Raw genomic sequence first — 55,519 nt, forward strand, 5'->3', positions numbered from 1 at the left:
GGGGGGGGGGGGGGGGGGGGGGGGGGGGGGGGGGGGGGGGGGGGGGGGGGGGGGGGGGGGGGTGGGGGGGGGGGGGGGGGGGGGGGGGGGGGGGCCCCGCCCGCGGGGGGGGGGGGGGGGGGGGGGGGGGGGGGCGGCCCCCCCCCCCCCACTTCAGGTCACTCCTCGTCCATCAACCGGACCTTGACCCGCTTGCCCTTGATCTTCCCCGCATTGAGCTTGCGCAGCGCGTCGCGCGCGACGCCGCGCTCGACCGCGACATAGGTCGAGAACTCGGTCACGTTGATCTTGCCGATCTGCTTGCCGTCGAACCCCGCGTCGCCGGTCAGCGCGCCGAGCACGTCGCCCGGGCGGATCTTGTCCTTGCGTCCGCCGAGGATCTGCAGCGTTTCCATCGGCGGCAGCAGCGTGTCGTTGCCGGCCGGCTTCAGTTCCGCGAGCGGATGCCATTCGACGTCGCGCTTCTGCGCCTGCTCGATCGCGCCGACGCGGCCCATCTCGTCCATGCTGGCGAGGCTCAGCGCCCAGCCTTCCTGGTCCGCGCGGCCGGTGCGGCCGATACGGTGCACATGCACTTCGGGGTCGGGCGTCACGTCGACGTTGATCACGGCCTCGAGCTGCGCGATGTCGAGCCCGCGCGCGGCCACGTCGGTCGCGACCAGCACCGAGCAGCTGCGGTTCGCGAACTGGATCAGCACCTGGTCGCGTTCGCGCTGTTCGAGCTCGCCGTGCAGCGCGAGCGCGTGGAAGCCCTGCGCGTGCAGCACGTCGAGCAGGTCGCGGCATTGCTGCTTGGTGTTGCAGAACGCGATCGTGCTCACCGGCCGGTAGTGGTTCAGCAACTGGCCGACCGCGTGCAGCCGCTCGGTTTCCGTCACTTCGTAGAAGCGCTGGCGGATCTTGCTGTCGTCATGGCGCTCCTCGAGCTTCACTTCCTTCGGATTGCGCAGGAACTGCTGGCTCAGCTTCGCGATGCCGTCCGGGTAGGTCGCCGAGAACAGCAGCGTCTGGCGCGTCGTCGGGCACATGCGCGCGACTTTCGCGATGTCGTCGAAGAAGCCCATGTCGAGCATCCGGTCGGCTTCGTCGAGCACCAGCGTGTTCAGCGCGTCGAGCTTCAGGTTGCGGCGGTCGAGGTGATCCATGATGCGGCCCGGCGTGCCGACGACGATGTGCGCGCCGTGCTCGAGGCTCTGCGCCTGCGGGCGCATCGGCGTGCCGCCGCACAGCGTCAGCACCTTCACGTTTTCCTCGGCGCGCGCGAGGCGGCGCACTTCCTGCGCGACCTGGTCGGCGAGTTCGCGGGTCGGGCACAGGATCATCGCCTGCACGTCGAAGCGGCGCGTGTCGAGGCGCGCCAGCAGCGCGAGCGAGAACGCGGCGGTCTTGCCGCTGCCCGTCTTCGCCTGCGCGATCAGGTCCTGGCCGGCCAGCGCGATCGGCAGGCTCGCGGCCTGGATCGGCGTCATGTCGACATAGCCGAGCTGCGCGAGGTTCGCGAGCGTGGCGGGCGTCAGCGGCAGCGCGCCGAAGGGCGTGGCGGTCGGCTGGGTCATTCGAGGTCTCCGAGGTAAGGCTTGCCTTCCATCTGTTCGTAGGCGACGTTGCCTTCATCGTCCTCGAAGCGTTCGAGATAGTTGCGCGCGCCGCACAGCGGGCAGCGGAACAGCAGCCCCTGGCCTTCGTCCTTGATGACGACGTCGGACGTTTCCCACTGCGTGCCGCAGCTCTGGTTTCGGCAAGTAAACACGGTCTTTCTCCAGCTGAATTCGGTTGGTGGCGCGCCCGGGCGGGCGCGGCAACGAAGTGCGGCGCTCGCGCGGCTCGGGCGCGGGCCGCACCGGCGGTCGCGTGGACCGCGTCGATGCGGATGGTGGATCGGTGGCGACGGTGTCGCGCGTGCCCGCAATTCTAGCGGATGCGGGAGGGCGGCTGGGGACGAACGGCCGCGCTTGGCCGGTAGCGGGCGCGATCGCCTGCGGTTCGGCTGGCAGCGAACGACCGGTGGCGAACGACCAGCAGCGAACGACCAGCAGCGAACGACCAGCAGCGAACGACCAGCAGCGAACGACCAGCAGCGAGCGACCAGCAGCGAACGACCAGCAACGAACGGCCAGCAGCGGACAATCGGCAGCGGTGCGACGGGCAGAACAGCAGCCGAAAGTCTCCGCAGGACGGAGCACGCCGCGCCGTCCCGCCAAGCAAAACGGCCGCCCCGAAGGGCGGCCGTGCGATGCGGCGAAACGGGACCGGACGCGTTACAGCGCCATGTCGGCCGCCGCCTTCGCGGGACGCGCCGGAGCCGTGCCCGTCGCCTGCGACGGCACCGTCAGGTCGATCTTCGGCGGCGGCGACAACTGCAGCACGCCGCTCGTATAGGTCCATTCCTCGACGACCTTCGCCGGGTTGTCGTTCAGTTTCGTGCCGTAGCTCGGCACGATCTGGCGGAGCTTCTGCTGCCATTCGGGCGTCGCTACCTTGTCCTTGAACACCTTCTGCATCAGGCTCAGCATGATCGGCGCGGCCGTCGACGCGCCCGGCGATGCGCCGAGCAGGCCCGCGATGCTGCCGTCCTGCGAGCTGACGATCTCGGTGCCGAGCTTCAGCACGCCGCCCTTCTTCGGGTCGCGCTTGATGATCTGCACGCGCTGGCCGGCCTGCCACAGGCGCCAGTCTTCCTTCTTCGCGTCCGGGAAGTATTCCTTCAGCGCGTTGAAGCGGTCGTCGTCGGACAGCATCAGCTGTCCGGCGAGATACTCGACGAGCGGGAATTCGTCGACGCCCACGCGCATCATCGGCGCGACGTTGTGCAGGTTGGTGCTCTTCGCGAGGTCGAAGTACGAGCCGTTCTTCAGGAACTTGGTCGAAAACGTCGCGAACGGCCCGAACAGGATGATCTTCTTGCCGTCGATGATGCGCGTGTCGAGGTGCGGCACCGACATCGGCGGCGAGCCGACCGACGCCTTGCCGTACGCCTTCGCGAGGTGGCGCTTCACGACCTCGGGGTTGTCGGTCACGAGGAACGAGCCGCCTACGGGAAACGCGCCGTAATCCTTGGCCTCGGGGATGCCCGACGCCTGCAGCAGGTGCAGCGCACCGCCGCCCGCGCCGATGAACACGAACTTCGCGTCGACGGCCTGCGGCGGTTCATCCGAATGCAGCTTCACCCACGACACGTGCCACGTGCCGTCCGCGTTGCGCGAGATCTCGCGCACTTCGCTCGACAGCGACAGCGTGAAGTTCGGCTGCGTCTTCAGGTAGCCGACGAACTGGCGCGTGATCTCGCCGAAGTTCACGTCGGTGCCGATCGGCGTCCACGTCGCCGCGACCTTCTGATTGCGGTCGCGGCCTTCCATCATCAGCGGCACCCACTGCTTGATCTGGTCGTAGTCTTCCGAATACTGCATGCCGCGGAACAGCGGGCTCGCCTGCAGCGCGTCGTAGCGCTTCTTCAGGAAGCGGACGTTGTCGTTGCCCCACACGAAGCTCATGTGCGGCGTCGAGTTGATGAACGAGTGCGGGTTCTTCAGCACGCCCTGCCGGACCTGCCAGGCCCAGAACTGGCGCGAGATCTGGAACGACTCGTTGATCTCGATCGCCTTCGAGATGTCGATCTTGCCGTCCGCCTTCTCCGGCGTGTAGTTCAGCTCGGCGAGCGCCGAGTGGCCGGTGCCCGCGTTGTTCCAGCCGTTCGAGCTTTCCAGTGCGACGCCGTCGAGGCGCTCGACCATCGTCATCGACCAGTCGGGCTGCAGCTCGTGCAGCCACACGCCGAGCGTCGAGCTCATGATGCCGCCGCCCACCAGCAGGACGTCGACCTTCTTCGTATCGGCGGCATGCGCGGACGACGTCGCGACGCACAGCGCGAGCGCCGACAGTATTACCCGTAACGTTTTGATCACAGCAGATCCCTTTTTCAACTTGGATGCATCGGTTTGCCATGCCGCCCGGCCGATGCGGATTCGCAACCGGATCGCGCATCCGGAGATCCGGACCGCGAATCCGGAATTCCGGACCGACCATGTTCACCGTTGCATTTGCGCACGCGAAGCCGTTGCGAAGGACACCTTCGGATCGGCTTCATGTGCTCGTGCAATCAGCTGCTTCACGGTCGTGCGACGGGCGCGCAGGCCCTTGCTGCGGGCCTCGCCGGAAGGCGTTTCAGGCCGTGTCGAAAGCGGCCGCGCGCAATGCGTTCCGCGGGGCGGGATGGCAAGGGGCGCGTAATATAACCGAACTCGATTGCCGTGTCGCTCGCGCGGAATATCCCTGATTTCGTGGGGTTTTTTGTGTGTCCGGGTTTCCGGAATGACGATGCGCGGAACGGGAAAAAAGGCGGGATCAGCGGGGCGAAACGCGCGCGACGGGCATGGCGCGCATCGCGCTCGCGCTTCATCGGGGCGCGACGTTGCATCGCGACCCGGTCACATCGCATTCCTTCACTTCGCTGCGCCGTTCCGGCAGAACTGCTCGTACCCCTGCGCCGAGTTCGCGAAACCATGCGCCTTCGCGAGTTCCCACGGGCGCTCGCATTGTCGGGTCGTTTCGCACCACGCATAGCCGGCCGCGCCGATGCAGCCATGCGCGTCGCGATCGCCGCCGACCATTGGCGGGGCGGCTTCGGTAGCCTGGGCGGTCTGCGTGCCTTGCGTGTCCTGCCCGGCGACATTGGGCGGAAGCGGGGCAGGCGGTTGCGTCGCGCACGCGCCCAATGCAAACGCGAGAGCGATCGCGGCGGCAAGCGGCGCGGAAGGAATGCAATGTTTCATGCGGTAGCGCTCCATGGGATGAAGGTCGACAGCGGATGCCCGTGCGCGGGCGCTTGATCGATCACGCGTCCGGCACCGGCACGCGCGACGAGAACTTGACCTCGCGCAGCGCGAGGCTCGACTGGATCGACGACACGCCGGCCTGCTTTCGCAGCACGCGTTCGACGAATTCCGCATACGTGTCGAGATCGGCGGCGACGACCTGCAGGATGTAGTCGGCCGCGCCGGTGATCTTGTGGCACGACGTCACTTCGTCGTGACGCCGCATCACGTCCTCGAAGTGATCCGAATCCTGGTCCGAATGCATGTTGAACGTGACCTGCACGAACGCGAACACGTTCATGCCGAGCGCGCGGCGGTCGAGGTTCGCCTGGTAGCCGGTGATCACGCCTTCGTCCTCGAGCCGCTTGCGCCGCCGCCAGCACGGCGTGACGCTCAGCGCCAACCGTTCGCCGAGCGTCGCGTTGGACAGCGCGCCGTCTTCCTGCAGCAGGCGGAGCATCGCGCGATCGACGCCGTCCAGCTCCACCGAAGCGCGATTTTTGCTCATTTCCGGGTCTCCGTAGACGGTTTTCTCAAAATTGTACGAAACGAAGAGTTGAAAAGCAAAGTTATTGCCGGCTGGCCTTAATAGACTGTTGCCACCCCTCACAGCCTTCACTGCAACGGTCAACCATGCTCACGGTCTACAGCAGCGATCACCATCTGCATCGCGGCGTCGAACTGAAGGACGGCGCGATCACCGATTCGTTCGAGAACCCCCTTCGCGCCGAAACGGTGCTCGCGCAGGTCCGCGCGGCCGGCCTCGGCGACGTGATCGCGCCGCGCGCGTTCGACCGCGCGAGCTATGCCGGCGCGCACAGCGCGCGCTATGTCGACTTTCTCGCCGGCGCATGGGACGAATGGGCTGCGACCGGCCGCACCTGCCAGGCGCTGCCGCTCGTGTGGCCGGTGCGCGCGATGCCGTCGGGGGCGACGCTGCCCGACTTCATCGACGGCAAGCTCGGCTTCTTCGCGATGGATGCCGGTGCGCCGATCAACGCCGGTACGTGGGACGCGGTGAGCGCGAGTGCGAACTCGGCGCTCACCGGCGCCGACCTGCTGTCGAACGGCGGCATGCGCGCGGCGTTCGCGCTGTGCCGTCCGCCCGGCCACCATGCGGGCCGCGAGTACATGGGCGGCTACTGCTATCTGAACAACGCGGCGATCGCCGCGCAGCACGGCATCGCGAGCGGTGCGGCGCGCGTCGCGGTGCTGGACGTCGACTTCCATCATGGCAACGGCACGCAGGACATCTTCTACGACCGCTCGGACGTGCTGTTCGCGTCGCTGCACGGCGAGCCGGCGGTGTCGTATCCGTACTTCTCCGGCTACGCGGACGAGCGCGGCACGGGCGCGGGCGAGGGCTTCAACCTGAACCTGCCGCTGCCGAAGGGCACGCAGTGGGATACCTACTCGGCGGCGCTCGGCCAGGCCACTGCCGCGATCGCGAAGCACGCGCCAGACCTGCTCGTCGTGTCGCTCGGCGTCGACACGTTCGAGCACGATCCGATCAGCCATTTCAAGCTGCGCTCGCCCGACTACCTGCGGATCGGCGAAGCGCTCGCGCACCTGAACCTGCCGACGCTGTTCGTGATGGAAGGCGGCTACATGGTCGAGGAAATCGGTATCAACGCGGTGAACGTGCTGCTCGGCTTCGAAGGGCGCGCGTGAGCGCATCGCTTTGCCTGCAATCGACGATGGTATGGATCACGAACCAACAGCGACAATGAAGGAGACGAACATGAATCGGAATAGGCATCGGAACAAGACGGCATGCGCGGTCGCGCTGGCGTGTGCACTATTCGCGCTGTCCGCGCACGCGGACGAGATCGTGCGCATCGGGCACGTCGCGCCGCTGACCGGCGCGATCGCGCATCTCGGCAAGGACAGCGAGAACGGCGCGCGGCTCGCGGTCGAGGAAATCAACGCGAAGGGGCTCGTGATCGGCGGCAGGAAGGTCACGCTGCAGCTCGACGCGCAGGACGACGCGGGCGACCCGCGCACCGCGACGCAGGTCGCGCAGCGTCTCGTCGACGACAAGGTGGTCGGCGTCGTCGGCCATCACAACTCGGGTACGTCGATTCCCGCATCGCGCGTCTATCGCGACGGCGGCGTCGTGCAGATCTCGCAGGCCGCGACCAACCCGACCTACACGCAGCAGGGCTTCAAGACGACCTATCGCGTCGTCGCGACCGATGCGCAGCAAGGGCCCGCGCTCGCGATGTACGCGGCGAAGAACCTGGGCATCAGGACGGTCGCCGTGGTCGACGATTCGACCGCGTACGGGCAGGGCCTCGCGACCGAATTCGAAAAGGCGGCGAAAGCGGCCGGGATGAAGATCGTCTCGCGCGATGCGACCAACGACAAGGCGATCGACTTCCGCGCGATCCTCACGAAGATCAAGGGCGAGAACCCCGACGCGATCATGTACGGCGGGATGGACGCGACGGGCGGTCCGCTCGCGAAGCAGGCGCGCCAGCTCGGCATGCGCGCGAAGATCCTCGCCGGCGACGGCGTGTGCTCGACCGACCTGCCGAAGCTCGCGGGCCCGGCATCGGACAACGTCGTGTGTTCGGAAGCCGGCATCGCGCTCGAGAAGATGCCGGGCGGCGCGGCGTTCGTGAAGCGTTACGAGGCGCGCTATCGCCAGCCGATGCAGGTGTATGCGCCGTTCTCGTACGACGCGGTGTACATCATCGTCGACGCGATGAAGCGCGCGAACTCGACGGAGCCGGCGAAGGTGCTGGCCGCGATGCCGGCGACCGACTATCGCGGCGTGATCGGCGAAACGAGCTTCACGCCGCAGGGCGACCTGAAGCACGGTGCGATCTCGGTATTCACTTACAAGAGCGGCAAGAAGGCGCTGCTCGATATCGTCAGGATGTGACGCGAGCGGGACGCACGGCGCAGTGCGCCATGCGCGCTCGTGCGCCCCGACGTCTTACGACGCCTGTACGCGGCGCGGGTCGGCCCGGCGCTGCTGTTCGGCGTCGTGCACGATGTGCAGTTCGCGCGTGCGGATCGGCAACGCGCAGTCTGCGTCGGCGAGCGTCTTGCGCACCTGGCGCGCGAGGCGCCAGCGCATCGCCCAGAACTTGTCGGTGTGCGTCCACACGCGCATGTTCGCGATCGCCGTGCTGTCGTCGAAGCGCATCACCATCACGTCCGGTGCCGGTTCCGTCAGCACGTCGGGATCGGCTTCGGCCAGCGCGCGCAGCGCGTCGAGCGCGCGATCGATGTCGTCGTGCACCGACACTTCCACCTCGAGATCGAGACGGCGCGTCGGATTGCGCGTGTAATTGCGGATCGCGCTGCCCCACAGCGCGCTGTTCGGCACGTATTCGCAGATGCCGTCCGGCTTCGTCAGCCGCGTCATGAAGAGGCCGACTTCGTCCACCGTCCCCGCGACGCTCGAGCCGCCGTCGATGTAGTCGCCCACCTTGAACGGCCGCAGCAGCAACAGCATGATGCCGGCCGCGATGTTCTGCATCGTGCCCTGCAGTGCGAGCCCGATCGCGAGGCCGGCCGCGCCGAGCACCGCGACGATGCTCGCGGTTTCGATGCCCAGCTGCGACAGCGCGCCGACGATCGCGACGATGCGGATGCCCCACACGGCGACGTCGCAGAGGATCGGCCGCAGCGTGTCGTCGACGCGCTCCTTGTTCGCGAGCAGCCGGCTCAGCCAGTTGCCGATGCGTTTCGACAGCCACCAGCCCGCGACGAGCAGCGCGAGGGCGGCGCAGAGCCTGAGCGACAGCGTGGACAACGCGTTCCACAGGAACGTCCAGCGTTCCGGATGAAGATGATCGAGAAACATGACGGGATTCCGGGTTGAGGACAGAAGGCGCGACGGGCGGCGCACCCGCCGTGGCCGGGCGGGCATGCGTGCGTGCGCGGGCAACCCTCGACTGTACAGCCATGCGCGGTGTCACTCGACCGAAGGGGCGCATCCCGCGCATTTTTTGCGGCGACTTTTATCTTTCGTTCATGTACTAAGACAACATCTGACCAAATCGGATCGGTCCTATTCAGCGGTGTTGGTCGCGCCAGTACACTCGCCTCCAGGCTACCGGATCGCGACGCTCTTTCCTCCGCGATACCCGGTTCATTTCCAGTTTTCATAGATAGCGAGTGACGACGCGATGCGGTTCGACCTGTGTTTACGTCTCGCACGCGAACGAGGTCGATCCGCGCAACGCGGCGCCATCCGCTTTCCCGTTCGCCGCGCGCTGGTGCGCGGTGTCGTTGCGGCGGCGTGGCTTGCCGGCACGCACGGCGCGATGGCGCTGGCATCCACCGATGCCGAGCCGTCCGCGCCCGTGGCGGCGCAAGCGGCCGACCTTGTCGACGTGCCTTTCTTCAATTCCGCCCGCACCGTCTGGGGCGGCTTGCTTGCGTCGACCGTGGTTCCGCGCATCGTGGCGGATTCGCAGGCGGTGCGTGTGCGTGCGGAGGCCTATCCCGGCAGGTTCGTCGTGCGTGCCGGCGCCTGTGCGCCGTACGTTGTCCTTTGCGATGCGGCGCGGGGTGCGATCGAGCGCGGTTACGCAGGGCGTTTCGATTATGGGTTTGCATCGCATCTGCACGCGATCGGCGCGCCTTCGGCATTCGCATCGCGTCGGGTCGATCTGGCGTCCGCGCAACCGTTCGTGCTCGCGGAGCAGGAGAGCGGCACGCGGGCCGGGGCGATCACCGGCAGCCTGCGTGCGTCGCTGGCGCGTGCCGAATTGCCCGACGGTGTCGTGGCGCAGCTGACGCGCATGTTGGCCGGTCGTATCGACCCGAAGCTGCACGGCGCGACCGGCGACACCTTCCGTGTCGCATTCGAATCCGATGACGATGCGGCACTGCCGGGCGGCGTGCGCGTGACGGCGCTCGACGTCCGCTTTCGCGGCCAGCGCGTCGCGGCCGTGTGGTTCGCCCCCGGAGCGGGGGTGCCGGGCGCCTATTACGATCTCGACGGCATGCCGTTCGACGGCACCCGGTTCGCGATGCCGGTCCGGTCGACACGCACCAGTTCGCGCTTCGGCGCGCGCGTGCATCCGGTGACCGGCGCGCGCCACGTGCATTCGGGCGTCGATCTCGCCGCGCCGACAGGGCGCGCCGTCCATGCCTCCGAGCGCGGCGTCGTGACGTTCATCGGCACCGAGCCGCGCGGTTACGGCAAGTATGTGGTGATCCGTCATGACGGTGGCTATGCGTCGTACTACGCGCACTTGTCGGCGTTCGAGCCCACGCTGCGAACCGGTACGCGGGTCGCCCGCGGTCAACGGGTGGGCGCGGTCGGCAGTACCGGGACCGCGACCGGCCCGCATCTGCACTTCGAGGTCCGGCGACATGGTCGTCTTGTCGATCCGATCGGCCTCGTGCAGGCGTCGAAGGCAGCGAAACTGAAGGGTGAGCAGCGTGTCGCGTTCAACCGCGTGGCCTACGCCGCGCGCACGCAGTTGGCCGCGGCCAGCTTGACGGCGCCGCTCGCGATGTCACAACGTGGCGCCCGGCGTGACGGCTGATGTCGCGACGTCGCGCGTGCTTGCCCGGCGTACCGTGTGCAGGCGCGACGACGTGATGTTTCAGGCTATCCATCCGGTGCTCATCACGCGCGTGCACGGTATTCCCGGCGGGCATCGGAAGCAATAAAGGCAAGCGCCGGGCGAATCGGCGCCCAGCGCTTGCCTTCCGTTTAACGGTCAGCCCGTCAACCCAGCGGCCAGTTCAGGATCGCGATGCCGTCGTTGTAGTCGCCGTCCGTACCGTCTTCAGAGCCGACCAGCCCGAAATAGGTCTTCTTGAAGATGTCGACCTGGCGCGAACCGATCTTCGACGGCTTGCCGTTCGCCGTCACGACCACGCGCACCTTCCCCTTGCCCGAGTTCACGATCTGCGTGTTCAGGTTCGCGTCCTGCGTGCCGGCGCCCTGGAACGTTGCGACCGGTTTCGGGTTGTCGTCGACGAAGACTTCGATCGTCTGCTGCGCGGACGAATTGACGAGCGCCGTCACGCCGAATGCAATGTTCGGCGGCAGGTTGAAGATGCCGTCGCGTTCGCCGCCGCCGGTCGTCGTGGTGCCCGGCTGCGTGGGTTGCGGTTGCGGCGTCGCCTTCGAGAAGTAATTGACCACCGCACCAACACCGAACTTCGCTGCCGCGCCGGGCAGCACGCCGGGCGCGCCGGCCCACGTCACCGTGCAGGCGATCACCTGCGCGGCCGCATCGGCCTTCACCTTGTTCTGCCAGCTGCCGACATCGAAGCTGTACGGGATCGTTGCAATGTCGACGAACACATCGTATTGCGGCAGCTTTTCCACGAGCTGCGCGGTCATGAACTGACGCATCCGGTCGAGCACGGCCTGATCGCCGTTCGATTGCACGGCGGTTGCATCGTTGCCGGCAAGTTGCAGCAGGGCGTACAGATCGTCATGGGTAAACGGTTGTGACATGTCTTCCTCGTCTTGATGGAATGTCTCGCATCGCGCGGCCGGTGAGCGGATCTCGCCGTCGTCGCGCGCGGAGCGCGGCGTGGGACTGCAAATGACTGCTCGAATGAATCGCTTCACAACGGGTGGCCGCGGCGGTTGGCCCCGTCGCCATTGCGGCTTCGACGGCGGCGCGCACGCGTTGCCGCGCCGCGCATCGCCGGGTTCAGCCCAACGGCCAGTTCAGGAACACGATGCCGTCGTTGTAGTCGTCGTCGGTGCCGTCTTCCGAGCCGACGATTCCGAAGTACGACTTCTTGAAGAGATCGATTTGCCGCGAGCCGATGCGCGACGGCTTGCCGTTCGCCGTCACGATCACGCGTACGCGCCCCTTGCCGGAGTCGAGCACCTTCGTGCCGAGGTTCTGGTCCTGCACGCCCGCGCCCTTGAACGTGGCGGCCGGTTTCGGGTTGTCGTCGATGTAGATGTCGATCGTCTGGTCGTTTGCCGCGTTGGTGAGTGCGGTCACGCCGAACTTGATGTTCGGCGGCAGGTTGAACGTGCCGTCGCGTTCGCCGCCGCCGCCGATGTTGCCGGCACCGCCGCCGGTTTCGGTGCCCTGATTCCCGCCGCCTTGCGACGACGATTGCGCGGCCGTGTCGCCGATCGCGGAAATGCTCGCGTACGAATCGATATGCATCGCGCTGCCGCGCACGCTTTTCCACTGCCCTTTCACGAACGTGACGCCGCTGCCGACGTCGATCGTCGCGACGAGCGTGAACGGCATGCGCCCGGTGCTTTCGGGCACCTTCGACGAATAGGTGAAGCAGCCGTCCGCGACGACGCCCTTGTCGGTCGCGATCGCGAAATAGATGCCGGGGAAATTGTTGCCGGTCGCGTACGGCGTCGGCACGTTGAGGATGACCTGCAGTTTCCCGTCGCGAATCTCTGCGTTGGCGATGTCGATATGCAGGCCGGGGATGTCGACGTACGTCTCGGACGTGACGACGGGTGCGCTGTTGATCGAAGCCGAAAGAAGCGGCATGGAAGTCTCCTGTGATAACGCTGTTTTGGATTGGGGTGCTGCGTGAGGCCCGCTTGATGAGCGCGAACCGCTGGCCGGCCAGGCGACGGCGGGCCGGCACGGCCCGGCCGCCGATCGTGCGTCAGGTCAGCCGATCGGCCATTGCAGCACGACGATGCCGTCGTTGTAGTCGCTGTCGTGACCGTCTTCCGACACGACGATCCCGAAGTTGACGGTGAACGGCGAACCGTCCGATTTCTTGCCGCTGATCGGCGCGAGGCGCGCATCGGTGGCCGACGTCTTGCCGTTTACCGTCACTTCGAAGCGCAGCTTGCCGTTGCCCGAATTCAGCGTGGCTTCGCGCGGGCCGTCGCGCGTGGTCAGCTTGTGATAAGCGGCCGGTTCCTTGCTGTCGCCGATGAAGAGCTTGATGTGCTGCTGCTCGGCAGCATTCGCGAAGAAAATCGCGCGGAAGTCGGTGTTCGGCGGAATCGAAAACTCGCCGGCGCGATTCGAAGACGTTTGAGATTCGGCCATGCTTTCCTCCTGGAGGTCGATGGATAAGGCACTTCACCGTGTCTCGCAAACGCTTGCAGTTTCAAACACGGTTCAGTCAGCATGGCGAAAAATAAATGAAAAAATATTCGACCGGGAATGGGAATTGTTCAGAAAATCGGAAACCGAAACAGTTCGATTTAATGGTGAATATTCAATGGAGCGTCGTTCGATATATCTCGGAAATTATATCGATGCGTGTCACGCTTTTTTGAATAATGGCGGGGTGTGCAGGCGGGAATGACGGGAAGATGCGGTTTCTACGCAGACGCTCGGCGTTCGCTCAGGGCAGCGTGCTGTTTCGACATCGTCTTTCCCTGTCGTGGCCGCGCCCACGGCCACCTTCGGGCGCCCGCGTCGAAGCCGGCTCGCAACGAAGCGGGGTGCGGCGCCGACGAAGCTCAATGACCGGCTTACTCCGAACTTGAACAGGGCATTTCACCGGCACCGCACCCGACGAAGCATATCGGCCTGCTGTCGCGACGCCTATCGGACGCGGCTGATTTTTGCGCGCGACATTGCCAAGCGCTGCCTGATATACCTGACAGGCGATCAATTCCGAGATTGGCGGTATCGTGCAAGACGCGCGTGCGCTCGCTATTCGGCGGATTTATTCATTCAATTGGCCCTTTACCGGGCCCTCACGAGGACAGTGCGATGACGAAACCCGATAGTCTGAAAGGCGAGATCAAGGGACAGGCACAGGACGCAGACCGTCACAACCTGGCGCGGCCCGCCGTGAACGGCGCGTTGTGGGCGCGCGGCCTGACGACGCAGCGCGTGGCCGACCTGTTCAGGACCCTGCCCGGCCTCCCGGGGCACTGGATGCAGCTGCAGAACGAGGTCAACGCAGGGAACCGCTATTTCTATGGTGTCCAGAACGGTCACCAGACGACCGACGAAGGAAAGGAACTGATTCGCTGGATCGCCGATGCGGTGGTCAGCGCCGCGCAGAAGGCGGGATTCGATTTCCCGTTGCAGCAGCTCAGGTTTACCGCCGACACGGGGTGGCTGAAGCTTCAGCGCGTGTCGGGGCGGGTGATGGTGTTGTCGAGGCCGTAAGCGTAGCCGATGGCGGTCGAAGTGCCGGCGTGTCGGCGGTCGAGTCGGTCGCGGCTGCGGGAACGCGCGCTGCCATCGGCGATCGATCGTGGCGTCGAGCAGGCGGCCGACGGCATCACTGACCGAAACGCTGCGCCACCGCATCCTTCAATCGCGCGGCGGTGAGTTCGCCCATGTGCGATTCGACGAGCTCGCCTTTCGCATTGAAGAACAGCGTCGTGGGCAGCCCGCGCGATCCGTACGCATGCATCGCATGCAACGACGGATCGAGCAGCACGTTGTCGAAGCGCAGCCCCTGCTGTTCGAGGAACGCGCGCACGGCCCGCGCGTTTTCCCCCTGGTTGAGCATCAGCACCGTGATGCCCGGATGATCGCGTTGCGCCTGTTCGAGGAGCGGCATCTCGCGCCGGCACGGTGCGCACCACGTCGCCCACAGGTTCACCACGACCGGCTTGCCTGCGAAGCGTTGCGGCAGGACGGGCGTCGCATCGAGCGTTTCGAGCTGCAGCGCGGCGAACGGCGGCGCGGTGCGCTGCAGTGTCGCCAGCGTGCCTTGCGCGATGCCCCACGCGGCGAGGCCCGCGACGATGCCGGCCGCCACGGGTTTGCGCAGCGCGGGCAGGCGACGCAGCCGCCAGACGGCGAACGCGAGCGCGGCAGCGATGCCGATGCGCCAGTCGAAGCCGCCGTCACCGAGCGCGACGATGGCGCGCGGCGTCGTCGCGTAGTCGCGCCACCATTGCGCGACATAGCCGATACGCGCGGCGACCAGCCCGAGCAGCAGCACGTCGAGGATCAGGCTCGACGCGCTCTTGTGATGTCCATCGGGCGGGCGGCGCTGGATGAAGCGGGCAACGAGCCACGCCAGCAGCGCGGCGGCGGCTACCGCGACGACGCGGATCGAGAAGGGACCGATGCTCAACATGGGGAGAAAAGGGTGCGGGGATCGTGGATCGACCGGCGATCGCAATGCCGTCGACGGTCATGTGACGTTTCGACCCTACGGGACGCACCCGGGTTCCCTTGGTGACCGAGCGCATGCACCGCCCGACGCGTGCGAATCGCATGCCGGGCGCCGGCATTCAGGACGACGTCGTTTTCGTCGAAGTCTCGCGACGCATCAGGCCGACCGACGATCGCGCAGGCCCGGTAATTACTGCCTACTTCCGCTCGAGCCGGAAGGCGCACCGCCAAGCCGGTACGCGGTAAAGAATTCGTACCACGGCGAACCCTGTCCGGCCGGCACGCCGAGTGCCGACGTCCGCTGCTTCAAGGCCGTGAACACATCGTTGATGCGCGCGGCCTGTTCGGCATCACTGAACGGACGCGGCTTCGCCCTGCCGGCCGCGAAGGCGCCGTAGGCGATCGCGAGCAAGCGCGCGCCGTCGTCGATCGAGGCGACGGACCCGTTGATCGCCTCGACGAAGCGCGGCCGGTCCGCTTCTCGCGATGCGGCGATGCACTGAAACACGATCGCCGACACTTCGTGCAGGTCGCTCGCGCGCAGCAATGCCGGCAGGCGCGCGGCGATCCGGTCGGCCGGTTCCTCATGCAGCGCGGCGGCGAAGTCGAGCACGGCGGCCATTGGATTGCTGTCCTGCTGCACGCGATCGAGCGCCGATGCGGACGCCGCCGCCGCCTGCGCGACGTCGCCGGGCGCGCCGCGCAGCACGTCCGCGACCTGCTGCTGCCACGCCGGAAAGATCATCCGCACGTTGCCGAACTGCTCGCCGCCTTGCGCGTCCGGATTCCACCGATAGACGATCGTGCCGCCGCGAATGAACGGCGAATACAGATGCTCGGGCGTTTGTGGCAGCGGCCGTCCGTTGATCGGCAGCCATGCGAGCGTGAGCCAGTCGTAGCGGCCGGTGGCGGGCACCGCCGGGCTGGAACTCGCGATAACCTGCCAGGTGCCGCGGTTCGCGTAACGCCGACGCGCGTCGGGCACTGCGACGGTTTGCCGTTTCGCGGTATCGAAGTAGGTATTGCCGGTCACGTTTTTGCCGCTGTCCGGCGCCGGCGTGAGGGCGGCGATGACCCACGATGCACCGTCGGCCGAACGGTAGTCCGACGGCTGCAGCGTGGCGACGTCGTGCACCATGCGCGTTTCGGCGGCGACGGGGCTCGGCGGCAGATCGGCGGGGCCGGCGACGATACTCGGCATGGACGTTCCTCGGAATCGGGGGTGTATCGGCACGCGCGCCGAACGCGAACGATGTGTGGCGGCGCATGTCGTCCGTCGTAAGAACTGTAGAACGCCGCCGCCGGAAACGGAAACCGGCCGCGGCGGCCTCGTGCCGCGCGACGCGCTCACGCGCACCGCCGCTTCGGCTTACCATGCGCATCCTGAACCAGCAGGACGAACACCGATCGGGGAGCGAACATGACCGACAGCAAAGCCATCACCGAACACTGGACGCACGTCGCCGACCAATGGATCGACTGGGCCGGCAGGCCGGGCCACGATGCATTCTGGAAGTATCGCGAGGGGTTGGCGGCCTACCTCGGCCGCGGCACCGGCCGCGCACTGGAGATCGGCTGCGGCGAGGGCCGCGTGAGCCGCGAGCTGAAGGCGCTCGGCTACGACGTGACCGCGAGCGACGCGGTGCCCGCGATGCTCGACGCCGCGCGTCGCGCGGCATCGGCGCACCGCTACGCGCTCGCCGATGCCGCCTCGCTGCCGTTCGATCCGGCCAGCTTCGACATCGTGATGGCATACAACGTGCTGATGGACCTCGACGACATGGCGGCCGCGTTGCGCGAGGCACGTCGCGTGCTGAAGCCGGGCGGGCTGCTGTTCGTGTCGCTCGTGCATCCATTCCGCGATCGCGGCCGTTTCGCGGGGCCGCAGCCCGACGCGCCGTTCGTGCTCGAAGGCACGTATTTCGGCAGCGAGCATTTCGAGGGCGTGGAAACGCGCGACGGGCTGTCGATGCACTTCGCGGGCTGGTCGCTGCCGCTCCAGGCCTACATGGATGCGCTGGAGGCGGCCGGCTTCGCGATCGTGTCGCTGCGCGAGCCGCCGCCCGATCGCGCCGACACGGACACGCTGAAGCAGTGGTCGCGCGTGCCGCTGTTCCTGTGGATCAAGGCGCGGCCGCTGGATTGAAACCGCCGCGGCCGCGCGGCGTGCGGCCTGCGGCACGCCGCATGATCAGCGCGGCAAGACCTTCCGGTAGATCACGAATCCGGTTTTCTCCGCGACGGTGTCGTAGAGCCGCATCGCCGTGCGATTCGTCTCGTGCGTTTGCCAGTACACGCGTTCGGCGCGCTGCGCCTGCGCGGCGTCGTACACGGCTTCGATCAACGCGCGGCCCACGCCCTTGCCGCGTTCGCGCTCGAGCGTGAAGAGATCCTGCAGATAGCAGGTCGGCCCGGCCAGCGTCGTGCTGCGGTGATACAGGAAGTGCACGAGCCCGACGAGCCGGCCGTCGCGTTCCGCGACACGCGCATGCACGGGCTCGTAGCCGTCGAAGAAGCGCGACCACGTGAGCCGCGTGATCTCGCGCGGCAGCGCGGTATCGCCGAAGCGGCCGTAGAAGCGGTTATAGCCGTCCCACAGCGGCAGCCAGTTGTCGAAATCGTCTTCGCGCACGGGGCGTACGGTCAGGCCGGTGTCGGTAGCGTTCATGGTCGCGAACCTTTCGAGGATGGATGGAGTGAAGCGTTGCCGGCACGACCGGAAACGCGCGCAGACCTCTACGATAGAAAGTTCGTGGCACCATGTGTAGACCCATGACATCCACACAATCTGGAGCCACGATGGATTACGCGTTGCTGCTGTCGACCTTCGAGCGCGAAGCGGGGCCGCACGCGGCCACGCGGATGTCGCAGCAGCAGCGGCTGTACGCGTGCCTGCGCGACGCGATCCTGAGCGGCCGGATCGCCGAGGGCACGCGGCTTGCCGCATCGCGCACGCTGGCCGACGAGCTCGGCATCGCGCGCAACTCGGTGCTGTACGCGTACGAGCGGCTCGCATCGGAAGGGTTCGTGACCGGCACGCGGCAGGGCACGGTGGTCGCCCGGATGGGGTTGCGCGGGTCGCAGGTCGCCGCCGCGGCGCCCGCCGGCGCCACGGCGGTGCTGTCGCGGCGCGTCGCGCAGGCCGAGCGCGCGACGAGCGGCCTCGACGAATCGCTGCCGTTCATGCCGGGCGTGCCGGCCGTCGACGCGTTCCCGCTCGCGCAGTGGCGGCGTTGCGTCGAGCGCGCATGGCGCTCGGCGGGGCCGGCGCAGCTCGGCTATCAGTCCGCGGAAGGTGACGCGGTGCTGCGCGATGCGATCGCCGGCTATCTGCGCGCGTCGCGCGGTGTGCGCTGCGACGCCGCGCAGGTGATCGTCACCGACGGCACGCAGGGCGCGCTCGACCTGTGCGCCCGCGCGCTGGCCGACGCGGGCGATGTCGCATGGATCGAGAATCCCGGCTACCACGGCGCGCGCAACGCGTTTCTCGCGGCCGACCTGCGCGTCGAGCCGATCGGCGTCGATGCGCAGGGGCTCGCGCCGCATCCGGACGACTGGCGCGCTCGTCCGCCGAAGCTCGTCTACATCACGCCGTCGCACCAATATCCGCTCGGCGCGGTGATGAGCCTCGAACGGCGGCTCGCGCTCGTCGCGCAGGCGCGCGCGGCCGGCGCATGGATCGTCGAGGACGACTACGACAGCGAGTTCCGCCACCACGGCACGCCGCACGCGGCCGTGCAGGGGCTCGCCGACGACGCGCCGGTGATCTACCTCGGTACTTTCAGCAAGGTGATGTTTCCGGCGTTGCGGCTCGGCTTCATGGTCGTGCCGGCCGCGCTTGCGCAGCCGCTGCGCGACGCGGCGGGCGCGCTGATGCTGCAGGGCCGCGCCGTCGAGCAGCGCGCGCTCGCGGATTTCATCGACGCCGGGCATTTCACGCGGCATCTGCGGCGCATGCGCCGCGTGTATGCCGAGCGGCGCGACGCGCTGCACGACGCGCTGGCGCGGCGGCTGCATACGCGGCTGACGGTGTCGGGCGGCGCGGGCGGCATGCATCTGTCCGCGCGGCTCGACGTGCCGGTGGCCGACACGGAACTGAGCCGCGTCGCGCAGGCGCACGGGCTGATCCTGCGGCCGCTGTCGTCGTTCTGCCTGCCGGGCACCGCGGCGGGTTACAACGGGCTCGTGCTCGGCTACGGCGGCGTGCCGGCCGAGCGGATGGACGGGCTCGCGCGGCGGATCGGTGAGATGATCGACCGCGTGCTGGCCGCGCGGTGACGGTCGTTGTGCCGTGTCGTCGCTACGTTGCTACGTTGTTACGTCGTTACGACGCTACGCCGTTATGCCGTTATGCCGTTATGCCGTTATGCCGTTATGCCGTTACGCCGCTATGTCGCTATGTCGCTAGGCCGTTACGCCGTTACGACGCTACGTCGCTACGTAGCTACGTCGTCGCGTCGTCGCGTCGTCGCGTCACTGCATCGGAGCGCGACGGTCCGCTGCTCCGCCTACCCACGCATCGGCGGATTGAGCCGCGCGAACGCGTCCTGCCGGCGATACGGGAAGTGCGGATAGGGCGCTTCGATCGCACTCGCCGCATCGAGTTTCGCGACCTGCGCATCGGTCAGCGACCAGCCGAGCGCACCGAGGTTCTGGCGCAACTGTTCCTCGTTGCGCGCGCCGATGATCACCGACGATACGGTCGGGCGCTGCAGCAGCCAGTTCAACGCGATCTGCGGCACGGTCCTGCCGGTTTCCTCGGCGATCGCGTCGAGCGCGTCGACCACGTCGTACAGCCGTTCGTCGTCGACCGGCGGCCCGAAGCCGGCCGTGTCGTGCAGGCGGCTGCGTTCGGGCAGCGGCGCGTGGCGGCGGATCTTGCCGGTGAGCCGGCCCCAGCCGAGCGGGCTCCACACCAGCGCGCCGAGGCCCTGGTCCGCGCCGAGCGGCATCAGGTCCCACTCGTAGTCGCGGCCGACGAGCGAGTAGTAGACCTGATTCGCGACGTAGCGCGACCAGCCGTGCCGGTCGGCAACCGCGAGCGATTTCATGATCTGCCAGCCCGCGAAATTCGACACGCCGATGTAGCGCAGCTTGCCCGCGCGCACGAGATCGTCCAGCGTCGACATCACTTCCTCGACCGGCGTGGCCGCGTCGAACGCATGGAGCTGCAGCAGATCGATGTAGTCGGTATCGAGGCGGCGCAGCGCGTCGTCGACCGCGCGGATCAGCCGTGCGCGCGACGTGCCGGCGTCGTTCGGGCCATCGCCGGTCGGCAGGCCCGTCTTGGTCGAGATCAGCACCTGGTCGCGCCGGCCGTGGATCGCGGCGCCGAGCACGCGCTCGGATGCGCCGTCCGAGTACACGTCGGCGGTGTCGAACAGATTGACGCCGGCCTCGAGGCAGATGTCGACCAGCCGGCGCGCTTCGTCGACGCCCGTGTTGCCCCAGGCGCCGAACAACGGGCCGGTGCCGCCGAACGTGCCTGCGCCGAAGCTCAGCGCGGGAACCTTGAGGCCGGAGCGGCCGAGCGTGCGGTATTCCATGGCGGGTGTCCTCTCGTCGTCGAGGCCGGCGCGAACGGGCGTCGGCAAGGTGAGCGTTCACTCTAGCGCTTGCGGTTCATCCGGATAATTGGGCAGACTTCGAAAATATCCTTCGGAGGAAGCGAAGAATGCTGCTCGACAACCTGGCGCTGTTCCTGCGCATCGTGGAGAAGGGCGGGCTGGCCGCGGCCGGCCGCGAGATCGGCCTGTCGCCGGCGACGGTTTCCGAACGGCTGACGGCGCTCGAGCGCCACTACGGCGCGGCGCTGCTCACGCGCACGACCCGCGCGATCAGCCTGACCGACGAGGGCCGCACGCTGGTCGCGGGCGCGCGGCGCCTGCTCGCCGAGGCCGACGAACTCGAAAGCCGCGTGCGGCTCGGCGCGCAGACGCTGTCGGGGCCCGTGCGGCTGAGCGCGCCGGCCGATCTCGGGCAGGCGCGCGTCGTGCCGGTGGTCGACGCGTTCCTGGCCGAGCACCCGGGCGTCACGGTCGACCTGCATCTCGGCGACGGCTACGTCGATCTCGTCGGGCAGGGGCTCGACTTCGCGATCCGTCGCGGCAAGCTCGCGGACAGCGCGCTGCGCAGCCGCTCGCTCGGCCGCTCGCGCCGCGTGGTGTGCGCCGCGCCTGCGTATCTCGCCGCCCACGGCACGCCGCGGCATCCGGCCGAGCTTGCCGCGCACGACTGCATCGTGATGCGCTTCGGCCAGGAACTGTATGCCGAGTGGCCGTTCCGTATCGACGACGAACCGAAGCGCGTGACGGTGCGCGGCCGGCGCGTCGCCAACGACGGCGCGCTCGTGCGCGCGTGGTGCGTCGCGGGGCACGGGATTGCGCTGAAGTCGCTGCTCGACGTCGAGCAGGATCTGGCGTCCGGCGCGCTGGTCGAGATCCTTCGCGAGTTCTCGCCGGGCGAAGTCGACCTGCAGATCGTCTATCCGGGCGGTGCGGTGCAGCCGCGGCGCGTGCGGGCGCTGATCGAACGGCTGGCGCAGGCGTTGGCGGCGGGGTGAGCGCAACTGGATCGCGCCGCGGCCGATGCGTTTGCGCGTCAGCGTCCGACGCGATGACGCCAAATGCGACGCGGTAGCGGAACGGGGCCGCTTCCCCCGCGCCAGCGAACGCAAGATCGCCCGCGAAGCGGGTTGTCCACGTTTCGTCATTTAGCTAATATTCAAAACGTCAAACGAGACCGGAACCATGGACGACGTCACCCGCATCAGCGCACTGGCCAACGAAAGCCGTCTGGCCGTGATGCGCTGGCTCAAGCAGCCGCGCAAGCATTTCCCGCCGCAGCCGCACGGCGACTTCGACGAGCTCGGCGTGTGCTGCACGTACATCACCGAGAAGCTCGGCATCGCGCCGGCGACGACCACGCGCCACATGCGGATCCTCGCGGATGCCGGGCTCGTGCGGGCGACGCGCGTCGGCAAGTTCACGTACTACAAGCGGATCGACGATGCGCTGCATCGGTTGGGCCGCGACCTCCTGCAACTCTGATCTTCACAGAGGCAATCGACATGGATGAACTCGCCCTGCTGGCCGATGCCGACCGGCGCGCGCAAGCGTATCTCGCCGCGACCGACGAACGGCGCGCCTATCCCGACGCCGCGGCGCTCGCGGGTCTTGCGGCCTTCGACGAGCCACTGCCCGATGCGGGCCGCCCGGCCGACGACGTGCTGCGCCTGCTCGACGACAAGGGCACGCCCGCGACCGTCGCATCGAACGGCCCGAACTACTTCGGCTTCGTGATCGGCGCGACGCTGCCGGCCGCCGCCGCCGCCGAGCGGCTGATGCTCGCGTGGGACCAGTGCGCGTCGTCGTTCGCGAATTCGCCGGTGGCCGCGACGATCGAGCGGCAGGCCGCGCGCTGGGTCGTCGACGTGCTCGGGCTGCCGGAAGGCAGCGCGGTCGGCTTCGGCACGAGCGCGACGGCCTGCACGCTGGTCGCGCTGGTGGCCGCGCGGCGTGCGCTGCTCGCGCGCAAGGGCTGGGACGTCGACGCGGACGGCCTGATCGGCGCACCCGAGGTGAAGGTCGTGCTCTCGGAGCTCGCGCACATCACGGTGAAGAAGGCGCTGCGCGTGCTCGGCTTCGGGATGAAGCGCCTGATCGTCGCGCCGGTCGACGCGCACGGCCGCATCGACCCCGCGCAATTGCCGCCGCTCGACGACATGACGATCCTCTGCGTGCAGGCCGGCGAAGTGAACACCGGCGAATTCGATCCGTTCGCGGCGCTGATTCCGCGCGCGAAGGCCGCCGGCGCGTGGGTGCACGTGGACGGCGCGTTCGGGCTGTGGGCGCGCGCGTCGTCGAAGCGCGCGCTGACCGACGGCATCGACGGCGCGGACAGCTGGACCACCGACGGCCACAAGTGGCTCAACACGCCGTACGACGGCGCGATGGTGATCTGCCGCGACGCGGCCGCGCTCGCGACCGCGATGAACAGCGATGCCGTCTACCTGAGCGGCGCGCAGGATGCGCAGAAGAACCTGAACCTCGAATTCTCGCGGCGTGCGCGCGGCATTCCGGTGTGGGCCGCGCTGCGTGCGCTCGGCCGCGCCGGCGTGGCGACGATGGTCGAGCGGCATTGCGCACAGGCCCAGCGCGTCGCGGACGGCCTGCGCGCGGCGGGCTACGACGTGCTGAACCGTGTCGTGCTGAACCAGGTGCTCGTGCGCGCCGGCACCGACGACGAGACGATCGCGATCCTTCAGGCCGCGCAGGACTCGGGCGACGTATGGTTCGGCCAGACCGTATGGCAGGGGCGGCCGGCGTTCCGGATCAGCGTGTCGTCGTGGCGCACGGAGGACGAGCACGTCGACCGTCTCGTCGCATTGCTGACGACGCTGCGCGGCGTGCACGTCGGTTGAGCGGCGGCGGCGAATGCGTCGCGCGCGTGCCGCCGCCGCCGGCTATCCGTATCTGGAGATGTGCGGCTCGTCTGCGTGAAAATGTCGGACAATAATGCGGCATGCGCGCCGTGCCCGCCCGGGCGGCGCGCCCAACCGCAGCATTCACGCCGACGAGATCCCCATGTCCACGACACCTCCCCGGGAGCTGCTGAAAGCCGCCGACATCGCGAAGATGGAACCGACGCGCGCGGTGCATTCGCTCAATCCCAATGCCGTTCGCCTCAAACGACAGCTCAGCGACCTGACCGGCCTCACGCAGATCGGCGCGCACCTGCTCACGCTGATGCCCGGGCACGAATCGGCCGAGTATCACCGCCACCTGTACGAGGAAGAATGCGTGTACGTGCTGTCCGGCACCGGCTCGGTCACGATCGGCGAACGCACGTGCGAAATCGGGCCGGGCGATTTCCTCGGTTTTCCGCGCGGCGGCGACGCACACACGTTGCAGAACACCGGCGAGGTGCCGCTGGAACTGTTCATCCTCGGCCAGCGCCTCGAACACGACGTCTGCGAATACCCGAGAATCGGCAAGCGGCTTTACATCGCCGGCGAGCTCGAGGATTTCGTCGACCTGCCGGAACGGCCGTAGACGGCACGCATCCGCATCGGCCGTCGTCATGCTTATGATGCGGGAACGCCACTGACAGGATTCCACGCCATGGACGCGCCGCATCCGCCGATGAATGCCCCGATTTCCGAAACGGAACCTGAAACCGAAACCGTCGCCGAGCCGCGCGCGTCGCGCGTGCATCGGCCTGTCGCGCTCGTCACCGGATCGACGTCGGGAATCGGCGCGGCCATCGCGCGACGCCTGGCGGCGGACGGCTACGCGGTGATCCTGCATTCGCGCAGTTCCGCCGACACCGGTCGCGCGATGGCGCGCGAACTCGGCGCGACCTACGTGCAGGCCGATCTCGCCGACGACGCGCAACGCGTGCGGTTGATTCGCGACGCGCTGGCGGTGCACGGCCGCCTCGACGTGCTGGTCAACAATGCGGGCGTCAGCCGCGTGATTCCGCACGACGATCTCGCCGCCGCGACGCCCGACGTGTGGCGCGAGATGCACGAGATCAACGTGATCGCGCCGTTCCGGCTCGTCGCCGAAGCGCAGCCCGCGCTGCTCGAAGCGGCGTCGGGCGGGCGTGCCGGGTGCGTCGTCAACGTCAGCTCGCACGCCGGCGTGCGGCCGAAGGGGGCGTCGATTCCCTATGCGGCGGCGAAGGCCGCGCTCAATCACACGACGCGCTTGCTGGCGCGTACGCTCGCGCCGGCGATTCGCGTCAATGCGGTGGCGCCGGGGCTCGTCGACACGCCGCTGACCGCGGACTGGACCGACGCGCAGCAGCTCTGGCGCGAGCGCGCGCCGATGCGCCGTGCGGCGACGCCGGACGACGTCGCGCAGACGGTTGCGATGCTCGTTGCGTCCGATTATGTGACGGGCGAGATCGTGATGCTCGACGGGGGAATGAACCTGACGTGACCGGTAAACGCTCTCGAGGTCAGCCGAGGTTCGACCGCAGCCGCGCGAGCGCCTGGTCGTGCGTGCGTTCGAACTTCAGCGGCGTGACGGCGATATAGCCTTCGCCGAGCGCGACCGTTTCGGAACCCGCATCGTCGTCGCGCGGTGCGCGCGCCAGTTTCAGCCAGTGGTATCCGATGTCGCGCGGATCGCGCCCCGACACGATGTCGACGCCTTGCAGCGTGCCGGCGCCCTGGTTCGTCACCTTCAGGCCGCGCACGTCGTCGGCCGGCCGCGCCGGGAAATTCACGTTGAGGCACGCGTCGCTGTCCCAGCCGGCCGCGACGAGCCGGCGAATCACGTCCGGCGCGTGCGTGAGCGCCGTATGCCACGGCACTGCGTTGCGGTCGACGAACGCCTGGCTCAGCGCGATCGCCGGCACGCCGACCAGCATGCTCGTCATCGCGGCGCCGACCGTGCCGGAGAACACCGTTTCGGTGCCGAGGTTCGCGCCGCGATTGACGCCGGACAGCACGAAGTCGGGCCGCGCGTCCTTCATCAGGTGGCTGACCGCAATCGCGACGCAATCGCCCGGCGTGCCGCGCACGGCAAAACGGCGCTCGCCCTTGCGATGCACGCGCAGCGGTTCGTGCAGGCTCAGCGAATGCGACGTGCCGCTCTGGTCCTCCGCCGGCGCGACGATCCAGACTTCGCGCGCCAGTTGCGTGGCGACCTGTTCGAGCACTTCAAGGCCGGGGGCGTCGAATCCGTCGTCGTTGGTGAGCAGGACGCGGTCGAACAGCGGGCGGGTTTCTTGCATCGGGACGATCCTCGCAGGTAGGCAATGAGAGGGGAAAGGCATCGCAGGTACACCCGCAAGGCTAGCATCCCGTCGCGGCGCATGTTGTGTCGTGTCATGCCGCATCTCACTGCACCTCACCTTAGCGCACCTCACCTCAGCCACCTCAGCCACCTCAGCGCACCGTACCGCACCGTACCGTACCGTACCGCACCGCACCGTACCGTACCGTACCGTACCGCGCCGCGCCGCGCCGCGCCGCGCCCGGCGCCCGGCGCCCGCCGCGCTGCGCGTGGATACGCGGATACGAAAACAGGCGCATGGCGCGCCCGTTTTTTCCGGTTCGATGTGCCGCCCGGGCGGCGGGTGGGGCCCGCGTTACCCGATTACCCGAGCAGATGCCGCAGCAGGCCGGCCGACGCGACGCCGACGATCACGGTCGGCAGGATCGACAGGCGCGTCGCCGCGATCAGCGTGACGGCGAGCGCGAGCAGGTCGGCCGGGCGCGTCGACACGAACGCCGGCGCGATCACCGAGATCAGCACGCAGCCGGGCACGTTCTCCATCACCGACGCCATCCGCGGGCTCAGCGTGCGGTTGCGCAGCAGCACGTAGCCGAGCACGCGCGACAGGTAGGTCGTCGACGCCATCAGCACGATGGTCGCCGCCGTCGCGAAATCAGGCAGCATCGCGCTGCTCCCACAGCAGCGCGGCGATCAGCCCCGCGCATGCGCCGGCCGCGACGTACCACGCGCCGGGCACGGCGAGGTGCGTGGCGGCCGCGACGACGAGGCTGACGAACCACGGACGGCTCGCGCGCATGCCTTTCCACATGCCGCGCAGCAGCACCAGAAACACGGCGGTGAACGCCATGTCGAAGCCGTATTGCTCGACGTCGCCGATCGTCGGGCCGAGTGCCGCGCCGAGCGTCGTCATCGAGATCCACGTCAGGTAGAGCCCGGAACACACGCCCGCGTAATAGGGGACGCTGATGTGCGTGGCCGAGCGCGAGCGTGCGTCGGCAAGCGACATCGCCCAGCTTTCGTCGCACATGAAGAACAGCGCGGCGAACGCGCGGCGGCGCGGCAGGCGCCGGATGTACGGCGCGAACGCCGCCCCCATCAGGATGTGGCGCGAATTCACGAGGAACGACATCGCGACGATCAGCGCGATGTGCGGCGGCGACGTCCATAGATGGATCGCCGCGAATTCCGAGCCGCCGCCGAAGTTCAGGCCCGTCATCATCGGCACCTCGAACAGGCTCAGCCCTTTTTGCGCGGCCTGCGCGCCGAGCACCAGCGCGAACGGCACGAAACCCAGCATGACGGGCAGCGCCGCGCGCAAGCCGCGACCCATCTCGGCGACATAGGCGGGCTTGTCGCGAAGCCCGGTCGACGTTGAAACGCTACTGCTCATTACTCCTCCTTCGGGGGAGGAGGATTGTCTGCTTTTTTGACTCGAATCGGGTTGCGTTGCGGACCAATTTTTATGAGAATTTGGCATCCAACGAGTGATTTGCGATTTTTTTGGAATTCGATGCCAATGAAGCTTGACGCGATCGACCGCCGGATCCTGAGCGCGCTGCAGCGCGACGGCCGCATGCAGAACGTGGAACTCGCGCACGAGGTCGGGCTGTCGCCGTCACCGTGCCTGCGGCGCGTGCGGCTGCTCGAGGAAGCGGGCGTGATCGAAAAATACGTGGCCGTGCTGAACCCGGCGAAGGTCGGCAAGGGGCTGACGATCTTCACGCGCGTGTGGCTGAAGGGGCAGGACGCGGAATCGGTGAACCGCTTCGCCGAGGCCGTCCAGCAGATGCCGGAAGTCGTCGAATGCCACCTGATGGCCGGCGACTGCGATTTCCTGCTGCGCGTCGTCGCGGCCGATATCGACGACTATCGGCGTTTCCAGATGGAATACCTCACGCGCATTCCCGGCGTGCTCAGCGTGAAGACCGACATTCCGATGCAGAAGGTCAAGCTCACGTCGGCACTGCCGACGTAACGTGCCGCGAGCGCGCGACGGCGATTCCGCGAATCGTCACCAGCCGGTGACGATCGGCCGATACACTGTCGGGACAAGCCGCTTCGCCGCGCACTGGCTGCATCGCAGTGCGACTTCGATGCGCAAGCAACTAACGGTCAGCCGCGACGCGATCGACGAACACGCGCGCCGCGCGCGACGTGACCGGCCGATCGATGCGTTTTTCTTGTCGAGCCATTCATGCAGCCATTCAACGATCCGTGGAATTCGCTGGAAATCGTCAAGCTCGTGCTCGGTGTGCTGACGCCGTTGTCGGTCGCGTGCCTGGGCTGGCTCGTCGCGCGCCGGCTGAAGCGGCTCGAGCTCGTGCAGTGGACCAACCAGCGGCTGATCGAGAAGCGGCTCACGCTGTACGACACGGTCGCGCCGCAACTCAATGCGCTGCTGTGCTTCTACACGTGGATCGGCTACTGGAAGGACATCTCGCCGGACGACGTGATCCGCGCGAAGCGCGAACTCGACCGCACGTTTCACATCTACCGCTACCTGTTCGACGACGACGTGTACGACGCGTATCACACGTTCATCCACGCGTTGTTCGAGATGCACACGGGGCCGGGTCGCGATGCGCGGATCCGTTCGCTGATCCTGTCGCCGGACGGCGACCGCAGCGTGCACGGCACGTATGAATGGAAGGCGGCGTGGTCCGAGCGGTTCTCGACCTCGAACGTGACGGACAAGGCCGACGTGGTGCAGTACTACACGCGGCTGATGGAGCGGCTGCGCGTGGCGCTGGGCGCGAATCGCTGACGATTGCGCACGCGTGCTGCACGCCGGTACCGGAATTCGCTACCCGGCGGCGCGGATTGATTCCCTCACGCATGGCGCGGATGCGCGACGCGGCCGCGGCTGACATGCTCGCGCCATGTCCATTCGCGTGGGGTTCGCATGCACATCGACACGGGTTCCCGGCCGCTCATGGCTCGTCGGCCGGGTGCGTACGCTCGGCGACGTCGAGACGTTCGACAAGTTGCTGAGTCGGAATCCCGATCATCCGCTCGGGTTCTGGAAGATCTGGTATTTCGGCCGGATTCCGTGGCAGCGCCGCACGGTGACGCCGGCGAGCGTGTTCGAGAGCCGTGAGTTGCGTGTGGTGGTGGATACGCGTGGACGCGATCCCGGGGCGCGGGAACTGCGTGGCTCGGAAGAGGCGGAAACCGGTGGCGCATCTGATTGCTGATGCGGCATCGTCCGGGGTTTGAACAACCGTGGCGACGCGCCGGCCGCTCGACCGGCCGGTGGTCGGGAACGAGGAATCAAGCGAACGAGATCACGAGTTTCTTGCCACAAGCTGCCGCGTACTTGCGCAGCGTATCGATGGACGGTGAATGCTGGCCCGTTGCGAGTGCGCGCTCGAGTCGCGTCACTGCCGGTGCTTTGGTGCCCATGCGCTGGGCTACATCGGCTTGCGACAGGCCGGCGTCTCGCCGAGCAGCCAGCATCACGTCGAGCAGTGCGAGTTCTTCGCGGTTCAGTCGTTCGTATTCGGCGCGCACCTCGGGGTCGGACAGTGCCCGCGCGCGCAGTTCCTTATACGTTGCCATCTTGAACCTCCTTGAGTCGGTAGCGCGCGATCTCCAGTTCTTTCCGGGGCGTCTTTTGCGTCTTCTTCACGAAACAATGAAGCATGACGATACGCCGATCGACGATCGCGCAATAGAACACTCTGGCGATACCTTCGGCGCCCTTCAGTCGCATTTCGTACAGCCCGTTTCCCATTGACTGGGTATGCGGCTCGCCAAGATTCGGGCCGTACTGCTCCATGCGATCAGCGAGCGCAAAGAAACGGGCAAGCAGCGTCGTCGGTAACGTGACGACCCCCGTCTCTACGCGCGCATTGAAGAATTGAATTTCGTACGCGTTAGCTGGCATGATAACAAATATGTTATGTTCGTGCAAGTGCGGAGTTCGCCCGCGACTGTGTACGCGGGCGGGCGTTCGGTGCGTTCGAAGCGTCGTTACGTCGCTCGGGGATTGCTGTCAGGAAGGGGGTGTTCGACGAGACTCGGATGGCCTGAATCGGGCGAGGTGTGCGATTCGGTATCGGCGCGGGTGGCGCACGTTGGAAGCTGCGGCGTGGAGAGGTCGATCATGGAAGTCCCTTTATGCCGGACACGCGTGAACGCGCGTGAAAGGGAGGTCAGTTTGGGAGCGAGCGTGGAGCGGGTCAATTGACCGGACGGCCGATGATTCGATGCGCCGGTACAGTCGATCGCCAATGGATTCGCTGCTTTTCGGTGCGACGACGAACGCATGTCATGCGATCACGCGCGAATCACGCGCACGCCACCGCGCCGATCACTGCTTCCGGCAAGCCACCTGATAATCGATCACGGTATTCGCCGACGGCGTGTCCGGCTCGCCGCCGGCCGTCGTCACGCCGAGCACGCCGGACGCGCTCCGATACCGCAGCGCGCAATAGCCCATGCCGGTGCCCGAGCACGCTTCGGCTTCGATGATCCCGTGCTTCGCGAGCGTCGCCGCGCCGTCCATCGGGTCCGGCTTCTCGTGCGGACGCAGCGGCTGCCATCCACGCGAGATCAGAATCTTGCGCGCCACGTCGAGCGGCTTGCCGTACACGTTGGGCACGACCGCACGGCCGCGACAGTACGTGCGTTGCGCCGCGACCGCGGTCAGGCGCAAGCCGCCATTTTCTTCGCGCAGCTCGGCGACGGGCGCCGACGGGCCGTCGCCGCCCCAGACCAGCAGCGCGCCGCTTTCCAGCTGCTCGACCGAGCCGAGCTGCCAGCCGGCCGAGCGTGCCGTATAGCCGAGCGCGACGAGCGTCGTGCCGTCGAAGACGCCGATGTTCGCGTTGCGCGCAAAACAGATCGCGCTCGTCCCCGGCTTGAACCCGCTCGCGAACGTGACGACGGTGTAGCGGCCGAGCGGCGCTTCAGAAGTCACGATCCAGCCGAGCTTCGCGACGTCGCGGCCAGCCGCGGTGGCGGTCTTCGCGCGATATTGCGCGCAGAACGCGTCGAGCGTGCCGTGTTCCGGCGAGCGCGGCAGCGCGCCGAGCGGAACCAGGGACGCGCCGGCGATATCGGAGGCCGCACGCAGCGTCTCGGCCGACGCTGCACCGCCGGGTGCGACGCACGCGAGTACCGCGATCGATGCGATGCGGCGGGCAAACAGCGGGACAGTCATGCGATGCACGTGGATGGTCTCCGGGAAAGAACGGGGAGTCGCGATGGTCGCGGTTTTCCGCGCAGGTGTCACGACGGCAAGCGGTGCACGAGACGGCGGCGTCAGTGCGCCGCTCCGTCCTGATGCAGCACCTTCTCGAACAGCGCTTGTGCGCGTTCGGCGGACATCCCGTTGTGGAATACGCTCGGCTCGCCTTCGTGCCATTCGTCGCATTGCGCGCATGGAAACCGGAATGTGGCCATGCGTGACCTCGTCGGAACCGTGAGGTGTGGCAGTGACGGACGCGCGGTGAAGCGCGCGACGGGCGCGAGCCGCTGCGGCGCGTCGACCCGCAGCGTACCCGCCCGTCGCCCGGCGCTCAGGCCTTCGCGACCACGTCGATCCGCAGCGCTTCGCCGCCGTCGACGATCGCGAGCAGACGGTCGACGTTCGGGTGCGCGCCCGGGCGGTTGCGCGCGTCGGCGGTGTGCTCCGCGAACACGGCGAGGCCGTGCTCGGCGGCCTTCGCGTCAAGCGCACCGAACGCCTGCTTCAGGTAGTTGTACACCGCGAGCGAGCCCTGCTTGCCCGGCTGGTTCTCGATGCTCGCGACCACGTCGCCGTTCGCGCCGACGAGATCGATGCGCGCGACGCCGTCGATGGCCGGCAGTTGCGCGATGTTGTCCTTGAATACTGGGGTCGGTTGAATCACTGAAAACACTCCGTCGGTTCGATAAGGGGCGACGCGGCCCGTATCTTAGCCGATCGGGCGTTGCGTTTCGCGCGGCCCGTGCGCGAGACGATGCAGGGCGCGCGCGGTGGGTGCGGTGGGTGCGGCCGTGCGGGACGAAGCATGACCTGGAGAGGCGGTCATCGGTGTTCTCCAGGTTATCCGCCGCACCGACGCGCGGCGGCAATGAAGCGGATTCAGGGAAGTGCGGCACGCAGTGACGAGCGATCTCGACGCGGTTCGCGTCACGCAGGCCGCCGCGCGTTATCGCCGGGCAACGTCCATCGACATGCCGGCCTCACGCGAGCGCTCGATGTCCGGGCTGCGATACGCGCGCTCGGGAATCTCGGCGAGCCGCGACGTATGCACCTGATGCGGCGCCAGGCCGTAGAACTTCTGGAAGCTCATGATCAGCGGCGACCATTTGTCGGGATCGATGTGGTCCGGATGGCCGTCAGCCAGCAGATCCGGATGCACGTGCACACGCTGGATGCGCAGCTCGAATACGGTGATCTTTCCGCGCAGGTCGGGCGTGTCGTCGCCGATCCCGTGCGAGGCCGCGACGACGGCCTCCATGTGCACCGGGCATTCGAGCGCGCGCGGCGGCGCGACGGTCTGCGACGCCGCCTCGGTGAGCCCGGCCGTGCCGAACTTGTCGGGTTCGAACACGTAACCTTTTGCCCGCTTCCCGTCGGGCACCGGATACGTGCCCGTCGTGCGCGCGATCCGGTCGACCGCGTGCGCCTGCGCCGACGACGGCAGGTTCAGCACGCATTCGCCCGCGCGCAGCAGGTTGCGCGTGGTCTGCGAACTGGCGGCGATGCCGATCACGCCGCGCCAGCCGAGCCAGAACGCGGACGAGATCGGTGCGAGATTGGCCGTGCCGTTTTCGTTCAGCGTGCTGACCAGCACGACGGGCGTGCCGAAATAGAGGATGTTCGGTTCGGTGACGCGATGCGGAGCATTCATGGTCGGCGCCTTCGTTGATGGATCGGTCCTCATGCTGATCCTGTCGCGGCGGCGCGGCGCTCCGGATCTTGTCATGTCATTCCGCCGCCGCGCGCAGGTGGTGTACGCGTCTGCCGGAGCCCGCCGACATCGCGCGCGCTTTTCCGCTACAGTAGGAAATCGCAGGCCGAGCCCGCCGCATCACGCAGGCGCGCGCGGCCATGTTCCGCCAACGCTCACGAGGGCCTGATGGATACCGAGCAACGCTACACCGCCAATGCGCCGACGCGCGCGGAAGTCGACGCACTGGGCGGCGCAACCGTCATCGAATTCGGTGCGAACTGGTGCGGGATCTGCGCGAGTGCGCAGCCCGCGATCGTCGCGTCGTTTTCCGCGCATCCCGCCGTGCGTCACCTGAAGATCGAGGATGGCCCGGGCCGCCCGCTCGGCCGCTCGTTCGGCGTGAAGCTGTGGCCGACGCTGGTGTTCCTGCGCGACGGTGTCGAGGTCGCGCGCGTCGTGCGCCCGTCCGACGCTAAGCAGATCGAAGCCGACGGCTTCGCCGCATTCGCCTGAGGTCGACATCATGCAACAGGCCATCACGCACATCGGCGTCGACGCGCGCGGGAGCGGCCTCGTCGAGTTCACGCCGCAGGTGCGCGCATTCGTCGACCAGCAGGCGATCCGCACCGGGCTGCTGACCGTGTTCTGCCGCCATACGTCCGCGTCGCTGCTGATCCAGGAGAACGCGGATCCGTCGGTGCAGCGCGATCTCGAACGCTATTTCGCGACGCTCGCGCCCGAGGACGACACGCGCTACGAGCACGACACCGAAGGGCCCGACGACATGCCCGCGCATCTGCGTACGGCGCTGACGCAGGTGCAGCTGTCGATTCCGGTCGAGCACGGGCGCATGGTGCTCGGCACGTGGCAGGGCATCTACCTGTTCGAGCATCGCCGTGCCGCACACCGGCGCGACATCGTGCTGCATCTGATCGGCGAATGAGTATCGACGGGTGACGCGGCGCAGCGCGCGATGCGATGCCGTGCGCAGGCGCACACGCTATCGCGGGCTTACGCGAGCAGCTTTTCGACGAGCGCGCCGAGTTCGCGCAGGTGGACAGGCTTCGGCAGGAATTCGTCGAATACCTGCTTGTTTTCGCGCAGCGCCGCCGACTCATACGCGCTGACACCGAGGATCGCCGGATGGCGGCCGTCGTCGTCGGGTTGCGCCACCGCCCGAATGCGCCGCGCGACTTCGAAGCCGCTCAGGTCCGGCAGTTCGAGATCGAGCACGACGATGTCGTAGCGGCCGGTGCCGAAGCGCGCGACGCCTTCCTGTCCGGTGCCGCACAGATCGGCCTCGATGCCGAGCGCCGACAGCATCGCGCCGAGCGTTTCGCGTGCGTTGTCGTTGTCGTCGACCACCAGCGCGCGCCGGTCCCGGTGCTCGGTCGCGGGCGGCAGTGCGGAGGCATCCCCGGCCGCATGGCCGGCCGTGTCGATGCCCGGCACTTCGGCCGGCAGCGTCACGACGAACTCGCTGCCTTCGCCCACCGTGCTGCGCACGTCCACATGCCCGCGCAGCGTCGTCACGATCTCGCGCACGACGGCGAGCCCCATGCCGATTCCGTCCACGTGCAGCCCGACCGCGTCGTTCGCGCGATAGAACGGCTCGAAGATCTTCGACAGGTGTTGTTTCGCGATGCCGGCGCCCGTGTCGCGCACGGCGATTTTCAATTGCTGGCCGGCCGGCGCGTCGGCGAGCGTGATCGACACGTCGATCGATCCGCCGGCCGTGTACTTGACCGAATTCTCGATCAGGTTCGACAGCACCTGACGCAACAGCTTGCGATCGGAGCGGATCGCGAGATTGCCAGGCTCGACCTGCTGCGCGACCGCGATCCGTTTGGCCGCGATCTTCGCGCGCAGCGGATCGAGCACTTCGGCGAGCAGCGATGCGATGCCGACCGTTTCGGTTTCGGCGAGGCGCTTGGTCGAGCGCAGCTTGATGTAATCGGTCAGGTCCTTGACCAGCGCCTCGAGCGACGATGCGGAATTCTGCAGCCGCCGGATCGTCTTCAGGTTCGCGTCCGATTGCGGCCGTGCGAGCAGGATCTCGATCGATCCGCAGATCGCCTGCAGCGGCGTGCGCAGTTCATGGCTGACCATCCCGAGGAACGCGTTCTTCGCCTCGATCATCTCGAACGCGCGATCGGATGCCTTGCGCTCCGCATCGAGCGCCGCGTTCTGTCGTTCGAGCAGATCGTCGCGCGTGCGCATCGTATAGAACAGCAGCAGGAACAGTGCGCACAGGATCACGCCGAGGATGATGCCGAGCGACACGATCGCCTGCTGCTTTTCTCTCAGCTGATGGAACGTGAAGTCGCGCTGCGCCATCTCGATCGCACGGAAGTCGTTCGCGAGGCCGTTGACCTTCGGCCAGTACGTACTGACCTCGTCGATCACGCGCTGTGCGCCGCCCGGCGCGCTGCGCAGCAACGGCACTTCCTGCCTCAGGCGCGTCATGAATTCGCCGAGCGCCGCGATCTGGGCGCGGGCACGCGGGATGCGCAGCCAGTATTCGGACACCTCGGACGGCCGCTGCAGGAACCCGAACGACACCGACAGGCTGTCGAGCTGCATCTGCACGTGGTCGAAGTCGTCGTCCACGTGCGTCGCGTAGAGGATCAGCTGGCGGTCGAAGCGCGTGTAGACGTTGCGGTATTGCGCGGCGGTCCAGAACACGCCTTCACGCGGTCCTTCGAGCACGCCCTCGTTGACCGACGTCGCGAGCAGGTCCCACAGCAGGAACGCCCATGCGGCGAATCCCAGGATCCACAGCGATCCCAGGACCAGGATGATTTTTCTGTTCTTCCACCGCCCGCGCTTCATGTCGCGCGCTTACTTCACGGTCAGGCCGATGATCTGCCACGCGAACTTGGCTTCGCCGAGCGGCGTCTTGAGCTCGTCCGGATACTGGTCGCGCGGATACATGATCCACAGCGGGCCGTAGTTGTCGTTGCCGAGCACCTTGCCGTTCATCGTGCGCGCGAGGATCACGCCGTACTTGTCGGCATCCGACACGGGGATCGTGAACGTGTATTCGTCGATGCAGCGGAACTCGATCTGCGTGCCGTGCGCGTCGACGGCCTTCAGCACGTCGGACAGGCGCGGGCCGGTGAAGGTCGCCTTCGGCGTCCAGCTCGTCGACGTGACGATCGTGTACTGCGGCAGCGCCATCAGCGCCTGCTCGGTAAAGACGAACATGGTCTTGCCGGGCTGGTTGCTGCGGCCGATCTTGCCGTCGACGGTGAACGTGAACGACGCGGCCCAGCTCGCGGCAGCGATGCCGAGCAGGCCGGCCGTGACCAGGCTTTTGATCCAGATGGTCGAAACGCGCATGTCTTTCCTTCGGTCGTGTGCGTGTGGTGGTGGGTTTTCGCCGTGGTCTCAGCTCGCGGCGGCGGCCGTGGCGGACGGCAGCGTGATCTTCAGTTCGCGCGCGACTTCGGCGAACAGGATCGGCAGGCGCACCGGCTTTTCCTCGCAGCGTGCGTTGTAATGCGACACGATGTGCGCGATTTCGTCCTCGCTCGCCTCGCCGGTGGAGATCTTGCCGGTCAGCAGGAAGATCGGCGCGTCGCCGTTCTCGCTCGAGCGGATGCCGCGCACGAGCTCGGCGGCCGTCTGGTCGCCCAGCATCCAGTCGAGGATGTAGCCGTCGAAATCCTCGACTTCCAGCGCCTTGCGGAACGATGCGCCGTCGTAGTAAGGAATCGCGTTCACGCCTTTTTCGATGAAATATTCGCACACGGTTTCGGCGACGTCCTGCGAATCGTCGACCACCGCGATCCGCGCCGCGTAGACGGTCGGCTGGCTCGAGCGCAGTTCGATCACGTCGACCGGATAGAGGCGGCCTTCGCGTGCGTGCTGGCGTTCGGTGACGATCCATTCGCCCTGCCACTGCAGCGCGACGAAATCCGTTTCGATCTGGCTGCTGGCCTTCGCCGAGATCGCCGCGCGGCAGCGAAAGCGGCGCGACTCGATCACGAGCGTCGCGTCGATCATCTCGGCGGCGGCCGGCTGCGTGCCCTTGTCGTCGAGCAGGATCGCGGGCGGCACGCCGAAGTGCGTCGCGATGTCCTGCAACTGCGACAGGTTCCACGGGATCAGGCCTTTCATCTTGCGCGTGACGACCGAGAAACTGAGGCCCAGCACGTTCGCGATCGTGGTGTTGTGGCTGCGCGGCGGAATGCCGTTGCGCGTCAGCAGATCGTGCACCTTGGTGGCGGTGATGAGATCGACGTTGGCCTGCTCGCTATTGGGCATCTCGATGGGGTCTCCTGAGGTTGAGCGACGAAGAGCATATTCAAAAGTGACGCAATACGCAAACTTTGAAAATGCGAATCACCTTGACATGCCATTTTTCTCCATTATTATTGCTCACCACGTCACTATTGTTTGTCGCGTCATGTTTGGAGGCCGGTGTCGACACATTCGGCCCGGCGAAAAGCGGCAGCCAGCGCGTGACTGAACGATTCGAAGAGAGCCAAAGAGAGCCTGAGAGAGCCTTGGACTGCGTGTCGGCGTGGGTGAATTGTATTCGCCTCGCCGCGCGCAAGCCGGGTACGCGCTCGCGGGGGCGGGATCGTGCGAAGCAATACGGCGCGAATAAGACGTGGGGAAAAAAGCGCGAAATGGTTCGCCGGTTACTCGCACCGGAGTTGCTGTTGCTATTGACCGCGTGTGCGCGGGATCCGTCCGTCACCGGCAATACCGTGCGGATCTGCGATGACATAGGGTGTTTGGATCGCCCTGAAGTTTAGGTTTCCTATCAAAAGAAGGGCGATCCGGATGACCGCGAGGATCCGCTCATCGTGTCGCTGAAGCAGGCCGCGAAGACTCAGCCGAAGCCTGCCTATGACCTCGAGTGATTTCCGCGGCGACGGCGTGTGCCAGGCCGCCGCGCGTCGGGTGTGTCGGCACGCGGCCGGGACGCACCCCGCCGCGGCCTTTCGCGGCTTCGAATCTAGGTCAAGTTCTAAATGACGCTTCAATCGTAATTGACAAGTACGAAACGGTTCGGCCGGGGTGGACGCTCCCGCACGCGTTTGGCATTGTCGGAACTCATTTCACGTTTCCACTGGTGAGTTCCCGCAACATCGTGCGATCCGGATCGGCATCGTTCGGCGCCGCGGTGCTCGTCGCTCGTCATGCCGCAGAGTCCGCTCCAATCCCTGCGCCGCTATCTGAGCATTTCGGTGTTCGGTGGCGGCATCGTCGTTACGATCCTGGTCCTGATTGCATGCGGTCTCGGGATGGTGGCGATCATCTCGGGCCATGTCGAGGGCGAACGGCGCAATTACCTGAACGGGCTGGAGCAGACGCTCAACGAGATCCAGGTGAGCGAGACGTCGTTCCGCAACGGCGTCGCGAACGCGCAGCTGATCTGGCGCGAAGCCGATAGCGCGCCCGCGTCGGACGTCGACGCGTTCTTTCGCGACGGCCAGCGCGTCGCGATCCGGCCGCATCCGTCGCTCGTGCTCGGCGTGCCCGGGCGAACCGGCGATCGCGCCGAGGTGGCGCGCTACCTGTCGCTGTCGGTGCTGCTGTCGCGCATCTGCGCGGCGAGTTCGATCAATCGCGGGCGCACGCTGGAGGGTTACCACTACAGCACGCGCACGGGCATGTTCGGGCTGGTGCCGAACCGGAATCCCGACGATCCCGCGCTGGCATCGCCCGACGCGCGCGCCCGCGTGCTCGATGCGCTGCACATCGATTTCGCGCGCGCGTATCCGCCGATCGTCGATGCCCGGCCGCACGTGCGCTGGCTGCCGCCGTTCACCGATCCCGTGTCCGGGCAGCCGCGCATCCGGATCGCGGCCGAAGCGCGCGACAACGGCAGGACGTTCGCCGTGCTCGTGACCGAATATTCCCCCGATTACCTGCTGTCGTGGCTGGCCGATTACCGCCCCGGCGGCGCGTTCTACATCACGACGGCCGATGGCCGGCTCGTCGCGATGGATCCCGCCGCGGGCGATGCGGGCAGCACCGCGCGCCTGCTGGAACTGGCGCCGTGGCGCGGTCGCGCGTCGTCGGGGGCGCCCGTGTTCCGCGACGGCTTCCTGCTGTTTCACGGCCGGCTCGAATCGACCGGCTGGACGTTCGCGTATGCGCTGTCGTGGGCCGACGTCGCGGCCGGCGTCGCGCGTTCGGCCGGCACGCTGCTGGCGGCAACGCTGCTGACGCTCACCGTCATGTGGGGATTGCTGCTGCGTTTTCACCGACGCGAGTTCGCGCCGCTCTATGCGCGTTCGCAGCGCGTGTTCGACAGCGAGGCGCTGTGCCGCAGCGTGATCGAGATGGCGCCGATCGGGCTCGGGCTGATCGCGCGCGACGACGGACATTTCCTGCTCGCGAGCCCCGCGCTGAGGGAGATGGTCGCGCGGTTCGGCGGCGACTTTCACGCGCTGTCGAACCAGGTGGCCGCCGCGTGGCAGGCGCACGTCGCGAGCGGCGGCGACGGCGTGCTGCACGACGATCTCGTGCTGGGCGGCGGCGAGGACGCGCATCTGCACCTCGAATTCATCGCATGCGGCGCGCGCTATCAGGGGACGGACGTGCTGATTGCCGCAGTCGCGGACACGACCGCGAAGCATCAACTGATGCAGAAGCTCGAGGAGGCCGTGCGCGCGGCCGACTCGGCGAACGCCGCGAAATCGTCGTTTCTCGCGGCGACGAGTCATGAAATCCGCACGCCGCTGAACGTGATCCTCGGCAACCTCGAACTGCTCGAGCGCTCGGCGCTCGACGCGGTACAACATGGCCGGGTCGGCACGCTGCGCACGTCGGCGACGAGCCTGCTCGCGCTCGTCAACGACATTCTCGATTTTTCGAAGATCGAGGCCGGTGCGATGCAGGTCGAGTCGATCGAATTCGATGCGATCGCGGCGGTCGCGCGCGAGTTGAGCGCGTTCGCGCCGATCGCGAAGGCGAAGGGGCTGCAACTGTTCTGCGAAGTCGACGCAGCCGACACGCAACCGATGCGCGGCGATCCGACGCGGTTCGCGCAGGTACTCGGCAACCTGCTGAACAATGCGATCAAGTTCACGAGCGCGGGCCGCGTGACCGTGCGCGTGGCGGTCGTCGAGGAAGGCAAAGGCGCGCCGGGGTTGTCGGTCGCGATCGAGGACACGGGAATCGGCATCGCGGCCGAGCATCGGCACAAGCTGTTCAGCGCGTTCTCGCAGGTCGATTCGTCGATCACGCGGCGCTATGGCGGCACGGGGCTCGGGCTCGCGCTGTGCCAACGGCTCGTCGCGGCGATGGGCGGCCGCATCGAGGTGGCGAGCGAGCCGGGCGTCGGCAGTTGCTTCACGGTTCTTCTGCCGCTCGGCGTGGATGTCGCCGCGTCCGGCAGGCCGGCTCGCGCGCGTGCGCTGACGTTCGTCGCCGCCGATCCCGAGTGGCGTGCGTTCGCGTTGCCGCATCTGCGTGCATGGGGATTCGACATCGACGTGTACGACAGTCCGTCGAGCCTGCCGGCCGGCGTGGCCGGGCCGGTCGTGCTGTTCGGCGATCCCGATGCCTGGTCGCATGCGGAACTGGATCGCTTGCGCGACTGCGCGCCGCTGATTCTTGCGACACGCGACGGCCCGCTCGAACCGTACCGGACGGGCGGCACGGTGCGCGTGTCGAGCTATTCGCTCGGCGGTCTGCGTGCGGCGCTGGCCGATGACGAGTCGTCGGGCGACGCTTCGCCGGGTGATGCTTCGTCGGGCGACGCTTCGCCGCCGAACGACCACGCGATGCCGCGCGGCGGCGGCCGTGCATTGCGCGTGCTGGTCGCCGACGACGTCGCCGTCAACGGCTCGATTTTCCGCGAGCAGCTGCAGGCGCTCGGCTGCGCGGCGGCCGAGGTCGAGTCGGGGCGTGCCGCGCTCGAATCGCTGGCCGGCGGCGGCTGGGACGTGCTGCTGATCGGTGCAGACCTGCCCGACATGTGCGCCCACGTGCTCGCCGAGGCTGCGCGCAGCGCGGCAGGTTGCGACGTGCTGGTCGTGACGTCGCACCTGACGCCGGACGGCATGCGCCGCTGCGCGGCGGCCGGCGTGCGGCGCGTCCTGACGAAGCCCGTGACGCTCGCGCATCTGCGCGCCGCGCTCGCGCAGCACGACAGCGGCATGCCGTGGCTTAGGCGGCCTGCCGAGCGCGCGACGGCGCTGCGTGACGAGTAAGCGGTTGTCGAGCGATCGACCGCCGTGAATGCAGCGAATGCAGCAAATGCAGCACATGCAGCAAATGCACCAAACGCAGCAAACGCGGCAAACGCGGCAAACGCGGCAAACGCAGCAAATGCGGCAAACGCGGCAAATGCGGCAAACGCGCGAAGCGCTTTGTCGCGGCCCGAAATGAAACAGGCAGGATGCCGGCGGACGCCGCACGGCACATTTCACATCAACCTGGGAGGGGAACGCCGTGCGTCACGCATGGAAGATATTCGCACTGCTGCTCGAGTTCGCCGCGCTTTCCGAGAAGGGCCGCCGGGAATTCCTGACGCTGATGAACGAGTTTCTACTGATGTCGCCGGCGCAGAAACGACGCGCGATCAACGAATGGAAGAGCAGGACGGATGGCGACTCGCCCGATCTGCCGGGCGATTCGGGCCGGCCGTAGCGCGTCCTCCTGCGGGCTGCGCGCCGTGACCTTGCCGCCGCGTCGCGCGCAACGGACCGACGTGCGTTCGACCCGGACGGAAGCGCTTCGGGAATTATCTTAAAATCGAGTCACTTTTTATCCGGCGAGCCGATCACGGCCAATCGTCGACGCGATGGTGCGAGCATGCTTGCCGTCGCGGCGGGAAACCGGATGCATGACTGCAAGCCTCGGGATACAAGAACATGGACGAATTCTTTGTGCGCGTGATGGTGGCCGACGATCATCCGGCGTCCGCGCTCGGCATGTCGCAGGCGCTTCAGGGCAACAGCACGATCCGGCTCGTCGGCACCGTATCGAATTCGACGGATCTGGTCGCCGCGCTCGACGCGCAGCAGAGCGACGTGCTGGTGCTGGATTACGTGATGCCGGGCGGCAAGTACGGCGACGGCCTCGGGCTGCTGTCGTTCCTGCAGCGCCGCTTTCCCGCGCTGCATATCGTGACGATCACGATGATCGACAATCCGAGCGTGCTGTATGCGATTCACCGGCAGGGCGTGAGCTGCATCCTCAGCAAGTCCGACGCGATCTCGCACCTGATCGGCGCCGTGCATGCGGCCTATGTCGGCGCGAACTACATGTCGCCGCACGTCAAGCAGCTGCTGCAGGACATCGATACGACGCCGATCGCCCGTGCGCTGACGACGCGCGAGATCGAGGTCGTGCGGTTGTTCTGCGCCGGCTACACGGTCGGCGAGATCGCCGCGCAGCTCCATCGCAGCAAGCAGACCATCAGCTCGCAGAAGTCGAGTGCGATGAAGAAGCTCGGCATCGTCCGCGATGCCGATCTGATTCGCTATGCCGACGAGGGGAAGCTCCCCGACGCGTCGGCGTCGCCCGCGCCGGGCACACCGGGCGCACCCGAATAGCGTGGCCGGCCGGTCGCGCCGGCCATGCGCGGCACGCCCGCCATCCTCATCACCCGAACGCATGCCAGACAAACTCAAACGGCACGCCGCGATGGGCGGCAAACCCTTCGACCCCGGCCGCGTCCGGCGCCAGCAACAGGCGCTGCTGTACGGCGGCGGCGCCGCGATTACCGCATTCATCCTGTTGTGCGCACTGCTCGTGATGCGGCTCGACGTCCACGATTATCTGGCGCGATCGCGTTCGGCTTTCCTCGGGCGCAAGGCCGAACTCCAGGCCGAGCTGCAGGTGACCAAGGTCCTGCTGAACCGCTACGTCGACAACATGGAGCTGCTGTGGCGGCGCGGCGATTACGCGTCGCCCGACGTGCTCGCGCGCTTCGCGGCCGACGGCGGCAAGCTGGTGTACCGCGGGCGCGGCGGGCAGCCGACGTTCGTCGCGCTCGCGAACGTGACGCGGGCCCATCCGGCCGAGAGTTATGCCGCGTATCTGGCGATCATATTGCGGCAGGCCGAAGTGACGATCCTGCCGACCGCGCAAACCGTGCATTCGGGCTTGAGCGGCTACGTGATCGGGCTGGATGGCGAGTTTCTCGGCGTGGTGGGTCGCGAACTCGCCCAGCGCGCGCTCGCGCTGCCGCCCGGCGTCGATCTCGCGACGTTGCGGCATGAGTTGATGCCGCGCGAGGACAGCGCGCTGCCGCAGGCGCGCACGGGCGACAGCGGCACGCTCGTGGACGCACGCTTCGATCCGCTGCTCGGGCGTACGGTGCTGCGCGTCGCGCAGCCGTTTCGCGACGCGGCCGGCCGGCCGGTCGGCTGGTTCATGTTCAATGCCCGTTCACAGACGGAGGATTTGCTCGCGTCGCACGAGATCGACCGCAGCTACGCGCTCGTCGATGGGGACGGCGACGTCCTCGGCGGCCAGTCGTCCGATCGCAGGATGATCGCGTACGCGCTCGAAGAGGCAAAGCACTCGCACGGCGAGCGCGCGGCCGCGCGCCGCATCGGCGGCCGCTTCGTGATCGGCGACGCGCTGCCCGACACCGATCTGGTGCTGGTGACGACGTTCTCGTGGCGCAGCGTGCTGGCGGCAGTCGCCGCATCCGCGAGCCTGACGGTCGGCGGCGCGTTGCTGGCGATTACCGTGCTGTGGTTCGCGATCGTCACGTTCGACCGGCGCGCGCTGCGCGTCGCGAACCGGCGCGCGATCCGCCTGATCGAGAGCGAGGCGCTCAACCGGACGCTGATCCGCACGGCGCCGGCCGGGCTCGTGCTGCTGTCGCTGGCCGACGGCGAAGCGATCGTGCGCAACGACGCGATGCTCGCGTACGACCGGGAGGGGGCGGGCGAGCCGCTCGGTAAACGCCTGTGGCGCGCGTACCGCGACGGCGCACGCGACGGCGGCACCCGCGCGCTCGTCACGCACGAGCTGCCCGTCGAGCGCCGCGGGCGCGATACCGTGTACCTGGACGCGCACATCGTGCGCACCAAGTATCGCGGGATCGACGTGCTGCTGTGCACGCTGCTCGACATCACGGCCCGCAAGCAGGCGGAGGCGTCGCTGAGCGAAGCGCGCGAAGCCGCCGAGCAGGCGAACCGCGCGAAATCGACGTTTCTCGCGACGATGAGCCACGAGATCCGCACGCCGCTCAACGCGATCATCGGCAATCTGGAGCTGATGGAGCGCGGGGCGATGCCGACGCCGCTGCGGCGCCGGCTGGCGACGATCATGTCGTCGTCCGATGCGCTGCTGCGCGTGATCAACGACGTGCTCGACCTGTCGAAGGCCGAGTCGAACCAGATGGCGCTCGAGCATATTCCGTTCGATCTGCGCGGCGTGCTGCGCGACGTCGCCGCGATTTTCAGGCCGCTTGCCGAAGCGAAGCGCCTGACGCTCGCGTGCCGGCTGGCGCCCGAGCTCGCCGACGGCTACGTCGGCGATCCGGTGCGGCTGCAGCAGCTCGTGGCGAATCTCGTCAGCAACGCGATCAAGTTCACGACGCACGGCGACGTGACGATCGAGGCGCGCATCGCGCCGGCCGGCGCGGGCGGGCGCGCGGTCGAGATTGCCGTGAGCGATACGGGCGTCGGCATTCCCGAGGGCAGCATGGCGACGCTGTTCGACGTGTATATCCAGGCCGACGCGTCGATCTATCGGCGCTTCGGCGGCACGGGGCTCGGATTGCCGCTGTGCCAGCGCATCGCGAAGCTGATGGGCGGTGAGTTGAGCGTCGCCAGCCGGCTCGGCGAAGGCACGACCTTCGTCGCCGCGCTGCCGTTGCCTGCGGCGCCGGCCGGCTGGTGCGCGGCGCTGCCGGCGCCGGTCGCGGGTCACGGAGACGACGGTCGCGACGATGGCGACGATGGCGACGCGCCGCCGCCGCACGAAGACGGCGAGCCGCTGCGCGTGCTGGTCGCCGAGGATCATCCGGCGAGTCGCGCGCTGTTGCAGGATCAGTTCGACGTGCTCGGTCACGACGCGACGATCGTGACGAACGGTGCCGAAGCGATGCGTGCGTACTTCGCCCATCCGTTCGACATCGTGCTGACCGATCTGGGCATGCCCGAACTCGACGGCTTTGCGCTGGCGAGGCTGCTTCACGAGCAGGGTTCGACGGTGCCGGTGATCGCGATGACCGCGCATGCGACTGACGACGATTACCGTCGGTGCGTCGCGGCCGGCGTGGCGGAGGTCGTGCTCAAGCCGCTGTCGATTCAGGCGCTTGATGCAGTGCTGCGCCGGCAGGCGGCCCGCCATCTTGCGGCCGTCACCGTTGCCGACGAGGCAGGCGGTCCGACCCACGTGTCGATCGAGATTCGCAACACCCTGAATGACGCAACCCTGAAGTCGCTGGCGGGGATCGGCGATGCGCTCGCGACCGGCGATCTCGAGCGGGTCAAGGTCGAACTGCATTCGATGCGCGGCGGTTTCGCACTGATAGGCGACGTCGCAGCCAGCGACGCATGTGCCCGGATGGAGCGCGCGGCGAACGAAGGCGATATCGGTGCGGTCGAGCGCTGCTGGTCCGGGTTCCGGCAAGAGATCGACGCCGCGCTCGAACGTCTGTTGCCCGATAGCGGGGAGCGGAGCGCTTAGGGTTGCGGCGCGCCGCGGCGGCGCGCGCCCGCCGCGCGCGCCGGTTCGTCATCCGTTGCGAAAGATCTCCGCATACGCACTCAACGCCGGCACGCCGCCGAGATGCGCATACAGCACCTTCGACCCCGGTTCGAATTCGCCGAGGCGCACCTTGTCGATCATCCCGTGCATCGATTTTCCTTCGTAGACGGGATCGGTCAGCATGCCTTCCAGTCGCGCGCACAGACGAATCGCCTCGAGCGTGCCGTCGCTCGGCAAACCGTATTCGGGCCCGCCGTAACGCGTGTCGAGCACGACGTCCCGTTCGCCGATGTCGCGCCCCAGGCCGACCAGTTCGGCCGTATGCCGTGCGATGCGCGTGATCTGTTCGCGCGTCTGCTCCGGCTTCGCCGACGCATCGATGCCGATCACGCGATCCGCGCGCCCGTCGGCCGCGAAGCCGACGACCATCCCCGCCTGCGTGCTGCCCGTGACCGAGCAGACCACGACGTAATCGAACTTGAATCCGAGCTGCGCTTCCTGCTCGCGCACTTCTTCCGCGAAGCCGACGAAGCCGAGCCCGCCGAGCGGATGCTCGGAACAGCCGGCCGGAATCGGATACGGCTTGCCGCCGGCCTTCCGCACGCTCTCCATCGCTTCTTCCCAGCTGCGGCGAATGCCGATGTCGAAGCCGTCGGCGACGAGCCGCACGTCGGCGCCCATCATCCGGGACAGCTGGATGTTGCCGACGCGGTCGTACACGGGATCCTCGTAGTTCACCCAATGTTCCTGCACGAGCACGCATTTCATCCCGAGATGCGCGGCGACGGCCGCGACCTGGCGCGTCTGGTTCGACTGCACGCCGCCGATCGACACGAGCGTGTCGGCACCTTGCGCGAGCGCGTCGGGCACGAGGTATTCGAGCTTGCGCGTCTTGTTGCCGCCGAACGCGAGGCCGCTGTTGCAGTCCTCGCGCTTCGCGTACAGCTCGACCTTGCCGCCGAGATGCGCGCTCAGGCGCTTGAGCGGCTGGATCGGCGTCGGGCCGAACGTGAGCGGATAACGGGGGAAACGTTGCAGGTTCATCGACAGTCTCCGAAAGACGGTGGGCAGGAAATCGGATCGGTCGCGTGCGGCCGGTGCGCCGTGTCCCGATACAAAGATGATAGGCAGGACGCCGGGAAATGAGCTTGCGAAATAAATGTCGAACGCCTACGTTATCGATGTAGAAAAGCAGAAGCAGATAATTTTGGTTCGCAGAATTCATCGGAGACGCAATGAAATTAGATCGCAGCAGCGCCACCCCCGCCGATGCCGCGCCGGCGCTCGATCGCATCGACCGCGCGATCCTGCGGCAGTTGCAGCAGGACGCGTCGATCTCGAACGTGAGCCTCGCCGCGAAGGTGAAGCTGAGCGCGCCGGCGTGCCTGCGGCGCGTCGAGCGGCTGAAGGAGATGGGGCTGATCCGCGGCATCGTCGCGTTGCTCGATCCGAAGCCGCTCGGTGCCGGGATGCTGGTCGTGATCGGCTTCGTGCTCGATCGTTCGACGCCGGAGGCGTTCGCCGAATTCGAGAAGGCTGCGCAGAAGGTGTCAGGGTGCGTCGAGTGCCACGTGGTGACCGGCGAATTCGACTACTTCATGCTGGTCCGCACGCGCGACAACGAGAGCTTCAACCGTTTGCATGCCGAACAGTTGCTGTACCTGCCCGGCGTGCGGCAGGTGCGCTCGTTCATGGTGCTCAAGGAGATTCTGTCGACGCATGCGCTGCCGGTTTAGTGCAGCGGGATGTGGATGGCCGCGCATGCTGCGTTAGCGGCAAGCGGGAGAAACGATGTGGGTACGACCGGCGCGCGGAGTTCACCGGTGACGCCGCATAACCAAGGGCCAATCTTCACGTGATCAAACACGAGGGGCAGGCATAGCCTTGCTTGCCGGCGTAACGAATCGACTCCTATCGCCTGCGCTGTCTGGGATCGATGCCGTTTTGCTCGAGTAGCTTTCGCAGTCGTGCGTTATCGCCCCACAACGTTGCGAACGCGATCACCAACATCAGGGTGGGAAACCATTCGCCGGTCGCGGCGATGATGGTCCATCCTACGGCGGCGCAAACCAGCGCCGTGACGATGAGGAGCAAGTGATCCACAATCCATTTCATCGTGCACTCCGGATTGCAGTGTTTGCCTTCAACCCGAGATAGCTATGCGGACCGGGGGCGAGAACTTCGGGATGCCGCAGGATCTGCGCCATGATCAACGGATGAACCGCAAGGTGATAGCGCGCGCCCCATTGCGCAACCGCCAAGGACAGGTTGGTTCCCTGTTTGCCGATGCCGCATGCCGTCGCAGCATCTGTCGCGACCATCAGGCTACCAATGACCGCGCCTAGATAGACGCTGCCGAGGATCGCCCCAACGACGGTTGCTACTTCGAGTTTCGTGGTCGCGCCAAACAATTCCGCGACCGTCGCATCCGGACCTAGTGTCTTGAGCGCGCCCATCATCGTGCTGACACTCGCCACCGCTGTTTCCAGGGTCGCAAACAGCGTTGTGGGAACGGGCATATGAAGCGCGGTCATGTTTGCTTGAAACGCTTCCGAAAAGCTCGAACATCTCGGTGTCGACACGGGCAATTCTCCTGACGAATGGACTTATTCTACCTATTCGTCTTCGCCTGCCATCTCGAAAATGGGCGCAACGTGGTGCGCTCAGCGTTGCCACGGCGCCGCGCCCGGCTGCCGCCGCACCGTCTTGCCGAGCCGTTCGCGCGCAGTATCCAGCACCGCCGCATCGAGTTCCCCGTCATCAGCCAGCGCCTTCAGCGCGGCGAGCACGATGCTCGCGCGATCGACTTCGAAGAACGCGCGCAGCGCGTCGCGCGTGTCGCTGCGGCCGAACCCGTCGGTGCCGAGCGTCATGTAGCGGCGCGGCACGTACGCGCGGATCAGTTCGGGCACCGCACGCACGTAATCGGTCGCGGCGATTACGGGGCCATGCGTTCCATCAAGCATCCGCGTGACATACGACGATGCCGATCCGTCGCCGAGCCGAGACAGCCGTTCGGCTTCCATCCCGTCGCGCTGCAACTCGCTGAAACTCGTGACGCTCCACACGGCCGCATCGATCCCCCAGTCGTCCTGCAGCATCCGCTGCGCGGCGAGCACCTCGCCGAGAATCGCGCCCGCGCCGAACAACTGCACGCGCGCGGTCGCGTTCACTGCGGCCGGCAGCCGATGCATGCCCTTCAGGATGCCTTCGCGTCGGGCGGCCGGATCGTCGTCGGGCATCGACGGCTGCGCATAGTTCTCGTTCATCACGGTCACGTAATAGAACACGTCGCGCTGCTGTTCGACCATCTCGCGCATGCCGGCATCGACGATCGTCGCGACTTCGTACGCGAACGCCGGGTCGTAAGCGCGGCAGTTCGGAATCGTCGACGCCGTGAGATGGCTGCTGCCGTCCTGGTGCTGCAGGCCCTCGCCGCCGAGCGTCGTGCGGCCCGACGTCGCGCCGACGAGGAAGCCGCGCGAACGCTGGTCGGCAGCGGCCCAGATCAGGTCGCCGATCCGCTGGAAGCCGAACATCGAGTAGTAGATGTAGAACGGCAGCATCGGCAGGTCGTGCACGCTGTACGCGGTCGCGGCGGCGATCCACGACGACACCGCGCCGGCTTCCGAAATCCCTTCCTCGAGAATCTGGCCGCGCGTGTCCTCGCGGTAGTAGAGCATCGAGCCGAGATCCTCGGGTTCGTAGCGCTGGCCGAGCGGCGAGTAGATGCCGACCTGCCGGAACAGGCTCGCCATGCCGAACGTGCGCGCTTCGTCGGCGACGATCGGCACCACGCGCGGGCCGAGTTCGGGGTCCTTCAGCAGCGCGGCGAGCATGCGCACGAGCGCCATCGTCGTCGACATCTCGCGGCCGGCCGCCTCCAGCGCAAACGCACCCCAGGCCGGCACCGAAGGGACGGTCAGCCCCTTCGATGCCGCCATCCGCCTTCTGGGCAGATAGCCTCCCAGGGCAGCCCGGCGGGCATGCAGGTAACGCATTTCCGGGCTGTCTTCCGCTGGTTTGTAAAACTTCAACTGCTCGACGTCGTGGTCCGACAGCGGCAACCGGAAACGGTCGCGGAACGCCTTCAGGTCGTCGACGTCGAGCTTCTTCTGCTGGTGAGTGGTCATCCGCCCCTGGCCGGCCGTGCCCATTCCATAACCCTTCATCGTCTTCGCGAGGATCACGGTCGGCTGGCCGCGATGGGCGAGCGCGCGCGCATACGCGGCGTGCAGCTTGCGCGCGTCGTGGCCGCCGCGGCGCAGGCGGTCGATTTCCGCATCGGTGAGCTGGGCGGCCAGCGCTTCGAGCGCCGGGTCGCCGCTGAAGAAGCGCGCGCGGTTGTACGCGCCGTCGTTCGCGGAGAAGGTCTGGAACTGGCCGTCGACGGTGTCGGCGAACGCGCGCGCGAGGGCGCCCGCGTGATCGCGCGCGAACAGCGGATCCCAGTCGGAGCCCCACAGCACCTTGATCGTGTTCCAGCCGGCGCCGGCGAACAGCGCTTCGAGCTCGTCGATCACGCGGCCGTTGCCGCGCACCGGGCCGTCGAGCCGCTGCAGGTTGCAGTTGATCACGAACACCAGGTTGTCGAGCCCTTCGCGCGCGGCGAGCGACAGCGCGCCGAGCGATTCGGGCTCGTCCATCTCGCCGTCGCCGAAGAAGCCCCACACGGTGCGGCCGGCGGTGTTCGCGAGCCCGCGATGCTGCAGGTAGCGCATGAAGCGCGCCTGGTAGATCGCGTTGATCGGGCCGATGCCCATCGAGCCGGTCGGGAACTGCCAGAAATCCGGCATCAGCCACGGATGTGGATACGAACACAGCCCGGGCCCGGCGATTTCACGACGGTAGTGCTTCAGGTGATCTTCGGTGAGGAAGCCTTCGAGATACGCACGCGCATACACGCCCGGCGACGAATGCGGCTGGAAGTACACGAGGTCGCCGCCCGGGCCGCTTTCATCGCCTGCGTCGGCCGGCGCCGCACGGAAGAAATGGTTGAAGCCGACTTCGAACAGGTCCGACGCCGACGCGTAGCTCGCGATGTGGCCGCCGAGTTCGCCGTATGCACGATTGGCACGCACGACCATCGCGAGCGCGTTCCAGCGCAGCGCGGCGGACAGCCGTTCCTCGAGCTCGGCGTCGCCGGGGTAGGGCGGCTGTTCGTGCGCGGCGATCGTGTTCAGGTACGGCGTGACGGGGCCGCGCGGCGCCGCGAGCCCGCGGGTGTGCGCATGCGCGGCGAGCCGGCCGAGCAGGTACTGCGCGCGTTCCTTGCCGACGTGCGCGACGACGGCGTCGAGCGCTTCCAGCCATTCGGCGGTTTCTTCCGGGTCGGCGTCGGCGTGAGCCGCGCCCGCCGTGTGGCGTCGATTCCGTTCGACAGGTCCGTCATCGCAGGTCTCCCCGCGCGCCGGTTCGGAGCGGCGCGCAATCAGTGGCAATCGGTCGGATCATGCTACCCGCCGATCCGCAAAATATGCGTCTGATTTCATTGGGATTTCGCTCGCGGATAGTGTAAATATTCTGGCTGTGGCCACTCTTCCGGAATATTTCGACCATGAGCGCAAACCCGCGTCGGCTCGACCGCATCGACATCGGCATCCTGAACCAGCTGCAGCAGAACGCGCGCATCACGAACGCGGAACTCGCGCGCGCGGTGAACCTGTCCGCCACGCCGTGCTTCAACCGCGTACGCGCGCTGGAGAAGCTCGGGCTGTTCCGCCAGCAAGTCACGCTGCTCGATCCCGAGCCGCTCGGGCTGCGGATCAACGTGTTCATCCAGGTCAGCCTCGAGAAGCAGGTCGAGGATGCGCTGCAGCGTTTCGAGGAGGCGATCTCGCAGCGGCCCGAGGTGATGGAGTGTTACCTGATGTCGGGCGACGCCGATTATCTGCTGCGCGTCGTGATGCCCGACATGCGCACGCTCGAGCGCTTCATCATCGAGCGGCTGACGACGATTCCCGGCGTGTCGAACATCCGGTCGAGCTTCGCGCTGAAGCAGGTGCGCTACAAGACCGCGCTGCCACTGCCGGCGGCCGGGCTGACGCTCGTCGATCCGGACGAGTCGGCGTCCGACTGGGGCTGAGCGCGGGGCGCCGGCGCCCCGTCCGGTTTCAGGTTTCAGACGAAACGGCGACAACGCGCCGACGATTGCCCGACGCCGTCGAAAGGGGCGGACTGCCGCGGTCCGGCCGCTGCGCGTCGCTGCGCGTTGCCGCGCGGGGCGCCCGCGTCTTCACGACGCCGCGCGGCACGATCGCGTATGCTCGTTCGGTCAGCGGCGAAGGCGGCTGCCGGAGCCGATTCAATCGTGTGACGACCGATCAACGAGCGAGGGCATGATGGCTAGACAGACGATGGCGGAATACCTGGCGAAGACGCTGGCGGCAGCGGGCGTCGAGCGCATCTGGGGCGTGACGGGAGACAGCCTGAACGGCCTGTCGTTCAGCCTGAGCCAGATCGGCTCGATCCGCTGGATGCATACGCGGCACGAGGAAAGCGCGGCGTTCGCCGCGGGCGCGGATGCCGCGTCGACCGGGCGGCTCGCGGTGTGCGCGGGCAGCTGCGGCCCCGGCAACCTGCATCTGATCAACGGGCTCTACGACTGCCACCGCAATCACCAGCCGGTGCTCGCGATCGCCGCGCACATTCCGTCGACCGAGATCGGCCTCGGCTACTTCCAGGAAACCCATCCGCAGGACCTGTTCCGCGAATGCAGCCATTTCGCGGAACTCGTGACGAACGCGTCGCAGTTCCCGCGCGTGCTCGCGCGCGCGATGCGCACCGCGATCGAGGAGCGCGGCGTCGCGGTGATCGTGCTGCCGGGCGACATCGCGCTCGGCGACGGCCCGGAGGAAGCGCCCGCGTGGAGCGACTCGGCGCCGCCGTCGATCCTGCCGGCGGACGCCGATCTCGACCGGCTCGCGGCGCTGCTCAATGGGTCGGACGCGGTCACGCTGCTGTGCGGCAGCGGCACGCAGGGCGCGCACGACGAAGTGGTCGCGCTGGCCGACACGCTCGGCGCGCCGGTCGTGCATGCGCTGCGCGGCAAGCCGTTCGTCGAATGGGACAACCCGTTCGACGTCGGGATGACGGGGCTGATCGGCTTCAGCTCCGGCTATCACGCGATGGAATCGTGCGACACGCTGCTGATGCTCGGCACGGACTTCCCGTACCGGCCGTTCTATCCGACGAATGCGAAGGTCGCGCAGATCGACTGGAAGGGCTCGCAGCTCGGCCATCGCGCGCCGCTCGCGCTCGGGCTCGTCGGCACCGTGAAGGAAACGATCGCCGCGCTGCTGCCGCGCCTCACGCGCAAGACGCAGCGGCACTTCCTCGAGAACGCATTGAAGCATTACGCGGCCGCGCGCAAGGGCCTCGACGATCTCGCGGTGGCCGAACCGCCGGGCCGCGCGATCCATCCGCAATACCTGACGAAGATCGTCGACGAAGTCGCGGCCGACGACGCGATCTTCACGGCCGACGTCGGCACGCCGACGCTGTGGGCCGCGCGTTACCTGACGATGAACGGCAAGCGCCAACTGCATGGTTCGTTCAATCACGGCTCGATGGCGAACGCGATGCCGCAGGCGCTCGGCGCGCAGGGCGCGCATCCTGGGCGGCAGGTCGTGTCGCTGTCGGGCGACGGCGGGCTGTCGATGCTGCTCGGCGATCTGCTGACCGCGCGCCAGCTCGACCTGCCGATCAAGATCGTCGTCTACAACAACAGCCTGCTCGGCTTCGTGTCGATGGAGCTGAAGGCGGCCGGCTATCTCGACACGAACGTCGACCTGAGCCCGACCGACTTCGCGGCGATCGCGAAGGGCGCGGGGATCTTCAGCGTGCGCGTCGAGCATTCGGAGAACGTCGAGCACGCGGTGCGCACCGCATTCGCGCACGACGGGCCGGCGGTCGTCGACGTCGTGACGTCGAAGTACGAACTGGCGATGCCGCCGAAGATCGAGTTCGCGCATGCGAAGGGCTTCAGCCTGTTCATGCTGCGCGCGATCCTCAGCGGGCGCGGCGACGAGATCGTCGAGCTGGCGCGGACCAATCTGCGGTGAGGCGGCGGGGCGGCGCGATCCGTCGAGCGGCGAACCGTCGGCAATCGGGACGGCCCTGCGGCAGGTCACGATCGTCGGCGCGCGGTATCCCGCGCAGCTTCGGCGGCGCGTCGACCGCCGAGCGGGAAGCCGTCGATTGCACGGCCGGCAGTGGCGGCGCAATCAGGGACAATCTTCACGTCGCCTTAAGTTTGCATTTCCTAGAATCGATGGAGCGCCGCGCGTGCGTGGCGGACGGATTTGTTCAGGAGGATGCACGTGAAAGAGCCCCGTGGCGTCGTAGCCCTGTTACAGGCAGTCATTGGCACGCCGAAGCTGATGGCGCAACCGCGCAAGGTTGGCCGATGATCTGGCCGAATGCGTTGCGTGTCTCGGCACTGTTCGTGCGAGAGTGGGTCGGCCGCCCGGCCGCGGTGGGCGCGTTGTGCCCGAGTTCGCGGCATCTGGCGCGCGAGATGGCCGATGCGGTGCCGGACGGCAACGGGCTCGTCGTCGAGCTCGGCGGCGGCACCGGTGCGATCACCGCCGCGTTGCTCGAACGCGGCGTCGCGCCGGGGCGCCTCGTCGTGGTCGAGCGGGCGCCGGCGTTCGTGCAGCACCTGCGGCGGCGCTTTCCCGGGATTTCGATCGTATCGGGCGACGCGCGGCAGCTCGAGCGGCTGCTGCCGCCCGATGCGCGTGTCGACGCGATCGTGTCCTGCCTGCCGCTGCGCACGTTGCCGCGCGAGGACGTGACGGCGATCGTCGGGCAGTGCGAGCGTGTGCTGTCGGTCGATGGCGTGATGATCCAGTTCACCTACGACCTGCGCGTGCCCGAGCGTCACCCGCTGCGCGATCCGGCATTCGTTGCCGATGTCAGCCGGATCGTGTGGGCAAATATTCCGCCCGCGCGCATCGTCACGATGCGCAGGGCCGCCATCGGACAGGTGGCGTGATGCCCGCATCCTGACACGCTTCCTTTCATCGACCCTGCGGAGGCCGTCGGTCGCGGCTCATGTTGCGGCGTCCGGTGCGCGCGCCGCAGGCCGCGACGCGGCCTGCCTGATGAAGCGGTCGAGCGGCGTCGCGTAGCCGTTTCATCACGCACGATCTCGACGACGCATCGCGGATCGGCGACCGGATCGCGATCCTGCGCGACGGCACGCCGGACGACATCCTGTCGCGTCCGGCGGACGATGATGTGCGGCGGTTCGTCGAGAAGCAGAGGAATGCGAACCGATCTGGCGGGAGCGGCCAGTGAAGCACGGGGGCGTTTCGCCTGTGTTTTGAGCGGCAGCCTGCCGGTACCCGCACGCGGTTGCACCGCAGGCAGCCCGTGGGTCACGTGCGGCGCACCTCGGCGGGATTTGCGTCGCCATTCCACGGCGCTTGCCGTCAGGAATCCTCGTTCCGGCCGATAACCGGACTCGCGCGCGCCCGCGCTCGCCGCGGACAGGATCCGAGGAAAAAGCGCCGAATCATAGTCGAAACATTTCTAAATGGCACTCCATGCGGGATTTTGATGCCTCATCGGAATGAATTCGGCGGGCGTCCTTGCCGGGCCTGCGTTTGCGATTGGGATTGGATATCCGGTGCGACGGGCATACCCGTATGGGCCGGCCGCGGCCGTTCAAAAGTGAAACATTCCGCGCTTGCAGGGACCTTCTTCGGAAGATCGGACAAGCGTTTGAATACATAGAGAAATCCATCCGCGGGTCGAGAGTGTCCCGGCCCCGTGCCGATCGACACGTTTCAGGCCTGAAACATAAATCGCATGCCGTAATCGGGCGAGGCGGGTTATGTCACGCAAAGCATCCAACCGGCTCCCTGTCGTCAGGCAACTGGCGGGATTGGCATCGCCGATGCGTGTTGTCCTCCGGATTGGTGCAGTTGGCCAAGCCGTTCCTCGTTACTTCAGGAGGATTTCATGCGCAAAACTCTATTGGCGTCTGCTGCGCTTCTCGCCTTGGGATGCAGCGGCTACGCAATGGCGAATCCATGCAGCAGCGATACCAGTTCGACATGCAGTCAGAAAGCCGATGACGGATCGAACACTCTCAGCAACGCAGTCAGCTCAACCCAGACCAGCTCCACCGGGTCCAATGCGAATGAAGTTTCGCCTGGCGCGAGTGTCTACCAGGATTCGTACAACAGCACCAAGATCGTCGCGATCAGCAAACTCGACGGGTACGTGAGCAATGTCCAGGTCTGGGGCATCGGCAACAACGCGACCAACTCGGGCAGCGCGGCCGGCGGGAGCGGCGGCAAGGGCGGCAACGGGTATGGCTACGGCGGCATCGGCGGTAATGGCGGAAGCGGCGGTGCAGGCGGCGCCGGCGGCAAAGGCGGCAGCGCGCATAACGGCAGCGCCAC

General features: G+C 67.3%; 54 protein-coding genes and 3 pseudogenes (1 of these 57 cut by a window edge). 28 read left to right on the top strand and 29 right to left on the bottom strand.

The window, feature by feature from the left end:
• Positions 1-158: 158 nt before the first annotated feature.
• The 5 genes from dbpA to U5A56_RS15910 all read right to left on the bottom strand — a co-directional run bounded on the left by dbpA (position 159) and on the right by U5A56_RS15910 (position 5,319).
• On the bottom strand, positions 159-1,556 hold the full coding sequence (dbpA, locus tag U5A56_RS15890; RefSeq protein ID WP_321923310.1) for an ATP-dependent RNA helicase DbpA: 1,398 nt from the start codon (positions 1,554-1,556) through the stop codon (positions 159-161).
• Positions 1,553-1,750, bottom strand: coding sequence for a hypothetical protein (locus U5A56_RS15895; protein ID WP_044845448.1), 198 nt, complete (start codon positions 1,748-1,750; stop codon positions 1,553-1,555). The genes dbpA and U5A56_RS15895 overlap by 4 nt, the downstream gene beginning before the upstream one ends.
• A 508-nt stretch (positions 1,751-2,258) precedes the next feature.
• Positions 2,259-3,902: a malate dehydrogenase (quinone) gene (gene mqo, locus U5A56_RS15900; RefSeq protein WP_321923312.1), complete on the bottom strand. Its 1,644-nt coding sequence runs from the start codon at positions 3,900-3,902 to the stop codon at positions 2,259-2,261.
• 537 nt (positions 3,903-4,439) lie between these two features.
• A complete protein-coding gene (locus U5A56_RS15905) occupies positions 4,440-4,769 on the bottom strand; it encodes a hypothetical protein (RefSeq protein ID WP_321923314.1) in 330 nt (109 codons plus the stop codon).
• A gap of 61 nt (positions 4,770-4,830) precedes the next feature.
• A complete protein-coding gene (locus tag U5A56_RS15910; RefSeq protein WP_124487083.1) occupies positions 4,831-5,319 on the bottom strand; it encodes an Lrp/AsnC family transcriptional regulator in 489 nt (162 codons plus the stop codon).
• Positions 5,320-5,444: 125 nt separating this feature from the next.
• Between U5A56_RS15910 and U5A56_RS15915 the strand changes: the two genes are divergently transcribed.
• Entirely contained in the window at positions 5,445-6,482 is a 1,038-nt protein-coding gene (locus U5A56_RS15915) for a histone deacetylase family protein (protein ID WP_321923316.1), read from the top strand.
• Between the two features lie 70 nt (positions 6,483-6,552).
• Complete coding sequence (locus U5A56_RS15920) at positions 6,553-7,698, top strand: branched-chain amino acid ABC transporter substrate-binding protein (RefSeq protein WP_321923318.1); 1,146 nt, start codon at positions 6,553-6,555, stop codon at positions 7,696-7,698.
• 54 nt (positions 7,699-7,752) lie between these two features.
• Here U5A56_RS15920 and U5A56_RS15925 read toward each other — a convergent pair whose 3' ends face one another.
• Positions 7,753-8,628 (bottom strand): mechanosensitive ion channel family protein, encoded by an 876-nt coding sequence (locus U5A56_RS15925; RefSeq protein ID WP_124487080.1) that lies wholly within the window; start codon positions 8,626-8,628, stop codon positions 7,753-7,755.
• A gap of 325 nt (positions 8,629-8,953) precedes the next feature.
• Between U5A56_RS15925 and U5A56_RS15930 the strand changes: the two genes are divergently transcribed.
• Positions 8,954-10,324, top strand: a complete 1,371-nt coding sequence (locus U5A56_RS15930) for a M23 family metallopeptidase (RefSeq protein ID WP_321923320.1) — start codon at positions 8,954-8,956, stop codon at positions 10,322-10,324.
• A 185-nt stretch (positions 10,325-10,509) separates the two neighbouring features.
• Here U5A56_RS15930 and U5A56_RS15935 read toward each other — a convergent pair whose 3' ends face one another.
• From U5A56_RS15935 to U5A56_RS15945, 3 genes are all read right to left on the bottom strand, one after another.
• Positions 10,510-11,250, bottom strand: coding sequence for a fucose-binding lectin II (locus tag U5A56_RS15935; protein WP_321923322.1), 741 nt, complete (start codon positions 11,248-11,250; stop codon positions 10,510-10,512).
• 202 nt (positions 11,251-11,452) lie between these two features.
• Positions 11,453-12,271 carry a fucose-binding lectin II gene (locus U5A56_RS15940; protein WP_321796156.1) on the bottom strand — a complete coding sequence of 273 codons (819 nt, stop codon included), beginning with the start codon at positions 12,269-12,271 and terminating at the stop codon, positions 11,453-11,455.
• A gap of 126 nt (positions 12,272-12,397) precedes the next feature.
• A complete protein-coding gene (locus U5A56_RS15945) occupies positions 12,398-12,787 on the bottom strand; it encodes a fucose-binding lectin II (protein WP_044845439.1) in 390 nt (129 codons plus the stop codon).
• A gap of 19 nt (positions 12,788-12,806) precedes the next feature.
• On the opposite strand from U5A56_RS15945, the gene U5A56_RS15950 reads away from it, so the two are divergent.
• Positions 12,807-13,049 carry a hypothetical protein gene (locus U5A56_RS15950; RefSeq protein WP_124487077.1) on the top strand — a complete coding sequence of 81 codons (243 nt, stop codon included), beginning with the start codon at positions 12,807-12,809 and terminating at the stop codon, positions 13,047-13,049.
• A 413-nt stretch (positions 13,050-13,462) separates the two neighbouring features.
• On the top strand, positions 13,463-13,867 hold the full coding sequence (locus tag U5A56_RS15955) for a hypothetical protein (RefSeq protein ID WP_044845438.1): 405 nt from the start codon (positions 13,463-13,465) through the stop codon (positions 13,865-13,867).
• A 115-nt stretch (positions 13,868-13,982) separates the two neighbouring features.
• Here U5A56_RS15955 and U5A56_RS15960 read toward each other — a convergent pair whose 3' ends face one another.
• Positions 13,983-14,792 carry a TlpA disulfide reductase family protein gene (locus U5A56_RS15960; protein WP_321923326.1) on the bottom strand — a complete coding sequence of 270 codons (810 nt, stop codon included), beginning with the start codon at positions 14,790-14,792 and terminating at the stop codon, positions 13,983-13,985.
• 228 nt (positions 14,793-15,020) lie between these two features.
• Positions 15,021-16,031, bottom strand: a complete 1,011-nt coding sequence (locus U5A56_RS15965; protein WP_321923575.1) for a hypothetical protein — start codon at positions 16,029-16,031, stop codon at positions 15,021-15,023.
• 219 nt (positions 16,032-16,250) lie between these two features.
• Between U5A56_RS15965 and U5A56_RS15970 the strand changes: the two genes are divergently transcribed.
• Positions 16,251-16,976: a class I SAM-dependent methyltransferase gene (locus U5A56_RS15970; RefSeq protein ID WP_321802931.1), complete on the top strand. Its 726-nt coding sequence runs from the start codon at positions 16,251-16,253 to the stop codon at positions 16,974-16,976.
• Between the two features lie 45 nt (positions 16,977-17,021).
• Here the strand turns inward: U5A56_RS15970 and U5A56_RS15975 are convergent, their stop codons facing one another.
• On the bottom strand, positions 17,022-17,498 hold the full coding sequence (locus U5A56_RS15975; RefSeq protein ID WP_044845435.1) for a GNAT family N-acetyltransferase: 477 nt from the start codon (positions 17,496-17,498) through the stop codon (positions 17,022-17,024).
• Between the two features lie 131 nt (positions 17,499-17,629).
• On the opposite strand from U5A56_RS15975, the gene U5A56_RS15980 reads away from it, so the two are divergent.
• Complete coding sequence (locus tag U5A56_RS15980) at positions 17,630-19,108, top strand: PLP-dependent aminotransferase family protein (RefSeq protein ID WP_321796170.1); 1,479 nt, start codon at positions 17,630-17,632, stop codon at positions 19,106-19,108.
• 230 nt (positions 19,109-19,338) lie between these two features.
• Here U5A56_RS15980 and U5A56_RS15985 read toward each other — a convergent pair whose 3' ends face one another.
• The gene (locus tag U5A56_RS15985) at positions 19,339-20,376 is read right to left on the bottom strand and encodes an aldo/keto reductase (RefSeq protein ID WP_321923328.1); all 1,038 of its coding nucleotides are present in this window, start codon (positions 20,374-20,376) and stop codon (positions 19,339-19,341) included.
• Positions 20,377-20,504: 128 nt separating this feature from the next.
• On the opposite strand from U5A56_RS15985, the gene U5A56_RS15990 reads away from it, so the two are divergent.
• The 5 genes from U5A56_RS15990 (at position 20,505) to U5A56_RS16010 (ending at position 24,774) form a co-directional block, all read left to right on the top strand.
• Entirely contained in the window at positions 20,505-21,392 is an 888-nt protein-coding gene (locus U5A56_RS15990; RefSeq protein ID WP_321923331.1) for a LysR family transcriptional regulator, read from the top strand.
• A 187-nt stretch (positions 21,393-21,579) separates the two neighbouring features.
• Positions 21,580-21,879 (top strand): ArsR/SmtB family transcription factor, encoded by a 300-nt coding sequence (locus U5A56_RS15995; RefSeq protein ID WP_040139054.1) that lies wholly within the window; start codon positions 21,580-21,582, stop codon positions 21,877-21,879.
• Between the two features lie 20 nt (positions 21,880-21,899).
• Positions 21,900-23,252, top strand: a complete 1,353-nt coding sequence (locus U5A56_RS16000; RefSeq protein ID WP_124529302.1) for a pyridoxal phosphate-dependent decarboxylase family protein — start codon at positions 21,900-21,902, stop codon at positions 23,250-23,252.
• A gap of 163 nt (positions 23,253-23,415) precedes the next feature.
• Positions 23,416-23,883, top strand: a complete 468-nt coding sequence (locus U5A56_RS16005) for a cupin domain-containing protein (RefSeq protein WP_321923333.1) — start codon at positions 23,416-23,418, stop codon at positions 23,881-23,883.
• A 69-nt stretch (positions 23,884-23,952) separates the two neighbouring features.
• Positions 23,953-24,774 carry an SDR family oxidoreductase gene (locus U5A56_RS16010; RefSeq protein WP_321796179.1) on the top strand — a complete coding sequence of 274 codons (822 nt, stop codon included), beginning with the start codon at positions 23,953-23,955 and terminating at the stop codon, positions 24,772-24,774.
• Positions 24,775-24,793: 19 nt separating this feature from the next.
• On the opposite strand, the gene surE is transcribed toward U5A56_RS16010, so the two are convergent.
• The 3 genes from surE to U5A56_RS16025 form a co-directional block, all read right to left on the bottom strand.
• Positions 24,794-25,573: a 5'/3'-nucleotidase SurE gene (surE, locus tag U5A56_RS16015; RefSeq protein ID WP_321923335.1), complete on the bottom strand. Its 780-nt coding sequence runs from the start codon at positions 25,571-25,573 to the stop codon at positions 24,794-24,796.
• 365 nt (positions 25,574-25,938) lie between these two features.
• Positions 25,939-26,241 (bottom strand): AzlD family protein, encoded by a 303-nt coding sequence (locus U5A56_RS16020; protein ID WP_321820991.1) that lies wholly within the window; start codon positions 26,239-26,241, stop codon positions 25,939-25,941.
• Complete coding sequence (locus U5A56_RS16025; protein WP_321923337.1) at positions 26,231-26,968, bottom strand: AzlC family ABC transporter permease; 738 nt, start codon at positions 26,966-26,968, stop codon at positions 26,231-26,233. The genes U5A56_RS16020 and U5A56_RS16025 overlap by 11 nt, the downstream gene beginning before the upstream one ends.
• 126 nt (positions 26,969-27,094) lie before the next feature.
• Between U5A56_RS16025 and U5A56_RS16030 the strand changes: the two genes are divergently transcribed.
• The 3 genes from U5A56_RS16030 (at position 27,095) to U5A56_RS16040 (ending at position 28,772) form a co-directional block, all read left to right on the top strand.
• Positions 27,095-27,553 carry an Lrp/AsnC family transcriptional regulator gene (locus U5A56_RS16030; protein ID WP_006486309.1) on the top strand — a complete coding sequence of 153 codons (459 nt, stop codon included), beginning with the start codon at positions 27,095-27,097 and terminating at the stop codon, positions 27,551-27,553.
• Positions 27,554-27,772: 219 nt separating this feature from the next.
• On the top strand, positions 27,773-28,342 hold the full coding sequence (locus U5A56_RS16035) for a hypothetical protein (RefSeq protein ID WP_321923340.1): 570 nt from the start codon (positions 27,773-27,775) through the stop codon (positions 28,340-28,342).
• Between the two features lie 115 nt (positions 28,343-28,457).
• Entirely contained in the window at positions 28,458-28,772 is a 315-nt protein-coding gene (locus U5A56_RS16040; protein WP_415749151.1) for a hypothetical protein, read from the top strand.
• 76 nt (positions 28,773-28,848) lie between these two features.
• Here U5A56_RS16040 and U5A56_RS16045 read toward each other — a convergent pair whose 3' ends face one another.
• The 6 genes from U5A56_RS16045 to U5A56_RS16070 all read right to left on the bottom strand — a co-directional run bounded on the left by U5A56_RS16045 (position 28,849) and on the right by U5A56_RS16070 (position 32,420).
• On the bottom strand, positions 28,849-29,136 hold the full coding sequence (locus tag U5A56_RS16045; RefSeq protein ID WP_044845424.1) for a helix-turn-helix domain-containing protein: 288 nt from the start codon (positions 29,134-29,136) through the stop codon (positions 28,849-28,851).
• A complete protein-coding gene (locus U5A56_RS16050) occupies positions 29,123-29,491 on the bottom strand; it encodes a type II toxin-antitoxin system RelE/ParE family toxin (RefSeq protein ID WP_415749152.1) in 369 nt (122 codons plus the stop codon). The genes U5A56_RS16045 and U5A56_RS16050 overlap by 14 nt, the downstream gene beginning before the upstream one ends.
• Positions 29,492-29,890: 399 nt before the next feature.
• Positions 29,891-30,742 carry a hypothetical protein gene (locus U5A56_RS16055; protein WP_321923342.1) on the bottom strand — a complete coding sequence of 284 codons (852 nt, stop codon included), beginning with the start codon at positions 30,740-30,742 and terminating at the stop codon, positions 29,891-29,893.
• Between the two features lie 101 nt (positions 30,743-30,843).
• On the bottom strand, positions 30,844-30,984 hold the full coding sequence (locus tag U5A56_RS16060) for a hypothetical protein (protein WP_321810616.1): 141 nt from the start codon (positions 30,982-30,984) through the stop codon (positions 30,844-30,846).
• A gap of 116 nt (positions 30,985-31,100) precedes the next feature.
• On the bottom strand, positions 31,101-31,433 hold the full coding sequence (locus U5A56_RS16065; protein ID WP_321923344.1) for a DUF2322 family protein: 333 nt from the start codon (positions 31,431-31,433) through the stop codon (positions 31,101-31,103).
• 282 nt (positions 31,434-31,715) lie between these two features.
• Positions 31,716-32,420 carry a flavin reductase family protein gene (locus U5A56_RS16070; protein ID WP_321796193.1) on the bottom strand — a complete coding sequence of 235 codons (705 nt, stop codon included), beginning with the start codon at positions 32,418-32,420 and terminating at the stop codon, positions 31,716-31,718.
• Positions 32,421-32,648: 228 nt separating this feature from the next.
• On the opposite strand from U5A56_RS16070, the gene U5A56_RS16075 reads away from it, so the two are divergent.
• Both U5A56_RS16075 and U5A56_RS16080 read left to right on the top strand, forming a co-directional pair.
• A complete protein-coding gene (locus U5A56_RS16075; RefSeq protein WP_321923345.1) occupies positions 32,649-32,975 on the top strand; it encodes a thioredoxin family protein in 327 nt (108 codons plus the stop codon).
• A 10-nt stretch (positions 32,976-32,985) separates the two neighbouring features.
• Positions 32,986-33,405, top strand: a complete 420-nt coding sequence (locus tag U5A56_RS16080; protein ID WP_059605044.1) for a secondary thiamine-phosphate synthase enzyme YjbQ — start codon at positions 32,986-32,988, stop codon at positions 33,403-33,405.
• Positions 33,406-33,473: 68 nt separating this feature from the next.
• Here the strand turns inward: U5A56_RS16080 and atsR are convergent, their stop codons facing one another.
• The 3 genes from atsR to U5A56_RS16095 are packed head-to-tail and all read right to left on the bottom strand — an operon-like array spanning position 33,474 to position 36,731.
• On the bottom strand, positions 33,474-35,294 hold the full coding sequence (gene atsR, locus U5A56_RS16085; RefSeq protein WP_321923347.1) for a hybrid sensor histidine kinase/response regulator AtsR: 1,821 nt from the start codon (positions 35,292-35,294) through the stop codon (positions 33,474-33,476).
• Positions 35,295-35,303: 9 nt separating this feature from the next.
• Positions 35,304-35,804: a molybdopterin-dependent oxidoreductase gene (locus U5A56_RS16090; protein ID WP_321810619.1), complete on the bottom strand. Its 501-nt coding sequence runs from the start codon at positions 35,802-35,804 to the stop codon at positions 35,304-35,306.
• Between the two features lie 48 nt (positions 35,805-35,852).
• Positions 35,853-36,731 carry a response regulator gene (locus tag U5A56_RS16095; protein ID WP_044845415.1) on the bottom strand — a complete coding sequence of 293 codons (879 nt, stop codon included), beginning with the start codon at positions 36,729-36,731 and terminating at the stop codon, positions 35,853-35,855.
• 368 nt (positions 36,732-37,099) lie between these two features.
• Here U5A56_RS16095 and U5A56_RS16100 point away from each other — a divergent pair.
• The 5 genes and pseudogenes from U5A56_RS16100 to U5A56_RS16120 all read left to right on the top strand — a co-directional run.
• Positions 37,100-37,330, top strand: a pseudogene (locus U5A56_RS16100) (sel1 repeat family protein); the annotation flags it as partial.
• A gap of 285 nt (positions 37,331-37,615) precedes the next feature.
• Positions 37,616-40,639: an ATP-binding protein gene (locus tag U5A56_RS16105; RefSeq protein WP_321923349.1), complete on the top strand. Its 3,024-nt coding sequence runs from the start codon at positions 37,616-37,618 to the stop codon at positions 40,637-40,639.
• A gap of 241 nt (positions 40,640-40,880) precedes the next feature.
• The gene (locus U5A56_RS16110) at positions 40,881-41,078 is read left to right on the top strand and encodes a hypothetical protein (RefSeq protein ID WP_044845414.1); all 198 of its coding nucleotides are present in this window, start codon (positions 40,881-40,883) and stop codon (positions 41,076-41,078) included.
• A gap of 224 nt (positions 41,079-41,302) precedes the next feature.
• Positions 41,303-41,986 carry a response regulator gene (locus tag U5A56_RS16115; RefSeq protein ID WP_044845413.1) on the top strand — a complete coding sequence of 228 codons (684 nt, stop codon included), beginning with the start codon at positions 41,303-41,305 and terminating at the stop codon, positions 41,984-41,986.
• Between the two features lie 61 nt (positions 41,987-42,047).
• Positions 42,048-45,083, top strand: coding sequence for an ATP-binding protein (locus tag U5A56_RS16120; RefSeq protein ID WP_321923352.1), 3,036 nt, complete (start codon positions 42,048-42,050; stop codon positions 45,081-45,083).
• A gap of 48 nt (positions 45,084-45,131) precedes the next feature.
• Here U5A56_RS16120 and U5A56_RS16125 read toward each other — a convergent pair whose 3' ends face one another.
• The gene (locus tag U5A56_RS16125; RefSeq protein ID WP_321923354.1) at positions 45,132-46,148 is read right to left on the bottom strand and encodes a 1-aminocyclopropane-1-carboxylate deaminase; all 1,017 of its coding nucleotides are present in this window, start codon (positions 46,146-46,148) and stop codon (positions 45,132-45,134) included.
• A gap of 191 nt (positions 46,149-46,339) precedes the next feature.
• Between U5A56_RS16125 and U5A56_RS16130 the strand changes: the two genes are divergently transcribed.
• A complete protein-coding gene (locus tag U5A56_RS16130) occupies positions 46,340-46,840 on the top strand; it encodes an Lrp/AsnC family transcriptional regulator (RefSeq protein WP_321923355.1) in 501 nt (166 codons plus the stop codon).
• A 175-nt stretch (positions 46,841-47,015) separates the two neighbouring features.
• Here the strand turns inward: U5A56_RS16130 and U5A56_RS16135 are convergent, their stop codons facing one another.
• From U5A56_RS16135 to mdeB, 3 genes and pseudogenes are all read right to left on the bottom strand, one after another.
• Positions 47,016-47,219: a hypothetical protein gene (locus tag U5A56_RS16135; protein ID WP_321923357.1), complete on the bottom strand. Its 204-nt coding sequence runs from the start codon at positions 47,217-47,219 to the stop codon at positions 47,016-47,018.
• The gene (locus U5A56_RS16140; RefSeq protein WP_321923359.1) at positions 47,216-47,686 is read right to left on the bottom strand and encodes a hypothetical protein; all 471 of its coding nucleotides are present in this window, start codon (positions 47,684-47,686) and stop codon (positions 47,216-47,218) included. Before U5A56_RS16140 ends, U5A56_RS16135 begins: the two co-directional genes overlap by 4 nt.
• Positions 47,687-47,767: 81 nt before the next feature.
• Positions 47,768-50,496, bottom strand: a pseudogene (mdeB, locus tag U5A56_RS16145) (alpha-ketoglutarate dehydrogenase).
• Positions 50,497-50,661: 165 nt separating this feature from the next.
• Here mdeB and U5A56_RS16150 point away from each other — a divergent pair.
• The 5 genes and pseudogenes from U5A56_RS16150 to U5A56_RS16170 all read left to right on the top strand — a co-directional run.
• On the top strand, positions 50,662-51,189 hold the full coding sequence (locus U5A56_RS16150) for an Lrp/AsnC family transcriptional regulator (protein ID WP_124487053.1): 528 nt from the start codon (positions 50,662-50,664) through the stop codon (positions 51,187-51,189).
• A gap of 256 nt (positions 51,190-51,445) precedes the next feature.
• The gene (gene poxB / locus U5A56_RS16155; protein WP_321923577.1) at positions 51,446-53,167 is read left to right on the top strand and encodes a ubiquinone-dependent pyruvate dehydrogenase; all 1,722 of its coding nucleotides are present in this window, start codon (positions 51,446-51,448) and stop codon (positions 53,165-53,167) included.
• A 344-nt stretch (positions 53,168-53,511) separates the two neighbouring features.
• A complete protein-coding gene (locus tag U5A56_RS16160; protein ID WP_321923361.1) occupies positions 53,512-54,102 on the top strand; it encodes a class I SAM-dependent methyltransferase in 591 nt (196 codons plus the stop codon).
• Between the two features lie 140 nt (positions 54,103-54,242).
• Positions 54,243-54,362 (top strand): annotated as a pseudogene (locus U5A56_RS16165) (glycine betaine/L-proline ABC transporter ATP-binding protein); the annotation flags it as partial.
• A 711-nt stretch (positions 54,363-55,073) separates the two neighbouring features.
• On the top strand, positions 55,074-55,519 hold the start of the coding sequence (locus tag U5A56_RS16170) for a hypothetical protein (RefSeq protein WP_321810626.1). 799 nt of this gene lie beyond the right edge of the window; 446 of the gene's 1,245 nt are visible here — the first part of the coding sequence; its start codon is at positions 55,074-55,076; its stop codon lies off the right edge, out of view.

It is taken from the genome of Burkholderia sp. BCC1998 (assembly GCF_905339875.1).
Classification (GTDB): Bacteria; Pseudomonadota; Gammaproteobacteria; order Burkholderiales; family Burkholderiaceae; genus Burkholderia.

What these genes read in the sequence shown, in the direction of transcription:
- U5A56_RS15925 (WP_124487080.1), bottom strand. Translation starts at nt 8,628, where the DNA reads ATGTTTCTCGATCATCTTCATCCGGAACGCTGGACGTTCCTGTGGAAC.
- U5A56_RS16135 (WP_321923357.1), bottom strand. Translation starts at nt 47,219, where the DNA reads ATGAAATGGATTGTGGATCACTTGCTCCTCATCGTCACGGCGCTGGTT.
- U5A56_RS15980 (WP_321796170.1), top strand. Translation starts at nt 17,630, where the DNA reads ATGGATTACGCGTTGCTGCTGTCGACCTTCGAGCGCGAAGCGGGGCCG.
- U5A56_RS15930 (WP_321923320.1), top strand. Translation starts at nt 8,954, where the DNA reads ATGCGGTTCGACCTGTGTTTACGTCTCGCACGCGAACGAGGTCGATCC.
- U5A56_RS16010 (WP_321796179.1), top strand. Translation starts at nt 23,953, where the DNA reads ATGGACGCGCCGCATCCGCCGATGAATGCCCCGATTTCCGAAACGGAA.
- U5A56_RS15920 (WP_321923318.1), top strand. Translation starts at nt 6,553, where the DNA reads ATGAATCGGAATAGGCATCGGAACAAGACGGCATGCGCGGTCGCGCTG.
- U5A56_RS16075 (WP_321923345.1), top strand. Translation starts at nt 32,649, where the DNA reads ATGGATACCGAGCAACGCTACACCGCCAATGCGCCGACGCGCGCGGAA.
- U5A56_RS15970 (WP_321802931.1), top strand. Translation starts at nt 16,251, where the DNA reads ATGACCGACAGCAAAGCCATCACCGAACACTGGACGCACGTCGCCGAC.
- U5A56_RS16035 (WP_321923340.1), top strand. Translation starts at nt 27,773, where the DNA reads ATGCAGCCATTCAACGATCCGTGGAATTCGCTGGAAATCGTCAAGCTC.
- U5A56_RS16095 (WP_044845415.1), bottom strand. Translation starts at nt 36,731, where the DNA reads ATGCCCAATAGCGAGCAGGCCAACGTCGATCTCATCACCGCCACCAAG.
- poxB (WP_321923577.1), top strand. Translation starts at nt 51,446, where the DNA reads ATGGCTAGACAGACGATGGCGGAATACCTGGCGAAGACGCTGGCGGCA.
- U5A56_RS16005 (WP_321923333.1), top strand. Translation starts at nt 23,416, where the DNA reads ATGTCCACGACACCTCCCCGGGAGCTGCTGAAAGCCGCCGACATCGCG.
- U5A56_RS16115 (WP_044845413.1), top strand. Translation starts at nt 41,303, where the DNA reads ATGGACGAATTCTTTGTGCGCGTGATGGTGGCCGACGATCATCCGGCG.
- U5A56_RS15990 (WP_321923331.1), top strand. Translation starts at nt 20,505, where the DNA reads ATGCTGCTCGACAACCTGGCGCTGTTCCTGCGCATCGTGGAGAAGGGC.
- U5A56_RS16030 (WP_006486309.1), top strand. Translation starts at nt 27,095, where the DNA reads ATGAAGCTTGACGCGATCGACCGCCGGATCCTGAGCGCGCTGCAGCGC.
- U5A56_RS16040 (WP_415749151.1), top strand. Translation starts at nt 28,458, where the DNA reads ATGTCCATTCGCGTGGGGTTCGCATGCACATCGACACGGGTTCCCGGC.
- U5A56_RS16080 (WP_059605044.1), top strand. Translation starts at nt 32,986, where the DNA reads ATGCAACAGGCCATCACGCACATCGGCGTCGACGCGCGCGGGAGCGGC.
- U5A56_RS16105 (WP_321923349.1), top strand. Translation starts at nt 37,616, where the DNA reads ATGCCGCAGAGTCCGCTCCAATCCCTGCGCCGCTATCTGAGCATTTCG.
- U5A56_RS15945 (WP_044845439.1), bottom strand. Translation starts at nt 12,787, where the DNA reads ATGGCCGAATCTCAAACGTCTTCGAATCGCGCCGGCGAGTTTTCGATT.
- U5A56_RS16130 (WP_321923355.1), top strand. Translation starts at nt 46,340, where the DNA reads ATGAAATTAGATCGCAGCAGCGCCACCCCCGCCGATGCCGCGCCGGCG.
- U5A56_RS15905 (WP_321923314.1), bottom strand. Translation starts at nt 4,769, where the DNA reads ATGAAACATTGCATTCCTTCCGCGCCGCTTGCCGCCGCGATCGCTCTC.
- U5A56_RS15910 (WP_124487083.1), bottom strand. Translation starts at nt 5,319, where the DNA reads ATGAGCAAAAATCGCGCTTCGGTGGAGCTGGACGGCGTCGATCGCGCG.
- U5A56_RS16120 (WP_321923352.1), top strand. Translation starts at nt 42,048, where the DNA reads ATGCCAGACAAACTCAAACGGCACGCCGCGATGGGCGGCAAACCCTTC.
- U5A56_RS15960 (WP_321923326.1), bottom strand. Translation starts at nt 14,792, where the DNA reads ATGTTGAGCATCGGTCCCTTCTCGATCCGCGTCGTCGCGGTAGCCGCC.
- surE (WP_321923335.1), bottom strand. Translation starts at nt 25,573, where the DNA reads ATGCAAGAAACCCGCCCGCTGTTCGACCGCGTCCTGCTCACCAACGAC.
- U5A56_RS16150 (WP_124487053.1), top strand. Translation starts at nt 50,662, where the DNA reads ATGAGCGCAAACCCGCGTCGGCTCGACCGCATCGACATCGGCATCCTG.
- U5A56_RS16160 (WP_321923361.1), top strand. Translation starts at nt 53,512, where the DNA reads ATGATCTGGCCGAATGCGTTGCGTGTCTCGGCACTGTTCGTGCGAGAG.
- U5A56_RS15940 (WP_321796156.1), bottom strand. Translation starts at nt 12,271, where the DNA reads ATGCCGCTTCTTTCGGCTTCGATCAACAGCGCACCCGTCGTCACGTCC.
- U5A56_RS15915 (WP_321923316.1), top strand. Translation starts at nt 5,445, where the DNA reads ATGCTCACGGTCTACAGCAGCGATCACCATCTGCATCGCGGCGTCGAA.
- atsR (WP_321923347.1), bottom strand. Translation starts at nt 35,294, where the DNA reads ATGAAGCGCGGGCGGTGGAAGAACAGAAAAATCATCCTGGTCCTGGGA.
- U5A56_RS16020 (WP_321820991.1), bottom strand. Translation starts at nt 26,241, where the DNA reads ATGCTGCCTGATTTCGCGACGGCGGCGACCATCGTGCTGATGGCGTCG.
- U5A56_RS15975 (WP_044845435.1), bottom strand. Translation starts at nt 17,498, where the DNA reads ATGAACGCTACCGACACCGGCCTGACCGTACGCCCCGTGCGCGAAGAC.
- U5A56_RS16060 (WP_321810616.1), bottom strand. Translation starts at nt 30,984, where the DNA reads ATGGCCACATTCCGGTTTCCATGCGCGCAATGCGACGAATGGCACGAA.
- U5A56_RS16070 (WP_321796193.1), bottom strand. Translation starts at nt 32,420, where the DNA reads ATGAATGCTCCGCATCGCGTCACCGAACCGAACATCCTCTATTTCGGC.
- U5A56_RS15995 (WP_040139054.1), top strand. Translation starts at nt 21,580, where the DNA reads ATGGACGACGTCACCCGCATCAGCGCACTGGCCAACGAAAGCCGTCTG.
- U5A56_RS16025 (WP_321923337.1), bottom strand. Translation starts at nt 26,968, where the DNA reads ATGAGCAGTAGCGTTTCAACGTCGACCGGGCTTCGCGACAAGCCCGCC.
- U5A56_RS15955 (WP_044845438.1), top strand. Translation starts at nt 13,463, where the DNA reads ATGACGAAACCCGATAGTCTGAAAGGCGAGATCAAGGGACAGGCACAG.
- U5A56_RS15935 (WP_321923322.1), bottom strand. Translation starts at nt 11,250, where the DNA reads ATGTCACAACCGTTTACCCATGACGATCTGTACGCCCTGCTGCAACTT.
- U5A56_RS15965 (WP_321923575.1), bottom strand. Translation starts at nt 16,031, where the DNA reads ATGCCGAGTATCGTCGCCGGCCCCGCCGATCTGCCGCCGAGCCCCGTC.
- U5A56_RS16045 (WP_044845424.1), bottom strand. Translation starts at nt 29,136, where the DNA reads ATGGCAACGTATAAGGAACTGCGCGCGCGGGCACTGTCCGACCCCGAG.
- U5A56_RS15985 (WP_321923328.1), bottom strand. Translation starts at nt 20,376, where the DNA reads ATGGAATACCGCACGCTCGGCCGCTCCGGCCTCAAGGTTCCCGCGCTG.
- U5A56_RS16090 (WP_321810619.1), bottom strand. Translation starts at nt 35,804, where the DNA reads ATGCGCGTTTCGACCATCTGGATCAAAAGCCTGGTCACGGCCGGCCTG.
- U5A56_RS16000 (WP_124529302.1), top strand. Translation starts at nt 21,900, where the DNA reads ATGGATGAACTCGCCCTGCTGGCCGATGCCGACCGGCGCGCGCAAGCG.
- dbpA (WP_321923310.1), bottom strand. Translation starts at nt 1,556, where the DNA reads ATGACCCAGCCGACCGCCACGCCCTTCGGCGCGCTGCCGCTGACGCCC.
- U5A56_RS15950 (WP_124487077.1), top strand. Translation starts at nt 12,807, where the DNA reads ATGGATAAGGCACTTCACCGTGTCTCGCAAACGCTTGCAGTTTCAAAC.
- U5A56_RS16055 (WP_321923342.1), bottom strand. Translation starts at nt 30,742, where the DNA reads ATGACTGTCCCGCTGTTTGCCCGCCGCATCGCATCGATCGCGGTACTC.
- U5A56_RS16125 (WP_321923354.1), bottom strand. Translation starts at nt 46,148, where the DNA reads ATGAACCTGCAACGTTTCCCCCGTTATCCGCTCACGTTCGGCCCGACG.